We start from the raw sequence: 57,671 nt of genomic DNA, 5'->3' as shown, positions 1-57,671 counted from the left end.
AAGCATCGAAAAGGCCAGTCGCGTTCCATCCGGCGACCAACACAAGTCAGCCGGCTCGCGTTCCAGATGGGTCAGTTGCACGATGTCGCCAGTGTCAGGCGTCAGGACGTGAATTTGCGCTGTCCCGTCGCGCTCGGCGATGAAGGCGATGCGTTTCCCGTCGGGTGACCAGACGGGCTGGCGCGCGCTGTAGGTCTGTCCGGTCAACTCGCGGACGCGGCTGCCGTCGCTTTCCACCATCCAGAGCGTTGAGCGGTAGCGGTCAGTCATTTTGTCGGTAAAGGTGCGGGTGAACACAATCCGCCGACCGTCAGGCGAGATTGCCGGATTCGTCACCGATTCCATTTCCATGAAAGTCGTCTTATCGAGCCGGCGGGGCGCCGGCGGCGTCTGGGCAAGCGTTGAAACCGATGTGCTGATGATCAGCACGCCGATGAACAATTTTGCAAGGTGGGACATGGTGTGTCGGCTGTCGTGTAGTTGGGGATGCTTAGCCTACGCAGGCGTAAGCAGACGGGCGATATTCACCGTCTGCCCCTCCGCCCGAAGGTTTGTCTGGGCATCATGCGTCGGAACGTTGGTTTCCAGCAAACCCAGCCATCCGTGTGTGGTTCGACCTGATTTTTCCAAGGTCTGGTCGAGGGATTGTCAACGAAGGATTTGAGTGCGGCGGTGTTCCGCCGCACTCAAAAACCCGTTCGCGTTCACCTCGGGGCGGCGCTCCACTGACGCGGAAACTGCTCTAGAAGAACAGCTTGAGCGCAAACTGGATTTGGCGCGGATCGCGCGCCCGCGTCACCCGCCCGAAGTTTTCGCCCTCGGTGATGTTCCCGCGCGGGTTCAGGAATTGGGTTTGGTTGAAGAGGTTGAAAAACTCGCTGCGAAACTCAATCCGCATCCGCTCAGTAAGCGGAATGTTCTTCCGCACCACAAAGTCGTAGTTGTGAATGCCCGGCCCGCAGCAAATCGTACGCGGCGCGTTGCCGATCGTCCCCAACGCCTGCGGCGCAAAAGCCGCCGGGTCAAAGAAGTACAGGTTGTTGCGTCGCGGGTCGAACGTCCGAAACCGTCCCACAAGGTCGGGCTGACCGGGAAGCTCGAAGTCAAAGCTGTTCATCAACTCCAAGTCGTCCGACGACGTGATGCGAATCGGAAACCCGGTCTGATAGACGGCGATGCCGCTCACGGCCCAGTTGTTGAGCATGCCGCCCAGCCACCGGCGGTTGGTGACGTTCGGCAGCCGGTAGTCAAAGGTCACGACCAGCCGATGCCGCGCGTCAAACAACGACAGCGACCGGCTCAAACGCGGGTTGATGGGGTTGACGATGTTTTCAAAGCTCGAAGCGTTGTCAATAGATTTGCTCCACGTATAAGCGGCCTGTACTTGGATGCCCTTTTCCTCAAACCGCTTTTCAACCAGCACCTGAAGCGAATGGTAGTTGGAGTTGCCGGCTGTTTGCCGTTCAAAAAGGCTCGCAAAAACCGGCACGCCGTCCGGCGGACAGCCCTCGCCCGTCAGTGGGTTGCAGAAGGGCGACGAAAACGGACGCAGGCCGACCAGCGTAATGGCCGGGTTGTTCGGGCCGGTCACAGTGCGCTGCGGGCCGTACGGCAGGTGCAGCGTCACACCGGCCGGAATCGCGCCGGCCGGGACGAAGTAGGCGTTGTCGGCCCCGAACGGCCCGCACGTACCGGGTCCCAGAATCCGGTTCAAATCAAGGCAGGTCTGCGGATTACCAAAGTTGATGTCGCGGGTGAGCAGCAGCCGATGCCCCTGCGTCCCTACATAGCCGATCTGGAACAACAAATCCTTCTGGAGCTTCCGCTGAAGCGTCAGGCTGTACTGCACCGAATACTGTGGGCGCAGCACCGGCGGCAGTTGCCCATACAGAAGAATGGGACGAAACACGGAATAATCCACCGGGTCGCCGCGTCGCGGATTCAGAATCCCATTCGACGGATTCGGCACAATCGTACCGTCCTGCCGCAAAAACGGCGTGCTGAGAAAAGTATTCGTGATGTTAGAGCTAACGCCGAAGGGGGGTTGCGGCACGAGTTGGGCCAGAATCAGCCCTTCAATCGGGCCGTTGTAGAACATGCCCCATCCGGCGCGCAGGCTGCTGTTGCCAGGGCCGCCGGTCAGCTTCGCCAACCAGCCGTTTTGCCATGACGGACTCCACGCCAAGCCCAAGCGCGGCGCAAACGCCCGGTAGTAGGTTCTAAACAAGCCGTCCGGCACGCCTTCATCCCCTGGGATTCCCAGTCCTAGCGGAAAGACGGCGCGAGCCGGCCCTGTCGGGCTGCAATCCTGTGAGCCGAACACGCCGACCAGCGGGTTGCTTGGGTCAAGTCGGCAGGGGAACTGTGTACTCGCCAGTCCGGCGCGAAATGACTGCACGCGGCGGAAACGGTCGGCCGGCGGTGTGTTGAGTTCCCACCGCAGACCGTAGTTGAGCGTGACGCTCGGCGTGATTTTCCAACTGTCCTGAGCGAACAGATACACGGCGTTGCTGTAGAAGTGCGACGTTTGCGCGCCGGTCTGATAGTAGGAGTCCACCAGTCCCAAGAGGTAGTTCGGTATCAGATTCGTAAAGCCAACGCTGTTCGGCCCGCCGCCGAAAATGCTGAACTGCCCGTTGAGCGCGCCGAAGTTGGTCATCAAGTAACGCTGTTGGCGCAGGTCTGCGCCGAACTTGAGCGTGTGGTTGCCCAGAATGCGCGTGAAGTTGTTCGTGATCTGGTAGGTGTTGACAACCTGCGGAATTTCGCCCTGGTAGTTGTTGCCGATTGAAAAGCCCCCTTCCAGACCAATCCATGGCACGCCCTCATGCGGCGTTCCAACGCCGACGACGATACCAAGTCGCGGGTTGTTCGGATCGGAAAAACAAAGCTCCGGCGGCACGTCCCGACAGGATCGGTTGACGAGGTTGGAGCGTTCCGGGCTGTTGAAGCGAAAGAGATTCTGACGGAAATATACGGCGCGCAACTCATTGACAGCCGTTGCGCCTGTCCACGTATGCGAGAGGTTGATTTGTGCGATACGCGCGTTGTTGACGTTGCCGAAACCGGGCAGGTTGGCCCCGGAGTCCGCTACCCGCGCAAATGGCTCTAAGCTAAAGCTGTCCGAGTAAAAAACAAAGGCGCTAAGTTGTTGCCGGTCTGTCAGACGGTGATCAAGGCGCAAGGTTCCTTGGTCGCCCCGGCGACGCGCCACCGGGTTGGCTTGAAAGAAACTTTCGCCCAGATTCGGGAGTGGAACGAATTGACGCAGCAGATCGTGCGCCGTCCGGTCAAAACAGGGTATCGGAATTCGGTTGCCCGGAAAGATGTCGGCGTAGGCTGTGCCGGCTGTAATCGGCGCGCCTCCGGCGGCCGCCACCGCCGCCGCGCAGCCTGGACGCGCGTTCAGTACCGCCGCCACGGCTGCATCCGCAATAAAGCCGGTGAACATCGGCCCGGCGCTAAAATCGCCCAGCCGTTCAGCAGGTGTCGGAACCGGAACCACATCCGACGGGATGCCCTGCCGGATGCGCCGTCCCTCATACGAGGTGAAAAAGTACGTCCGCCCGCGCCATATAGGGCCGCCGAACGTACCGCCGAAAATATGCTGGTTGTAGGCGGGCTTTTCAAGGTTGAAAAAGTTCCGTGCATTGAGTACCCGATTTCGGAAAAACTCAAAGAGATTGCCACGGAATTGGTCGCTGCCGGACTTGGTGACAACGTTGATCACTGAGCCGGAATTACGCCCGTATTCGGCGTCAAAGCCGTTTGTGATGACGCGAAATTCTTCGATGGCGTCGGGAGAAGGCTGAATAGCGGGCAAATTGACATAAAGATCATTGGCTTCACCGCCGTTGACATTGAAATTGTTTGACCTGCCGCGTCCGCCGTTGACGGAGACGACGCCCGGTTGATCGCTGCCCGTAAACAGGTCTGAGCCAAGTTGTGACTGGACGCCCGGCTGAAGCTGCAGAAACTGGTATGTATCGCGCGTGTTTAGCGGCAAGTTAACCACGGCGCGGCTGTTGACTGAAGCGCCGATTTGCGTGTTTTCTGTTTCAACCGATGGCGTACCGCTCGCTTCAACTTTGACGACTTCACCGGCCTCGCCGATTTCCAGTTTGACGTCTACATTGCTGACGCGCCCTAAGCTCACCTCGATGTTGGTTTGTTCATACCGTTTGAAGCCATCGGCCGTGACCGTTAATCGGTAGGACCCGACCGGCAGCGATGGAAACTCAAAGACGCCGTTTTCATCGGAAACACCGGTTCGGGTGATCTGGGTTCCCTGAAGCGTAAGCGTAATGCTGGCTCCAGCGACCACGGCATTGCTTGGATCTCTGACAATGCCGCTAATGACGCCGGTCGTCTGCGCCACAGCGCAGAGCGAGAACCAACCGATAACGCCGACAGCCAAGCCGAAGCGAACGAACAGGCTCTTCATGGCTTCTTCCTCCCAAATCGAAATGAGGAAAGCTCCGTCAGTCCGGCCCTATTACGCCTGCGCTTTGGGAGCGAGGATTCACTTCAAATGAGAATGACTCCGGTATGACCGTTTGCTCCGCAAGCGCCGGTTTGCGCGTCTTGTGCATGACGCTTTTTCAAAGCTTTGCAGGCTGTTCTCCATCGCCTCCGTAGAGCGAGACGACTTCGGTGAACAACCTGCAAAAACAAAGGTGTGATTATGAAAAAGGAGGGTGGGAGGGGGCTATTATACGTTGGTATAGGTTTGTTTTCGCACCATTGCGCCGTTACTGTGACGGTGCGTTGGGAAGCCCTAATCGTTCGGCCGCCCGAACCAGCTCCGGCAGGGATGAAACCTGCATTTTGCGCATAACCTGTCCGCGATGCACCTTGACAGTGATTTCGCTGGTTCCAAGCTTGGCGGCGATTTGCTTGTTGAGCAGTCCGGCGACAACCAACGCCATGACCTCGCGTTCGCGGTTTGTCAACAAGGCGTAGCGTTGGCGCAGCGCCGCGAGTTCAGCGGCTTGGGCGCGGTGTGCAGCACTTCGTGCAATGGCGTGTTCAACGGCGGCTAACAAATCGTCGTCTCGGAACGGTTTGGTTAGGAATTCCACGGCGCCGGCTTTCATCGCACGGACGGACATTGGAATATCCCCATGTCCGGTGATGAAAATGATTGGCAGGTCACACCCAGTGGCGTTCATTCGGGCCTGCAAATCAAGGCCGTTCAGGCCCGGCAACCGTACGTCGAGCACCAAGCAACCGGGCGCGTCGGCGCGCGCCGCCGCCAGAAACGCCTCCGCTGAAGCAAAGAGTGTCGCTTGGAGTCCGGCAGCGCGCAGCAAGTTCCCTAACGACTGACGTACGGAGGCGTCGTCCTCGACGACATAGACCATCGCTGTCGGTTGTGACTCAACGGATTGCTGCGCCATCACGGACGGCCGGGTTGCGTCGGCAACGTAAACTGAAATCGTGCGCCGGGACCAGCGTTGGCGGCGGCCCACAGCCGCCCGCCATGGTTTTCAACAATGGAGCGACTAATGGCAAGGCCCATCCCCATCCCGCCGGGTTTGGTCGTGTAGAAGGCGTCGAAAAGCGCCCTGACATTGACGCCTTCCAGGCCAACGCCGTTATCCTGCACTGTCACCAACACTTGATCGGTGTCGTATGGTTGTATGTGAAGTTGAATTTCGCGCGGTCGCTCTGTCACTGGACGCACGGCGTCCAGCGCATTTGTCAACAGGTTGAGCAAGACTTGCTGACATTGGATGCGATCGCCAAAAACGGGCGGAAGATTGGGCGCAAAGTGCGTTTGAAGCGCAACGCCCTGTTCGGTAAGTTCGTCCTTCACGAGCCGAATCACCTCAATCACTGCCTGCTGAATATCAAACTGCATTTGCATCGGCTCTGTGCACTGAAACATGGCGCGGATGCGAGTGATGATGTTCGCCGCCCGGTGGCTGTCTTGAATGATAGATTCAACGGTTGCGCGCACTTCGTCGAGGTTGGGCGGCTGGGCCGTCAGCCAGCGTCGGCAGGCGGCGGCGTTGGTCACGATAGCGGAGAGCGGCTGATTGATTTCGTGTGCAATGGAGGCAGCTAGTTCGCCTAGCAGGGTCCGGCGGGCGACTTGGGTCAGCTCGTCTTGCAGCCGCGACAGGGCTTCTTCCGCCTGCCGCCAGTCTTCAACATCCGTACCCAAGCCGTACCACTTGACGACCGTGCCTGACGGCTCGCAGGCGGGCACGAGATGCAGCCGCAACCGACGGTACACGCCGTCCGCCCGCCGGACGCGAACCTCGGTTTCAAGCGGGCGGGCCGTTTGGCGGGCTTGCCGCCACTGTTCCGTCAATGCGGCGGCTTCCGCCGGGTGAACGGGGAGGCGCTGTTGTAAATCCATCGCCGCCGTCGGCGTCGCTCCAAGAAAATCACGCCACCGTTGATTGAGGAACTCCACCGAGCCGTCCGGCGCTTCGCTCCACACCAATCCCGGAATGGTGTCCATCACCAACCGCAGTTGATCCTTGAGGGTTTGAATTTCGCGAAAAGACCGGCGATTGTTGGTCGCCAGCCGGTTGACGACGAACGCCGTCGTGAGAAACGCCACGGGAGCGGCGACATCCAGGGGTTGATTCATCGCTGGACGAAACAGAGGCGCAGTGAAGAACGAGTCAAGGCACAGGTAAGCAAGCACTGCTACGAAAGCCGACGGCGCACGGCCGGCCTTCAGCGCCGTTGGGACAATCACCGTCAGGTAGAGCAGCGCAGCGGTTGTTGAATGCACCTGCCAGTAAAAGCAAAGACCGGTCAGCGCCACCACGCCAATGGTTCCCCAAGCGTATGGCGCAACAAGTCGCCAGATGTTCAAGAGCCCTCGGCGGATTTCCGACATCGTGACTCTCATCCTTGACCTTAGGGACTGAAGTTCCTGACGAAAAATCCCATTCTTGCTGGGACAAAAACCAGCTTAGCGTCATCTAAACCCGCCTGTAACTTCGGTTGCGTATGAGACGTGGGCTGTTTCTCCTTCGTCAGGTGCCGCGTCCAAGAGGCTGGGTGTATTGCCCACTTCGCCTACGCTTGGCTGGAAAGTGTCCGTCATCGTCGTTAGACTGGCAAAAACTGAACCATGACCAACACGGTATTGACATGTGGTTTGGCGCAAGCCGGCAGTGGAAGACCTTCCGCCTGACGCTTTTTTGGGTGCAGGTGCTTTTACTGTTGACCGGAAGGAACACAACCGCCGCCCCGGTAGTGGTGAGCGACGCCTTAGCGTCGCAACCACTGACGCCGCTGCTGGAGCAGTTTGAAGACCGCTCCCGTCAGGTCACCATTGAGGACGTGACGCGCGGGACGCTCAACTTTGTCCCAACCAACGCCGACACGCTCAACTTAGGCTACACGTCTTCAGCCTACTGGTTTCGGCTGCGTTTGCGGAACGACACGGCGCAGACCATGGAACGTCTGCTTGAAGTCGAACAGCCCTACTTGAGCCGCGTAGAAGCCTACCTGCCCGGCAGCAACGCGCCGGCGGGAGCTTTCATACGCTTTGAAGCCGGCGACGCCCTGCCCTTCAACGTGCGCGTCATCCCGCACCGACTGCCGGTGTTTCCGGTCGCCGTCCCGCCGCACACGGAGCAACTTGTCTATCTGCGAGTGGAAACCAGAGGCTCACTGACCTTCTCGGCGACGCTGTGGAAGCCGCTTGACCATGCCCGCAAGGATCGTATCCATAGCTTCTTTCTCGGTGTTTACTACGGGCTGCTCCTCATTTTGGTCATCTACAACGCCGTTTTTTTCCTAGGCATTCAGGATCGGGCGAACATTTATTTCTCCGCTTACCTGCTGAGCTTAGGGCTGTTTCAAGCCTGTGTGGACGGTTTTGCGACGCAGCTTCAGAATTGGCTGCTTGGCGGCTTCGTGGTGGAAGGCTTTGTACCGCGTTTGGCATTGGCCAACCTCGTGTCGGCCACGGCGGCGCTGCTGACGCGAAAGTACCTGCTGCTGGAGGTTCACAGCCCCCTGGTCAACCGCGCTCTTGGGGCGTTGGCTGCTGTCTTTTTTACTTTGGCGGTTCTATCCGTCGTAACGCCAACCCGGTTTGTCGCTCAAATTGCCAACTCGTCCATGCTGCTGGGCGGTATTTTCGGGCTGCTGTCGGCCTTCGTACCCTTGCGGCAAGGTTATCGGCCGGCGCTGTATTTCCTCGTGGCGTGGTCGGTGGTTGTTTTGGCGGTTGTCCTCAACACGCTGCGTACCGCCGGCCTGATACCGCAGGCCATCGCATGGCACTCCGTGCTGCACTTCGGGACGGCGGCGCAGGGGTTGCTCATATCGGTCGGCTTGCTGGCGCGGCTGATGATGCTGCAGCAGGAAAAAGAGGCCGCCCGCGCCGAAGCCGACCTCCGGGCGGCCGAAGTGGCCATCTCCGTCAATTTCAACGAACAGCTCAAAAAAGCTAATCAGGAACTGAGCGAGGCCCTAGCGGCGCGCGAAGAGGCGCGGCGGGAAGCCGAACAGCGGCGCGCAGAGGCGGAGGCCGCCAATGGGCGGCTGATGGAGCTGGATCGGCTCAAGTCGGAATTTACGGCGATGCTCGTTCACGATCTGCGGTCGCCGTTGGCGGCCGTCAATGGCACGCTGGAACTGATAGAAGAAACACTATCCGATCCTGACCTTTTGGAACTTGTGCGCGCCTCTCAGTCAAACGTTCGTCGGACGCTTGACCTCATCACCGACCTGTTGGAGTTGTCTCGGAGTGAATCCCAGTCGTTGACGCTCGACCTCAAGCTGCTCGATCTTGTCCCAATACTGCGGCAGTGTGTGGAAAATACACGGCTGGGCGCAGCAAACGCGCTCGACTTCGTGGCCGACCTGCCGCCAACGTTGCCGGCGGTCGCCGGCGACGCGCGCAAGCTGGAACGAGTGTTTATGAACTTGCTGACCAACGCGGCCAAGTTTACACCGTCGGGTGGGACCATCACCGTCTCAGCCCGTGAGGTCGCCGGCGAGGGTGTTGAGGCTGGGTTGTCATTTGTTGAGATCAGCGTCACGGATACGGGCGTCGGCATTCCGGCGGCGGAGCTGCCGTTTCTGTTCGACCCATATCGCCAAGGCGGTCAGGGCAAGAAGAAAGTCGGGTTTGGATTAGGGTTGGCCATCGCCAAGCGCATTGTCGCCGCTCACGACGGCAACATCACGGTCAAGAGTCAAGTCGGTGTGGGCAGTACGTTCACCATCACGCTACCTTGCTGGGCCAGCCGAGTCGGTCAAACTTCATTGGATACACCGTCGCCGAGTACAACCGGTGACAGCGGGGAGACCGCTCTGACCTCCAGCGACGGCGCGCGCGCCGCAAAAAGATAAGCGCACTTATCGCCGTCTGCCGACATTTACTCGGAAGCGGTGGTTTGCGTCGCCAGCCAAGCGCGGGCGGACTCCAGATTGTCAAACCCGATGGTTTCTACCGCCAGCGCCTCCGCCTGCTCCCGTGACAACTGCTCCACTTGTGCTGCAACATCGGACGGCAGCAGTCCAAACCGCCGCTCAAGCAGCGCCCGCGCTAGCCGCACCGCTTCCAAACGACTGCCCTGCTCAACGCCCTGCGCTATACCGCGCTCAAGCCCCTGCGCCATACCGCGCTCCAATATCTCCTGATAAATCACCGACTCCCGCATCGTCTCCTCCCGAAATAACCCACTCTCCTCCCGAAATAACCCACGAATCAATCCACGCTCAAACCGCAGCCCAGCCAACACCTGCACACACGCCGATAGATTAGCCCGCTTCGCCGCATCCGTCACCCCAGCCACCCGCGCCGCCGTCGCCCGCAACAACCCCTCCCCACTCTCCCACTTCCCCAACACCGCCAACGGCAACAACGCCTCGTCCGCCAACAACTCCCCAGCCTCCACCTCCCACAACCGCACCACCGTAAACCGATGCCGTGTCCCACCCACCTCAAACACCTCCTCCAACCCCTGCCCCGCCGCATTCTCCCGCAACAACACCACCACCTGCGTCACCGGCAACCGATGCAACCGGTACAACCGTACCCAGTAGTCCAACATCCGCAACGGCAACGGCGGCTCAGACGTTGGGTCAACGTGAAACTCCACGTGCAACAGCCGGTCGGTCGCCCGCAACAGCGTCACAAAATCCGCCCGAATCGGCTCCACCGGCAGTTCGGTTTTGAGGACTTGCACGGCGTCGGGCGTCGCCGCCGCTCCGGTCAGTTCGGGACAGCGCCTCGCCAACCAGCGCACCATCGCCGCCGGGTAGGTCTCCGCCAAGTACTTGCACAGGTTGTCGTACGCCATTTACCTCTACGGCTTGGCACTCACCCTTGGGGAACACGCCCTTCAGAGCAAAATGTGACGAACAAGAGGGGAGGAGAGGAACACCTCAAGCAGCTACATCTTTGTGGTCGGCGTCCCAACCTCCACCAACTCAAGCTGAATCTCAGCAGCGCCCAGACCAGCAGCCTTGACGACGACCTTAACCGGCAGGCGACTTTCCTTGGCAATCCAAACCGTAGTCTGCACGCCGGCCTCGTCGGTGAGTTTGACGCGGTGGCAAACGAACCTTCCTAAAGGAACGCCGACCTCTTCTTCACCTGTCGCTTCGAGCTGCACCAGCGCCGGACGACCATTCCGTACGTCGAAGCTGCGCAGGGTCACCGCGTACCCGACAGCCAGCGGAAGGCGTCCGACGACAAGATAGCGCCCGGCTCCGTCGGCCAGCAACTCACCGCCCAAATCAGCGGCTATGGAGCGCGGCGTCCCGTTGAATGTCAGCGTCCCGTCGGCTTTGCCGTCCCGAAAGGTGATATCCACCACCGTCGGCCCTTGCGTCGCTTGCCGCCTCCGCACAAACAGCGAAGACTTTTCCAGTTGTGTTGTTTCAATCACTTTGCCCGTCGGCAGGCTGGTTTCCTCACGCACTTCCCACAGACCATCGGCTTCCGTCACAATGGTTTCAACGGTTGTCGGCAGATGCTGCCCCGGTACGTCAATGAAGCCGCGATACCGAAATCGTCCGGCTTGCAGGTCGCCTTCCGGCTTGACGACGCCGACCGAAGCCGGACGCGCGCGCTCCGGGCGCATGACCGTCTTCACATCCACGGTGATTTCCTTCAGCCGCGCGGCGACATCCTCCGGCATATCGGCTTGAAAGCGTCCCTTGAGATGCGCCGCCAGGAAGCGCTCCGCCGCCGCGTAAAACGCCATGCTGTTGACCGGACGGGCAAAGCCGTGACCTTCGTCCGGCGCGCAGAGATACTCAACCGGGAATCCCCGGTCGCGCAGCGCCACCACAATCTGGTCGGCTTCAGATTTCTTTACGCGCGGGTCGTTTGCCCCCTGCACAATCATCAGCGGCGTCTCGATCCGGTCGGCGGCGTTGAGTGGGGACTGGCGCTCCATGCGGGCGCGGTCTTCAGGTTTACTTGGATCACCGATGCGCGTATGAAACACGCGGCGGACGGCTTCCCAGTAAGGCGGGATTGTTTCAAGCAACGTAATCAAGTTCGACGGCGCGACCAGCGCCACGGCGGCCGCGTAGAGCTTCGGCGTAAAGGCCACCCCAGCCAGCGCTGCATAGCCGCCGTAACTGCCGCCCATGATGCCGACGCGCTGCGGATCAGCGACACCCTCGGCGACAAGATGTTTGACGCCCCACGTTAGGTCATCCTGCATCAAATCGCCCCATTGCCCGTTGCCGGCGTTGAGAAACTTCTTGCCGTAGCCGGTTGAAGCGCGGAAGTTGGGTTGCAGTACGGCGTATCCCCGGTTGGCCAAAAACTGCGCCTCCCGGTTGTAGCCCCACACATCCCGCGCCCATGGGCCGCCGTGCGGCAGCACCACCAACGGCAGGTTTCTCGCCGATACGCCCTTGGGCAACGTCAGATACGCCGGAATTTCCAGCCCGTCCGACGACGAATAGCGAATCGCCTTCATCGGCGCGAGATGTCGCCGGTCAAGCTTTTCGTACAGCCGGTACTGAAGCGTCAGCCGCTTCGTCCGACGATCAAACAGATAGGTTTCGCCCGGCTCAGTGTCGCTCGTTGCGGTCACCAACCACAGTCGCTCGTCGCGCGTCCCGGAGCTAAAAACGACATTCTTACCCGGCAGGCGCTTCTGAAGCCAGCGGTAGTCGTGCTCATAGGTCTTGTCGCGCCAGTAAACGCGCGGCCGCTCGTCCACATAGACTGTAGCGACCAAATCGTTCGTGGCATCCGAAAACATGGCGCGGCCAAAATCCACACGGCCTAGCGGGTCGCTCTCGACAAGTTCCTCCTTGCCGCTTACGGGATCAAACAGCGTCAGGCGCGTCAAATCAACGTCTTTGCCGCGATTCGTCGTCATATAGACGCGCCGGCCGTCCGGGTGCATCCGCAGCAGGGTTACCAACTCAAACACGCTGCACGAATAAACCTTCACCATGCGGTCGGCGTCCACACGCAGCACCTCGGTGTCGCCGTTGGGCGCAATACGCAACGCCAGACGCAGCGTCCCGGCTTCGTCAAAGAACCAGCTTGAGATTTGCTCCTTGTTTTGCCGAATGAGCGTCCGCTCGCCGGTCGTCAGGTTGAGCTGATAAACATCGTGCCAAGCCGGATCGCGGTCGTTGAGACCAATGCACACGACTTCCGGCTTGTCTTTCGGCACGGCGTAAATTTGCACCCGCGCGCCCTTGACGCCGGTGAGATCGCGCGCCGCCGGAACATCCCGCCCATTGTCCGGCGCAGCCGTCGGATTCACGGCGTAGAGGTTGAAGTTCTCGTCGCCGCCCCGGTCCTGCACGTACAGAATAAACCGCCCATCGCGCGTCCAGAAGAAGTTGCGAATGGGGCGCGTCGTAGAGTCGGTCAACGGACGGGCGCGCGCAAACGGCTCTTCCGTACGTTTGACCCAGATGTTGAGCGTTTCCTTGTAAGGCTTCAGGAACGCGACAAACTTGCCGTCCGGCGACAATTGCGCGGCGGCGATTTCGGGGTTGCCGAAAATGAGCCGGCGGTCTATGAGTGGCGGCGGCTGCGCCTGAGCCGCCAAACCAACAACCCACCAGACAATAACGCCTGCCATCAGACGGATCAGGGTGAAGTTTGGTAAACGCATCTTTGCAGCCTCCTGCGTTGGACGCGCGGCCGGGTGAAGTGTTCGCTCCCAAGGTGTAGCATCGCCCTACGCCGTGAAGGAAGCACGTCGCACTACGTCCGGTTGGCGGCGGCGTCTCAAACCAAGAGCCGCTGAAACCTCACACAACCGACAGGCGCATTGGTAAAACAGTGTACGCCGCGCCTGCGTTAGAGTCAGCGAAATGTTTCGACACGCCTGCACAAGGATGACGAGTCATGAATCGCCGCCAAGCTGCGCTTGATTACCACGCACAAGGACGCCGTGGAAAAATCGAGGTCGTACCAACCAAGCCCTGTTTGACGCAGCGCGATTTGTCGCTGGCTTACTCGCCGGGCGTCGCCGAACCCTGTCTGGAAATCGCCCGCGACCCGGCGGCGGCCTACACCTACACGGCGAAGGGCAATCTGGTGGCCGTGGTCTCCAACGGTACGGCGGTGCTCGGTCTAGGGAACATCGGCGCACTGGCCGGGAAACCCGTCATGGAAGGCAAGGGCGTCCTCTTCAAACGCTTCGCCGACATTGACGTGTTCGATTTGGAGTTGGCGACCGAAGACCCCGACGAACTCATCCGTACGCTCAAAATCCTTGAGCCGACCTTCGGCGGCATCAACCTTGAAGACATCAAAGCGCCGGAGTGTTTTTACATCGAACGCCGCTTGCGCGAGGAACTCGACATTCCGGTGTTCCACGACGACCAGCACGGTACGGCCATCATCTCCAGCGCCGCCCTCATCAACGCGCTGGAGCTTGTGGGAAAGTCGCTTGACGGCGTCAAAATTGTGTTTTCCGGGGCGGGAGCGAGCGCAATGGGCTGCGCCCGCATGTACAAGAAGTTCGGCGTCCGGCCGGAAAACATCCTCATGTGCGACACCAAGGGCGTCATTTATCGCGGTCGAACGGAAGGCATGAACGAACACAAGGCTGAGTTCGCCGTCGAAACCGACGCCCGGACGCTGGCCGACGCTCTGCGTGGAGCCGACGTTTTTATTGGGCTGTCGGCCAAGGGCATGGTGACGGCCGAGATGCTCAAAACCATGGCCGACCGCCCGATTGTGCTGGCGATGGCGAATCCCGACCCGGAAATCAGCTACGAGGAAGCTCTTGCCGCGCGTCCCGACTGCATCATGGGCACCGGACGGAGCGACTATCCCAACCAAGTCAACAACGTCCTTGGGTTTCCGTTTATTTTCCGTGGGGCGTTGGACGTACGGGCGCGGACGATTACGGACGGCATGATGATGGCGGCGGCGCGCGCGCTGGCGGCGCTCGCCAAGCAGGATGTCCCCGAGGCGGTGGCTAAAGCGTACGGCGTTTCGCATCTGGTGTTTGGCCCCGACTACATCATTCCCAAGCCCTTTGATTATCGCGTGCTCATCTGGGTCGCTTCGGCGGTGGCGGAAGCGGCGATGCGTGACGGCGTGGCGCGGATTCAGCTTGATGTGGAGGCGTACCGTGAGGAACTCGCCAACCGGCTGGGCAAGTCACGCGAAACGCTGCGGATTATGTTCACCAAGGCGCGGCGCGCACCGAAGCGCGTTGTCTTGCCGGAGGGCGACGACGACCGCGTAATTCGCGCGGCGGCGGCGCTGGCCGAAGACCAGATTGCGCAGCCGATTCTGTTGGGTGATCCGACGTTTATTCGGTCGCGCGCGGAAACCCTGCGGCTGGCTTTCGATCGGATTGACATCATTTCTCCCAAGACTTCCGAACGATTCGAGGACTACGCCAAGGCGCTGCACCGGCTGCGTCAGCGCAAGGGTTTGACGCTTATTGGCGCGCGTCAAATGCTCAAGCGCGTCAACTACTTCGGAGCAATGATGGTCAGAATGGGCGACGCCGACGCCGTGGTGACGGGCGTGACGAGCGCCTACGCCGAGGCGCTCAAGCCGATGCTGCGCGTCTTTGGAACGGCGGCGGGCGTCCGGCGCGTCATGGGGCTGCATTTGATGGTGGTCAAAAATCGCGCCTACTTCTTCGCCGATACAACCGTCAACATTGAGCCGACGGCCGAGGATTTGGCCGACATCGCCATTCACGCGGCGCGGACGGCCGAGCAGTTCGGCATCGAACCGCGCATCGCCATGCTGTCGTTTTCGACCTTCGGCAGCGTCCGCCACCCATTGGCGGAGAAAGTTCGGCTGGCGGTTGAACTGGCGCGGCAAAAGCAGCCGGCGCTCACCATTGATGGTGAAGTGATGGCGGATGTGGCGCTGTCACCGGAACAGTTGGCGCGTGATTATCCGTTTGCGGCGCTGGGCGATAAACGGACGACGGTACTGGTCTTTCCCGACCTTCAGTCGGCGAACATCGCCTACAAGCTGCTGGCGACGCTGGGCGGGGCTGAAGCCGTCGGACCAATTTTGATGGGGTTGTCACATCCAGCGCACGTCCTGCCCAACAACGCCGAGGTCAAGGATATTGTCAACTTGGCGGCTATTGCCGTCGTGGACGCCCAAGAACGCCAACGCCAAGCTTCGGCTTACACTGTTGGACGCATGTGGTAATGCGGTCATGACGCAGTGAGACGCCCAATAAGCACGTTGTCCGGCTTTTGGCCGCAGGGCCTAGGCATCGCTTGCCTTTTCGATACGCCAAAGTCGGCGCGGCGCATGCCGACGCTAATCTGGTGGCGCACTAGTGGCGCATGTTCATACCTTCACAGGAAGCGCGTCAGGTGTTGTCACCCTTAACTGATCTTAGTCAGCGGCGCGGCTTCCGCGACAAAACGCTTGATGCCTTTGCCCGGGAAAGCAATGTCAAGTTTGCCGTCGGCGACACGCACAACCTGCCCGGTTCCATAGGCGGCATGTTCCACTCGGTCGCCGACCTTGAAGCCTGTAGCGTCCCTAGCCGCCGCCCGCTTCGTCCTTTCCACGGCAAACAGCTTCGGTCTCCCCCAACCCCGACCGCTGACCTCGGTCATGGTTGTTCTCTGACGCGCCTCGGGCCTCGCTTGCCGCGCATCCACCAGCAAAGCTTCTGGTATTTCGCTCAGGAAACGCGACGGATCAGTGAGCGTCTCCTCACCGTATACCCGACGACGCTCAGCATGCGTCAGATAGAGTTGTCGCTTGGCGCGCGTCACGGCGACGTAAAACAGGCGACGCTCTTCTTCTAGATCATCATCGTTGTACGCCGCGCGTGCATGCGGGAACAAGCCCTCTTCCAACCCTGCGACCATCACCAGTGGAAACTCCAAACCCTTGGCGCTGTGAACCGTCATCAACGTCACCTGTGCGTCGTCCACAAGGTTGTCGGTATCGGCGACCAGCGCCGCCCGATCCAAAAACTCACGCAGCTGTTCGCCGCGCTCGTCGGCTTCGGCCGCCGCCGAAATGAGTTCATCAAGGTTCTGCCGGCGACTTTCGGCCTCCAGTGTGCCCTCCTGCTTCAGCATGTCAGCATAGCCGGAGCGCGTGACAACCGCCTGAACCACATCGGCCAACCTGGCCGCCCCCAGCATCGCCTGCAGCGACTGGATGAGCGCCATGAAACCGCTGAGCGCTGTCAGCGCACGCGCCCCTAGCCCGCCTTCCTCTAGCAGGTGTGTCATTGCCGTCCAGCGTGAGACGCCGTCGCTAGCCGCGCGCGCCGCCAACAACTCCAACGTCGCCTTGCCGACGCCCCGTGGAGGAACATTCACCACCCGGTCAAACGCGGCGTCGTCGTGCGGATTGAGCAGCAGACGCAGATAAGCCAGCGCGTCTTTGATTTCCGCCCGCTCGTAGAACGAAAAGCCGCCGACCAACACATACGGCACACCCCACCGCCGACAGGCCTCTTCAAACAACCGCGACTGAGCGTTGGTGCGGTACAGGACAGCGGCGCGCGTCTCTTCCGGCGGCAGATGCTCATAACGGCGTCGCCAAGCGATGATTTCCCGCACCACGAAATCGGCTTCCTCTTCGGCGTTCGCGGCCACAAAAAATCGGATCGGCTCTCCAACCGCGTTTTGCGTCACAAGGTCTTTTTTGCGTCGCGCCCGGTTGTTTTGAATCACGGCGTTGGCGGCGTCGAGAATCGTTTTGGTCGAACGGTAGTTCTGCGCCAGCACAATCGTCTTCGCCTGCGGGTAGTGCCGCTCAAAATCCAAGATGTTGCGAATGTCCGCCGCTCGAAACCCATAGATGGACTGATCAGGGTCTCCAACCACGCACAGGTTTTGGTGTCGCTGCGTCAGCAATCGAACGAGATTGAACTGCGGCGGGTTGGTGTCTTGGTACTCGTCAATCAAGATGTAGCGAAAACGGTCGTTGTAGTCGTCGGCGACATCTTGGAAACGACGCAGCAGACGGACGGTCAACAACAGCAGATCGTCAAAATCCAGCGCGTTCGCCGCCGCCATGCGCGCCTCATACAGCCGAAACGTCTTGATCAGAGCGTCGCGCTTGGGGTCACCGTTCGGCGCAAGCGTCTCCGGCGTCTCACCCCGATTCTTAGCGGCGCTGATACCGTACTGCATGGCGCGCGGCGGATACTGCTTGTCGTCCAGCCCAAGCTCCTTGAGACAAGCCTTGATGAGCCGCCCCTGATCGTCGGTGTCGTAAATCGTGAAATCGCGGGTGTAAGCGCCGCCGAAGCGGTCAAGGTGACGGCGCAGTACGCGAACGCAAAAGCTGTGGAAGGTCGAAATCAGCAGTTCGCCGCGTCGCCGCGAAGCCGGTACGAGCTGATGCACCCGCTCCTTCATTTCGAGCGCGGCTTTGTTGGTGAACGTCACAGCCAAAATTTGCTCCGGCCGCGCCAACCCTTGGTCAAGCAAGTAGGCGATGCGGTGAACAATGACGCGCGTTTTGCCTGAACCTGCGCCGGCAATGACCAGCAACGGGCCCTCGGTCGTCGTCACGGCCGCGCGTTGTTCAGGATTGAGACCGTCCAGTAGATGGCTCATACACGAAAGCCTGGCAGGCGGTGGCGCACGTCGGCGTCCTCAGACGGCGCTGACCAGAGGATACGCCTGCGGCGGCGCAACCTGAAGCCGTACACCCTGTACGCCCACCACCACCACCGACGCGCCCGGTGCAAGACAGCCCCTGACCGCCTGCGCCGCCCAGAGTTCACCGGCGACGGTGACAAAGCCGGTTGGGGCTAGCTCCACAGCGACGACGCCCTGCGCGCCAATCCGGGCCGCCGTCGCTCCAGTACGCTTGTTCCGCCGCAGCGCCCACCAACGCGCGACCAGTCGCCTACAGGCGCAGAAAAATGTCTTCATCGAGCTTGGCCAGACGAAATCGCACATCGCGGAACTCAATCCGCTGCTTGAATTTACCGTTCTCATATAGCTCCTTGCGCATCGGGACGAGCAGGTTTTGAACGGCGCGGAAGTCATAAAACGACTCTCGGAACTTGAGTGGTTTGTCTTCCGGCGTCGGCTGCACTTCGTACTCAAGATGTAGGATGTGGTATGTCCGGCTACTGATGAAGTACTTTGTTTTTGCGCCGTCGCGGTGGGTGAGTTCAAGGCCGATGGTGTCAATGCCCATGATGCGCTCGCCGGGAACGCGCGTTACGGTCGCACCGTCCTCCTTATAGCGCAACAGCGCCATGTAATCGTGCTTGAGCGAGGCTAGAAACGTCGCTTGCGCCTGCGGCGTCAAGGTGATGGACTGGCGGTTTTGCACCGCCCAACTGGTGTAGCCATTGAAGCCGAAAACCAGTTGTTGTGGTTCGCCCTCCTGCGGGCCGGGCAACTCAACCTCGATGCGAACGCAGTTGCGGTCGGAGGTCTCACGACGCAGGATGTATTCGAGAATTTTGCCCTCAATCGGAGGGCGGTCGTCGCCAGCGGCGATTTTGATGACGCCTTCCAACCGCGCGTTTGTAAACACGTAGTCTATGACCGGTCGGCTGCCATAGGCGTAAATCACGATTTCGGCGACGGTTTCCCCGTCCCATGTTTCTGGCTTGCCGAGCTTGACAACCTTCGGCTTTTCGGCTTTGGGTGTTTTGTCTTTGGCGGCGTCTGCTGCGTCCTTAGCGCGTTTTTTGTCGCCCGGCTTCTCATCCTGACGACCGCCGCTGTTTCTCTCAGGGGGCTTGGCGGCGTTTTGCGCCCCCTGCCCAGCGAACTCGGCCGTCCAAGCCGCCTGCAGCGGCGCACTCACACTCAAGAATGCGGCAAGCGTTAGCCCATAACCGCGCCACATCCAACGACGGCGCTCAGCCGCGCCGCCGACAACACTGGCAAGACTACTCATGCGGAAACCCTTCTCCCTCAAAAACATTGAGCTTCCAAAGGTCGCCGTTCGCCACTGGACTGACTGATGCAATGCGCAATGCCGCGCAACGTTCAGGCGGAATGTCCGTCTCCTGTAAGATGTTTGTTGCCAAATCTGCCATGAATGTTATCCAGCTGCCTTCCCTGCACCGGCGGCGCAATGCAGGTGCGCGTGGCTAGCTTAGTCACGTTTGCTCGCCAAGCGCATGCAAACGCTGCTCTTCCATAGGGAAGCGCCGTGGGCTGCTCCGATTCGTTAAACCTTGACTTTGTTAGCCTCGACGCATTGATAGGCTTCGTTACCAGCTCACCTTCAAACGAGTTTTCAGCTTACGACGTGGCTTCCTCAAGCATGTCAATCAACTGGTCGAGCGGTACGATAAACACACCACCTTCTCCTCCGTCGAAGGCTTCACGCCACGTTGCATAGCCGTCGCCAGCCGGCGGCGGCGGTTGTGTTTCGACCAGCGCTGTGACGGATGCATCCAGCGCCACCTCCGTTAGCGGCAAGTGGCCGATGTGGCGCAGGTAGCCGTCTGGCGCGTGCGGCGATTTGATCGCCACTCCACTCACGGCGATGTGAACAATCCAGCCGTGTTGTGGGTCGGCGTCCACACGCAAGATAGTCAACCGGGAAGCTTCTTCGCCGGGACGATGACGGTATGCCCAAACTTGCCCTGCCGCATAGCGCATAGCGTTGCTCCTAGTTGCACCCAAAAATCCAAACCGCTCTTACTTCCGCGCGTCGTCAACCAGCGACAACACAATGCGCCATTCGTCTTCGGTGACAGGTTGCACGGAAAGCCGCATGCCGCGCCGTATGACCAGCATTTTCTCCAACCCCGGCGTCCGTTTGAGTTCATCGAGCGAAACCATTCGAGGGAATACCCGAACCAACCGGACATCCACCATAAACCAAACCGGCCGCGCCGGATCGCTTCCGGGATCGTAGTAGCGACTATCTGGATCAAACGCCGTATGATCGGGATAGCCGGCGCGCACGACCTCGACCACACCGACAATACCCGGCGGCGCAGCGTTGCTGTGGTAGAAAAACGCCAAGTCGCCGACCTGCATTTCGTCGCGGAGAAAGTTCCGCGCTTGATAGTTCCGTACGCCCTCCCAACTTGTCGTCTGTTTGGGTGACCGGCGCAGGTCGTCAATTGAAAACACGCTGGGTTCAGACTTGAGCAACCAGTAACGCGGCATACCTTCACCTAATGTCGGGCAACCACCGTATCGTTGGGCAACCACCGTCGCCGCGCCGCTTCATCACTCCACGCAAAACCTTCATTCCGCCGGTTGGTTTGCCGCCTGATCAAGAGCAAGCAGCAACAGCGCCGCGCGGGTGAGCGCCTGCGGTCGCCCGACTGGTTCATACCACTCCTCCAGCGTGTGACAGCCCCCATACGCGCCGCCCGCGCCAATGGCAATCGCCGGAATGCCGCGCGCCATCGGTACGTTGGCGTCCGTTGAGCCGCTATCCAGCACGGGCCGCCGACCGCACAGCCGAGTGGCGGCGACGGCGCAGCGCACCAACATTGTCGTCCGCGGCGTTTCGCCGGCCGGCCGGTCGCCCAACCGCTGTACCGTCGCTGTCAGCCGACTGCATTGCGTCGCCGCTTCCATCTCCGCTTGCTGCGCCTGAACAGCCGCCAAGCGCACTTCGGTTTCTAGCTGCTCAAGATCGGCGTCCGTGTACGCTCGACAGTCCAGATCGGCATGGGCTTCAGTTGGAATGGCGTTGATGACGCCGCCGCCGTCAACAGACGCCACAGTGCACGTCATTCCACGCCGCAGTGAAAACCGGCGCACCAGATGGACGAACTCCCCCAGCGCATGGATTGGATTTACCGTGCCAAAGTTCGCCCACGAGTGCCCGCCGGGGCCGCCGAACGTCACCCGGAAGCGGCGCGCGCCAATTGCGCGACAGGTGATGCGTTCGATGCCAGGGCCGTCAAGCGCAATGAAGCAGCACATGTGCGGCGACTCATTCACCAGCGCGCGCACGCCACGCAGATTTCCCGGCCCTTCTTCGCCGACCGTGCCGACAAACCACACTGACCCAGCCAGCTGGACATCGTGACGGACAAAGGCCCGCGCCAACGCCAGCAACCCGGCTAACCCACAAGCGTTGTCGGCGATCCCCGGCGCGCAAAGACGTTTACCCTGAAAGCGTACCGTCACATCTGTTTCTGGCGGAAAAACCGTGTCGAGGTGCGCCGCCAAAACCATTGGTGGTTGTGCAGGGTCTGTGCCAGGCAGACACCCTATGACGTTTCCCTCAGCATCCCTGCGCACCGTTGGTAAACCACTCTCACGTAGGCGCTCCGCCAGAAACTCGGCGCGCTTGGCCTCGTGAAACGGCGGCGCTGGAATCTCTGTGAGGGCAATGTGCTCGCGCGTGACAGCATCGGCGGTTGCGGCAAAATAGGTTCTCAGCCGCTCAACCAGCGGCGTCTCCCACAATGTCTGAACAACAGCCTCCGGCGCAGGTTGCACAACGACCACGGGCACGCTCACCTCCGGCGTCAGGCGGTCGCCAAAGCCAATCCGACGACGCCGGCAAGTCGGGAAAATTCCGTCGGGGACGCAAAACCAAGCTGACGCGGCTCAATCAGGCGCGGCGTTGCGCCGAAGGTTTCCGCCACGCACTGTTCGATTTCCACTGCCTCCAACGGCGTATTGACTGCTAGAACCTCAAAGCTGAGCGGCCCGGCCTCGACAGGCAGACCTGACTCCGCCGCGTGTTCACGAAAGAACAGCAATAACCGTAGCAACTGCTCTGCCGGCGCTTCGCCGGCCAGCGGTAGCATACGGATCGCCACCGGAGCGCCTTCTCGGAGCAGCATCACCGCTAGGGTATCTTCTTCAACCCTGATCAACATCTGGTCGGAGCAGCCGGTGGCGCGTCGCAGCCACAGGGCTTCACAAATCAAGTTCGGGAGCAGCAACCCCGGTCGCCAGTTGAGCCGTCGTAGCTGTGCCTGTAGGTCAAGCGCCACCCGTCGGCTCATCACAGCCATTAGGAAGCGTCTTTCACCAGTGACCGTTCGGCTCAGCTCCACTGTTGTCATCCACACCTCGGACGAGTCCAGCCCGGTTAGCCGCTCGGCTTTCCACAGCAGCACCTCCGGCGTATCCTGCCACGGGATGGCGGCGTCCAGCGTCACAACATGCATCCGCGCTGTCGCACCCGGCGCGAGCACCGACCATCGTCGCTCGCCGGCAAGGCCAACCGCTTGCACCGCCTCGCGCAACACCTCCGCAAAAATCTCTGGGCGACGAACGTTCTCGGTGTCCAACCCCGGCTGAAAGGCGGCTTCTGTCCAAGGACGAAACACTGACCGCCGACTGCGTCGGTCAAACACGACGACGCCCTCGGCCGTCAGCGCGCAGAAGGCACGCGAAAGGGACGGCTCCAGCAAATATCGGCGGATGCGTTCAAAAATACTCATTGTTTGTTTGGGAGTTAGTCGCTGAAAGGCCGTGGCTTACCACTCGCTGTAGGGAACGCCGTCGCTGCCGACGCCTTCCGCGCCGCTGAAGACATCCACAATCCCACGCGGCGCGGAAGGAACGACCGGCTCATCCTCCAGCCGCACCACCCAGGTATCACGGCTCTGCGTGATGGGATCAATCGGAATTTCGCGCAGGTACTTGGCTCGTTCGAGGTCTTTGAGCGTTTCCGGCGCACGGTTCTTGTCGTAGCTGTAGCGATTGATGGCGTCGCGCATCTTGAAAAGGTTGTCGCGGAGAACGGTTTCGCGCGCCCGCAGCAACAAGGTACGGTAGATGGGAATGCTGACCGTGAGAAGAATCATCATGATGGTCATCACCATGACGAGTTCCAGCAGGGTAAAACCACGGTTTTTTCGTGCCGCACGCAACATTTTCACCTCGTTACCATTCGTTGTAGCGAGTTCCATCTAAAGCCGTCGCCGTCGAGCGCGACCGGACATCAAACACATCATCGCCGGAGGACAACGCCGAATCAGGGTCACCTGTCGAACTACGTGTTTGCCAGTCAGCCTTGCCGGTCATCGGATCAATCGGCAGGCGGCGGAGGAAAAAGATTTTCTTGCCGTCCACATTCCCTGCCGGGACAAAGCCCTCATACAACACTTCCAACTTCTTTGGATAGCCGCTGGTCGTCCGGAGTTCGACAGGAATGCGCTGCCCACCGGTTTGGTCATGGAACTCTTTGTAACGGTCAATGGCAAAGCGGATTTCACGCAGCGCCCGTCGCAGTTCGGCTTCTTGACGGCTGCGGGCGGCCGTCCGCGCCAGCGGCAAGGCGGCGCTAGTCAACACAGCTAGGATGGCGAGCGTAATGATCATCTCCAGCAGCGAAGAACCGACTTCGCTTAGACCGGCGCACCGCTGCTGGTCAAAGCGTTCGCATGGTCGCTCACTCCGCCGCCGTTGATTGCCCATACGGGCAATCAGCCATCGTTTGCGCATCGCTAACCTACCGTTGCTCTCCGCCGTCATTGTTTGCCGTTCGGGGCAACGCCCGCCAAAACGGGCGGCGCTGGGCTGGGAATGACCGGGATGAGTTCATTCGTCAAGCCGCGCAGGTCAAGTACGTCCAGCCGGACATCCGCGTTGCCGGGCGCAATGACTTGAAAATCAAAAATGGCGACCGGGCCATTGGCTGGGCGACCACCCGTCATCCCCGATGACACCAGCGCCGTCGCAAACGCCTGCCCGCCGTTGTCGCCGGTTTGGAAGCTACCGGGCGAGAGCACGCCGCCGTCCCGAATGCCGACCAGTTTGAGCACCGTCTGGTTGTAGTGCAGAAAGATGGAAGCCGCCGAGATGTTGGTCGCCTCACTGTTGAGGATCACAGACACTGAAATCATCTGCCCAACGACTGGGCGGAGGCTCGGTGACACCATCAGCAGCGACCGTACAGGGCCGCCTGATGATGGACGCGGTGGCACGGGTGAGTTCGGGTCGTTTGGGTTGAACTGGGACGGTACCGGCGTTGTATTCGTCGCGCTAACGACGCCCGTCTGGCCGGCACCGGCTTGGACGGTACCCGACTCCGGTATTGGCTCCATTTGAATCGTCCCACCGAAGCTCCCCCCTTCAGTGCGCGACAGCACGCTTGGCGCAGCCGCTGGAGCTGAGGGCGGCGTTCCAACGGCGGCTGGCGCGCTAATCGTGAAGCGCCCGCTGTCGCCGCTCACTGGCGCGGCGGCCGGCGCGCCGAGCGGTTTGTCCGTCGGCTGCACGGTAACGGGCGACTCTCGAAGTTGATTGGCCTCGCGCATTTCCTCTCGGTCGGCCTCAGCGACGATTTCATCAATCGTGAGGAATCGTCCATAGCTCAGACCGCCAACGCCCACCGACACATCCAGCGGGCCGAACGCCGTCTTGAGTTCTTCTTCTGTAATAGCGCCGCCGCGCACGATATGGGGCGTGATGGTGATGACAATGTGCGTCGCCTGCTTGTTGCGCGATGGCGTTGAGAAGAGCCGTCCGATGACGGGGATATAGCTAATGATTGGCAGTCCCGTCCGGCTGTCGGTGTCATCCACCCGCATAACGCTCGCTGCCAGCGCCGTGTAGCCGTCCCGTACGCGCGCCACACCAGTCACCTTCCGCTGGGAAATGGTCGGCGTTAGGTTGTTGCCGCCAGCGTCCGGTGGGACGGTTGAGGTCTCAATGGCGATGTCCATTTGCACGATGTCATCCGTGATGTGCGGCTTGACCGAAATGTTCAAGCCGACATCGCGGTACTGCACCTGATTGAAGCCGGGAAAGAAGATTTGCCCCGGCGGATTCGGTTGTCCCGGCACAGTCGGGAACGGGTTGCCGATCTGGATTGGGACGGACTGGCCGATGTTGACCTTGCCTTCCTTGTCCTCAAAGGCGCGCACTTGCACCTGTGAAATCAACCGTCCGAGCCCCTTGCTCTGGAGCGCCGTAATGGTTGACGGCGGTAAACCAAGCCCAAACCCCAGTGTGTTACTGAACACGCCGGCTGGTGAGACCGGACGCAACAGCGGCCCCTGCCCGATGCCGCCCAAGTTAGTCGCGCTCGGCGGGGTCAGGCGCGCACTTGTTCCGCTGTCTGAACTGGAGACGGTCGGCGGCTGTGTGAGGAACTGATTGCCGAGCTGGAGTGCCTCCTGTTGCGTGACCTCATAGATGTTGACATCCATGACGACTTCCGCTTGCGGCCGATCCACCGTGTTGATCATGCGCTCGATGATCTTGAGATTCTCACTCGACGAACGCACCAGCAGCATGTTCGACTGCGGGACGGACACAACCTGCTGCGCCATGGCTGGCCCAAGCAGGGTCAGCATTTGTTTGACATCCTCAAGCTTGGCGTTTTTGATGTAAAACGGCTTGATGAGAGAATCCTCGTATTTCTGCGCCAGCGAGCCGCCGTTGGGAAACTGCCCTAGACCACGCTTGACAATGAGAATCGTCCGGGTATCCACGCGGAAGTATTGAAAGCCGTTGGCGTCCAGCACCAACTCCAGCGCCTTGCCGGCCGTCATGTCCTGCCTGATGTCAAGCGTAAAGCGCATGTTAGCCATCTGCTGTAACGTCGTACTCTCAAAGATGACGTTCAGCCGCATTTTGTCGCACAGCGTCCGAATGATGGTCTCAATGGGCTGGTTGATGAAGCCCTGCCAGCGGCCCATGTACCGCTGACGGGCGGCGGACAGTTCGGCGGCTTTGCGGGTTTCAGCTTCAGCGATCTCCGCTGCTGTTCGCTGGTAAGGCGACGGTTCGCCCGTTGGTGTCGCCTCAATGCCCTGCTTCTTGAGCATTTCCTTCATCTTGGCGAAGGCGACTTCGTTGGTCTGATCATAGCGGTAGGCTTCGCGGTAAGCGTGGTACGCGCCTTCGTAGTCGCCCTGTTCCTCCATTTGCCGCGCGCGTGCGGCGCACAGCACGGAAGCGTTGAAGAGCGCTCGCTGGAGGTGAAGCTGGTACTCGACGTTGGCCGGCTCTTCCTGAAGCGCTTGCGCAAACAGTTCGGCCGCTTTATCCCACTGTTTGACGACCTCATACTTGAGGCCCTCCTTGAAGTACTTCTTCCCGTTGCCGGCCCAGACCGCCGGCGATAAAGAAAGCACAAGCAGCGTCACGGATAGCCCTAAAGACGCCGTCCGGCGCAGGCGGGATGCAACATTGAGCGTTGATGGCGACATAAGCTCACCTCAAGCGGCGCTATTTTCTTGAAAATCAGGAACTTGCTTACAAAGCACTACTCAACAAACGTCACGCGGTTGATTTCGCGCAGGGTAGAAATCCCTGCAAAAACTTTTTTCAAGGCCGATTCACGCAACGAACCCAATCCCTCCTCACGCGCCGCCCGGCGAATTTCCGAACCGGGGCGGCGGTCGAGAATGAGTTCCCGGATGCGATCCGTCACGCCCAACATCTCGTGAATGGCGGTACGCCCCCGGTAGCCTGTCCCATTGCATTCCGGGCAACCCACTGCTTCGTAAAACACTTGGTCACGAAACTTGCTCGGATTGAGACCGGCGTCTTCCAGTTCCCGATCCGTCGGCTGATACCGACGCTTGCAGCGCGGGCAGAGCTGCCGAATCAGACGCTGTGCCAGCACGCAGTTGAGCGAACTGACGAAGTTGTACACTTCGACGCCCATGTTGACGAATCGGCCGATAACGTCAATGACGTTGTTAGCGTGGACAGTCGTAAACACCAAATGCCCGGTCAGCGCGGCGTTAATGGCGATTTGGGCGGTTTCCGTATCGCGGATTTCGCCGACCATGATCTTATCCGGGTCATGCCGCAGAATGGCGCGCAAACCACGGGCGAACGTCAGTCCCTTCTTCTCGTTGACGGGAATCTGCATAATGCCGCGCAGTTGGTATTCCACCGGGTCTTCAATTGTGATGATTTTATCTTCCGGGTTGGCGATTTCGTTCAGCGCGGCGTAGAGCGTCGTCGTTTTGCCGGAGCCGGTCGGCCCCGTCACCAGCACCATCCCGTACGGTTCGGAAATGAAACGGCGGAAGCGCGCTAGGTCGTTGGGGTCGAAACCGACAACGTTGAGCGTCAGTTCCCGAAACGCTTCGTTGATTTGCTCTTTGTCGAGAATGCGGATGACGCAGTTTTCGCCGAACGCGGCCGGGATGATTGACACGCGAAAGTCAATTGTCCGGCCCTTAACTCGGACGCGGAAACGCCCATCCTGCGGCGTGCGCCGTTCGGCGATGTCGAGTTCCGACATGACCTTGATGCGCGAAATGAGCATCTGATGATAGCTCGCGTCAATCGGCGGCATCGCCGGATAGAGCGCGCCGTCAATGCGGTACTTGACGTGAACTTCCGACTCGTAGGCCTCGATGTGAATGTCGGACACGCGCCGTTCAAGCGCCGTCAGAATAATGGTATCTACCAGCTTGATGACCGGGGCGGTCTCGTCGGTGAGGCGATCGAGGTCAAGGTCTTGTTCGCCCTGCTCAGTTTCTTTGACCAGTTTGATGCGGAAGGACTCGGTGGTGTCTTGCAGAACGCGCTGGGCGGAGTCGCCACGCCGCAGCGCGTTTTCAATAGCGGAGCGAGTGGCGACGGCGGGCTTGATGCGCACTTTCAACTGCGCTGACAGTTCATCCAGCGCGTCGAGATTGGTCGGATCGGCCATGGCGACGAAGAGCCGTCCGTTTTCCCGCCGCAGAGGGATGAACTTGAAGCGGGTCATCAAATCCACCGGGTGGCTATGAATGAGTTCATAGTCGAGCGCAGCGGTGGTGAGGTCTACAAACTCCAGTCGGTAGCGTCGCGCTAACTCACGCGCGGCGGCTAGTTCGTGGTCGGTTTCCTCCGCCGACGGCAACATCGAAGGCAAATCGGCTTTCATTTCGAAAGACATGGTGGTTCAAAGACAAACTGCCAAGTTCAGTGTCGTGCGGCGCTTTCCGTCACAAAGCTCAGAATTGGCAAGTAAAGCGCCATAACCACAATCAGCACGATCGTCCCCATAAAGCCCAGCACGATCGGCTCAATCAGTGCCGTGAGTGAGGCGATTTTCACATCTAATTCGGCTTCATAAAACTGCGCCACTTCGTCCATCATCGTCGCCAATGACCCAGATTTCTCGCCGACGCCGATCATGTCAGTCGCCAGGGCTGGCATCCAACCAGCGCGTTCGAGCGTTTCCACAAGGGTTTGGCCTTCCTGAATGCCGCGCACCACGTCCGGCATCGTTCGGGCGATGCGCCGGTTGCCGATGACTTCGGCGGCGATGTCAAGCGATTCCAGCAAGGGCAGCCCACCGTTGAGCAAGGTCGCCGCGCTGCGGCAAAACCGCGCCGTCGTGGATTGCCGGATGATGTCGCCGACGACCGGCAACTTGAGCAGCAAGCCGTCCAGAATCTCACGTCCGCGCGGCGTACGTCGCCAGACAAAGAAGCCGACCATTGCAGCCGCCAATGTCGGCCCCAGCCACGCAATGTTGTTTTCGACCGTCTTCGACGCCGCGACGACGTACACCGTCACCAACGGTAGTTCACTGTTGGACGATTCGTACAGGGTGGCGAATCTGGGGATGACATAGGTGGTGAGCAGGAGGACAAGGGCGATGGACGCGATGATGAGGATGACCGGATATGTCAGTGTTTTGATGAGTTTGCGCCGAATTTCGGCGGTCGCCTTAGCGTGATTGACGTAGCGCGCCAAGACAGTGTCCAACTCGCCGGAGCGTTCACCGGCCAGCACCGACGCCGTCAGCAGCCGGGGAAACACGTCGGGGTGTTCGGCGTACGCCTCTGAGAGCGAGCCGCCGCGCGTGATGCGCCGTTCCACATCTTCCAAAACGGTTCGGAATGCGCCCGGCGGCTGACGGCGGATGAGGATGTTCAGCACTTGCAGCAGCGGTAGTCCAGCGCGCAGGAGGGTCGCCAACTGCTGATTGTAAAGAAGAAACGCCTGCGGGTTGACCTTGACGCCGCCGAACACGGATTGCCGTAGAGCGTGGCGCATCGAGCGTTCGATGGCGAAGACGCGAAAGCCCTCGCTTTGCAGGCGTCGGCGCAACTCGTCAACGCCCTCCGCTTCGACAATGCGTGTCACAACATCGCCGCTGGGCGTCCCTAATCGGCAGGTAAACTCAGGCATGGATCAAACAACACATACCAACCGAGTCGTCGGCTCACGACTATAGCACGCTATGCGCAAGGAAAGTTCCGAAGTTTTCTCCAGCAGGGTGGTCGAAGAACAACGCTCGAAAAGTCGCCGCCTTCCTCCACCCCTCCGTCTCACCACACTTGTCTTTCAGTTAGCGTACACGCAAAGATAGCAGTGGGTGGGCGGCGCAAAAACGCCCTGCGCAGCCGCCTTGAGGCCGATGCCGCCGACCGAAAACCAAACCCCACAACCTAGCTGGAAACGCTGGCTGCGCCGTGTCGGCATAGCGGCTATCGGCGTCGCCGCCGGCTACATTCTCGCCTCCGCCGCCATCGCCATCCCGCTTTCGACGCTTTTGGTTTCACCGCGGCCCAAACGCCGCCGTCATCTAGAGAGCATGCGTTTGCGGGACTACCTCTGGGCGAAGCGGATTTCGTACCGTGAGACGCAGTTTACTTCCTACGACGGGACAAAACTCACCGGCTGGTTTCTGGATCGCGGCTGGTGGCGACCGACCGTCGTCGGCCTGCACGGTGTTACCGGTAACCGGACAAGCCTGATTCGGTTCGGTGTCATCCTCTACACGGCTGGCTTTAATGTGTTTCTGTATGATGGACGGGCCCACGGGCACAGCGGCGGACGGTTTGTGACCTACGGCTACCACGAGGTACGGGATGTCAGCGCAGCGCTTGACCATATCTCGAAGAAGTTTCGCCTGCGCGATCAACGGTTCGGACTGGTGGGCATTTCAATGGGCGCGGCGATTGCCCTGCTAACGGCCGCCCGCGACCCGCGCGTTGCAGCGGTCTGGGCGGAAAGTCCGTTTTCTTCGTTGCAAAAGATCTCACGCGAGTACATCGCCGATTTGTTGCCCGTTCCCGCAACGGCGCTAGCGCCGACGACTTGGTTGGCGGAACTCATCGCCAACTATCGCGGCAATTTTTCAGTCGCTGATGTCAACCCGCTGGCCGTCGCCGCTAAAATCACCTGTCCGGTACAGCTTGTCCATGGCTTGGCCGACGACTTTGTACGCCCACACCACTCCCAGGCGATCTTTGAGGCGCTAGTCAATGCCAAGGAAAAGGACCTTTGGCTGATCGAGCGTGCGACGCACGCGCGATGCTACCGCGCCGCAATTCGGGAGCACCACATCCGCCTACCGGAATTTTTCCGCCGTCACCTTGGACGATAAGGCTGCACCGGCTCCGGCGCTTGACAACCCAGGTCCTGACAGGGACAAGGCCCAGCGAGGACGGCGCAGAGGGCAACGTCGCCAGTCGCCGGCCTGAGTTCACCGGCGGTTTACTATGTTCCTCAATCGCCGTCTTCCGAGTGCAAGCCTCACCAATTGCGTGCTTTCAAGCCGCCGGCTGTGGGGCGGCGATGTCCGTACGGTACTGCTTCCCTTGAAAAGTAATCTCCGCCGCCGCCGCGTAGGCGCGCTGCCGCGCCTGCGCCAGCGTGTCCCCCAATGCTGTAACGCCAAGAACGCGCCCGCCGTTTGTTACCAGTTGTCCGGCCTCGTCGCGCTTTGTTCCGGCGTGAAAGAGCAAAACGCCAGGGTGCAGTTCGGCCTTTTCGACGCCGGAGATGACGTGCCCAGTTGCACTGGTTTCGGGATAGCCTTCTGAAGCCAATACGACGCAAACCGCCGCCTCATCCGACCACTTGAGTTCCAACGTGTCGAGTGTCCCATCGGCGATCGCCGACAGGACATCCACAAAGGATGTTTTCAGACGCGGGAGAATGACCTGCGCCTCGGGATCACCCAGCCGAGCGTTGTATTCCAAGACCTTCGGCCCCTGTTCGGTCAGCATCAACCCAACGTAAAGTACCCCTTTGAAGGTCATTCCCTCCGACTGTAGCCCCGTCAGCGTCGGCTGGACGATCTGGCGCAAAATTTTTCGTTGCAGGCCGGGGTCCAGTAAATCTGGGCTGGAATACGCGCCCATCCCACCGGTGTTTGGCCCTACGTCGCCGTCGCCTAAACGCTTGTAATCGCGCGCTGGCGCTAGCGGCGTCATGGTCTTGCCATCCGTGAGCACCAGAAACGAGGTTTCCACACCCGTCAGGCATTCTTCTAAGACAATGCGCCGTCCGGCTTCACCTAGTTTGCGTTCCACTAGCAGGTCGTGAATGACCGCCAGCGCCTGTTCCCGGTCTCCGGCAATAAACACGCCCTTGCCGCCTGCCAAGCCGTCGGCTTTGACCACCACTGGAAAACCGTCGAGCAGGTTGGAGTCAAAAATGTCCTCCGCCTCTTCCACCGTTTCGCACACGGCGAAGGTCGCCGTCGGAATGTGATGACGTGACATGAACTCCTTAGCAAAGACCTTGCTGCCTTCCAGCGCCGCAGCTGCCCGCGACGGCCCGACAAAACGCAACCCCAACCGCGTGAAGGCGTCGGCTACACCCATGACCAACGGCTGTTCGGGGCCGCACACCGTCAGGTTCACGCCAAGCTCTTTGGCGACCGCCGCCAGCTTGTCGGGTTTTTTCAAATCCAGATCAAGGCAGGTCGCCATCCGCGCGATGCCGGCGTTCCCCGGAACGCAATAGACCTGCTCCACGCGCGCTGATTGAAGGATTTTCCAGACCATAGCGGATTCGCGTCCGCCACCGCCTAAGACAAGAACTTTCATACACGCACCATCCGGCGGCGTATCGCCTCGTGGGGTAACCGGTCGCCGGAGTCGGCGATCCGAGTCGGAAGGAGTTGATGGCTCATACGTGCGTTGTCCGCTTAGGCATTCAGGTCAATGTTCATGCCGGAATCTAGGGCAAGTTTCATCAGACGGCGAGGCCGCGTTTGGCGGCGGCGTCAGTTGCGCCAGTAGCCGATGAATCGCGGCGAAGAGCGCCTCCGGTTCAGTCTCAGCCAACGGCAGCCGCAATGTCTGCGCGCCTGTTAGCCGCGCGCCGGGCGTTTCCGCTACCAACTGGGTCAGCACCGCCACATCTATGCGCGGCTTGTCGGTGAACTTAAGGCTGAGCGTACTCCCGTCCCAGTCAATCGACAAGACGCCCAACGCCGCCGCTGCGCGCCGTAGGCGCGTGTAGCCGAAGAGCGCCAAGACCTGCGGTGGACGCGGGCCGTAACGGTCATCGAGTTCCTGTCCCAACGCCTCTAACGCCGCTTCGTCGGCGGCGGATGCAATCCGCTTGTAGGTTCGCAGCCGCTGCCCAACATCACTGATGTAATCCTCCGGCAGCCGGATATCCATCCGTAGGTTGACGCTGGTCTGGATGTCGTCTTCGATGGGCAAGCCACGCAGCTCGCGGACGGTTTCCTCCAGCAAACGGCAGTAGAGATCAAAGCCGATGCTGTCCAAGTGTCCCGACTGTTGCCCGCCCAGCAGGTTGCCTGCGCCGCGCAGTTCTAAATCGAGCGCCGCAATGCGAAAACCCGACCCTAGATCGGAAAACTCCCGAATCGCAGCCAATCGCTGCCGGGCGACGCTCGACAGCTCGGCCTCCGGCGGAATAAGCAGGTAGGCGAACGCGCGCCGGTTCGACCGCCCAACGCGCCCGCGCAACTGGTAAAGCTGCGCTAGTCCGTAGTGGTCGGCGTGGTTGATAATGATGGTGTTGGCTAGTGGAATATCAATGCCGTTTTCGATAATCGTCGTTGAGACAAGTACGTCCAGTTCGTGGTTGACGAAGCGCATCATGACCGCTTCGAGGTCTTTTTCGCTCATCTGTCCGTGGCCGACGCCGATGCGCGCCTGCGGAACAAGCCGCTGCACCAGTTCGGCGATGGTGTAAATGCTTTCGACCCGGTTGTGAACGAAAAACACCTGCCCGCCCCGCGCCAGTTCGGTTTCTAGTGCGCTGCGGATGACATTTTCGGAAAACTGCGCCACGACCGTATGGATAGGCAATCGGTCGCGCGGCGGCGTTTCAATCACCGACATGTCGCGCAGTCCAGCAAGGGCCAGATTGAGCGTCCGGGGGATGGGCGTCGCTGACAGCGTCAGGACATCCACCTTCCGTCGGAGTTGCTTGAGTTTTTCTTTGTGCGCAACGCCGAACCGCTGTTCCTCGTCAATGATGACAAGGCCCAAGTTTTTGAACGTTACGTCCTTCGACAGTAGTCGGTGTGTTCCGATGAGGATGTCCACCTCGCCGCGCGCCGTTCGCTCCAACACGTCTTTGATTTCCTTTGCCGTCCGAAAACGGGACGCCATCTCAATCGTTACTGGAAACGAGGCGAAACGTTCACGAAACGTCTTAGCATGCTGGAAGGCCAGCACCGTCGTCGGCGCAAGGACGGCGACCTGCCGATTTTCCATCACGACCTTGAACGCCGCCCGCATCGCCACTTCGGTCTTACCGAAACCAACGTCGCCGCACAACAGGCGATCCATCGGCGTCGGGGATTCCAGATCGCGCTTGATGTCGGCCAGCGCCGTCGCCTGGTCGGGGGTGAGTTCATAAGGGAAAGCGTCCTCAAACTCCTGCTGCCACGGTGTATCAGGGCCGCAGGGGATACCCTGCACCAGTTGCCGCTCGGCGTATAGCCGGAGCAACTCCTCAGTCATGTCGCGCATGGCGCGCTTGGCGCGAGCCTTGGTTTTCGCCCACGCTGCGCCACCCAGTTTATCAAGGCGCGGCGGACTGGCTTCCGCGCTCGCAAACTTTTGCACGAGATCAAGCCGCTCAACCGGGACAGACAGCGTTTGCCGGTCGGCGTACTCGATGACCATCACCTCGCAAGGTGGCGTCCGGTGATCCACCTGCACCTGCTGAAGTCCTAGAAACCGTCCAATGCCGTGATTGACGTGAACGACAAAGTCGCCGACTTTTAGGTCACGGAAGTCTGACAGAAAGCTGCTGATGGAGACCTTGCGTTTCCCGCCGCCGACGGGCGTAAGGCGCACTTCCTCCACCGACGGTGCTTCGTCGAACAACTCGCGCTCGACAATGAACGCCAGCTGCGCGGCCGGGAAGCGGAATCCGTTGAGCAAACCACCTACCGTCACAAAGCAACTGGCGCGGGTTGTTTCAGAAACCGCTTGGCGCAACGTGGGCAGGTCGGGGTAAAAGCCCGCTGCAATGTCGTACTCGCGCAGAATATCGCGGACGCGCTCGGCGACACCCAGCGAGGGCATCACAAACAGCGTCGTCACCCCGCGTCGCCGCAGTTCACGCAGCTCTGCGACCAACTGCGACAGGCGGCCGTGAAACCGCCGCATGGACGGCGTAGACAGCTCAACTTCAACGTGGCTCTTGGACGGTGGAAACAGGAAAAGCGGCGCAGAAGACGCCGGGACGCCGTTGGCGGCTGCGCCACACACATCTAGTTCGCCGATGAATCCGGCGTCCGTCTGGTCGGCCGTCACACCCAGCGACCGCAGTTCAAGGCGCGGGCGGGTCGCCAACGCCGTTCGGAGGGCGGCGGCGTCCAGCACGAAGTGTTCCGGCGGCAGCACCAGTTCGCCACCCTCGTCGGCGGCTGAAAACTGCTCGTGCAGCCGCCGGAGGTAACTTTCCAGCGTCCGCTCCACCGCCGTCGGTTCATCCACCACGAACCGCGCCGCGCCGAGGTAGTCAAAGAGGCTACCAGTCAGCGGATGCGCCAGCGGCAGCAGCGTTTCCCAGCCCTCAAACAGTTCCCCGCGCTCGGCCAGTGCAAGACGCGGGCGCAATTCGTCAGCGAAGCGGGCGTCCGTCCAGTGTTCACGGGCGCGCGCCGCCCAGGCACGGAGTCCCTCCGGCAGCGTGGTGAACTCGCGCAACGGGAGGACGCGGCAGCTTGCGCGCCGGCCGACCGAACGCTGGGTTTCGATGTCGAATTCCCGGATAGATTCGAGCGTGTCGCCAAAGAACTCCAACCGCACCGGGTTGTCATGCGCCGGCGAGTAGATGTCCAGAATGCCGCCCCGCAAGCTGTACTCGCCCAGCGCCGTCACCGGCTCGCGCCGGACGTAGCCGGTTCCGGCCAGCAGCTTGAGCAGCTCGTCAAGCGGGTACTCTTCACCCACGTCCAACGTGACGCTGCCGACGGTCAAGGTACGCGGCGGCGGCAGTTTTTCCACCAGCGCCCGCGCCGGAATCAGCGTCACGCGGCCGTCGCCTTCGAGCAGGCGCGTCAGGCACAGGGCGCGGGCTTCAAGTACGTCGGGATGGGGCGGCGTTGCGCAGTACGGGCCGCCTTCCACGACCGGGAAGACCTGAACGCCGTCGTTCGCCTGCGCCTCCAAACCCAGCGTTAGACGGACAAAGTAGCGGACATCCGCCTCAAGGCGCTCGACATCCTGGGGCGTCGGGACGACAAACGCCACTGGCTGCCCCGTCACGGCGTGCAGCAACGCCGGTATGAGCGCGCGGGCGCTGCCCGTCACACCGGAGATGACGCCGACGGCTTCCACCGACCGGAGTTGTTGAAACAGGCGTGCGCCTTCAGGAGAACGGGCTAAATCACCGAACGGCGGCGGAAAAACGAGTTGCGACGTTACGGTTGACACGGCAGATTTGGCGTTGCGGCCGGCATGGCGGCGGCGCGGGTGAGAATGCGCCGAATGATATCGGTGGTCGAAACGCCCGGCACGAACGGCAGCGAATATACCGCACCGCCGTGAGCTTCCACCACCTCGCGCCCGACGATGCGCTCCACCGGCCAATCGCCGCCCTTGACAAGCACATCCGGCAGCAGGCTTTCGATGACGGCCAGCGGCGTCGGGGCGTCGAAAACCGTCACGGCGTCCACCATGGCGAGCGCAGCTAGGACTTGGCAGCGTTCGTCCTGTGTCAGGATAGGCCGGGTCGGGCCTTTGAGTTCACGGATGGAACGGTCGCTGTTGAGCGCCACGATGAGGACATCGCCCAACCGCCGCGCTTGGCGCAGATAGGCGATGTGGCCCGGATGCAGTAAGTCGAAGCAACCGTTGGTGAAGACGACACGCCGCCGGGCCTCACGCCAGGCGGCGCGCTGCGCAACCAAGCGCGGCAAATCGTAGAGCTTGTCCGCCTCCGGCGGCCGGTCGGCGTCAGTCGCCGGCGCGGCCGCCGTCCGGCAACCGTGGTCACTGACCATAATCGCGCAGCATCTTCTTGAGTTCGATGCAGTGCAGTTCTTCCTGCCCAATCATGGTGCGGGCGAATTCTTCGATGTACACACTGCGGTCGGCGACGGCGGCCAAGAGCTTCTTGTAAAGATCAAGCGCCCGGCGCTCATGCGCCAAGCTTTCTTCCAGAATGTCGCGGACGCTGTGCCGGTGCGTTTCTTCAATGGCGGCGATGCGCAGGCTGGGGTGACCGTCCAGACCGGTCAGGATTTCGCCCACCTGCTGGGCATGCGCCAGCGACTCGGCGGCCTGCTTTTTGAAGAATTCCACGATGGGGATGCGGTTCGGCCCCGTCACCATCAGGGCAAAGTGCGTGTAGCACACCACGCCGGCCAGCTCGCACTCCATAATTTCGGCAAGCAGCGCCGTGGTTTGCTCAACGTCAATGTCCTCAAGAATCTGCTTCATAAGCTTTGTCCTCTACAAGCGTCCGTTCAAAGCGGCGGCCGACGGCGAGGGTTGGTCGGCGGGTTGTGAAGCCGGCGGCGATGTTCCGGCTGCGCCAAGATAAATCACCAGAAACGCCGCGCAAAGCACGGCTACCGACGCCTTATAGACGCCTGGCGTTTCCGCCGGCGACAGGAAAGCCTCAATCACGCCGGCGACCACCAGCAATGGAAAACATAGCGAGAGTAGTTTGACAGCGGCGATCCCGCGTTCCAGCAATGCCTCGCCGCGCGTCCGGTCGCCGGGCGCAATGAGCGCGCCACCCATTAAAAAGCCCGCCCCGCCGGCGATAAAGATCGCTGTCAACTCGAAGACGCCGTGCGCGCATACAAACACGAGCAGCGGCGTAAAGCTGTATTTCACCGCCAGCGCCAGAATCCCGCCGATGTGCATGCCATTGACCGCCAGAATGTAAAACGTGCCGAGGCCGGCGAAGATCCCCAGCGCGAACGCGCCCATCGCCACGCGCAGGTTGTTCGTCATGATGAGCGAAGCGACGAGTTGATTTTCGCCGTTGATGTCGGCCGTCCAGTTCCGCCCGCGCTTGATTTCTTCGAGCGCGCCGGAGAGTCCAATGACCGACGCAAATGCCTCGTCGTAGCAGACGAACAAGCCGCCGAAGAGCGCAAACCCGGCGAACACCAGAAACGACGCGAACACATAGCCCCGGTACGTCCGAAAGAGCGCCGGCGCGTCGTAGCGGTAAAAGCGCCACAGTTTGCGCCAACCGCCGCTCTCCGTGCGGTAGATCGCTCCATGCGCGCGCACCGCCAGATGGTTGAGATAGTTGATCAACTGGGCGTCGCGCACTTCGTGGCGGGCGACCGCCAGATCGGCGGCGGCGCGCTGATAGAGCCGGCCGAACTCGCGGACTTCCTCGCGGCGCAGGCGGCGCAACCCGCCCCGGCCGACGGCGGCGAGCAGCGCCTCCAGCCGTTGCCAGTCGGCCTTGCGTCGTTCAATGAAGTCGTGTTCCCGGGCCATGATGGTTGCGCGCCGAGGTCAGCCGAGTTCTTCGTACACGATGACGTCGTTAGTATAGATGCAAATCCGCGCGGCGATTTTCATCGCCTCTTCGGCGACTTGGCGGGCGGAGAACGTGGTGTGCGCCAACAGGGCGCGCGCGGCAGCTTCGGCGTAGGGGCCGCCTGACCCAATCGCCATGCATTCGGTGTCCGGCTCAATGACATCGCCCGTACCCGACAACAGCAACGTCACCTTTTCATCCGCCACGAGCAGCAGAGCTTCGAGGTGGCGCAGCATGCGGTCGGTGCGCCAGTCTTTGGCGAGTTCAACGGCCGCCCGCTGAAGCTGTCCGTGGTACTGGTCAAGTTTGGCCTCAAAGCGGGTGAAGAGCGAGAAAGCGTCCGCCGTGGCGCCGGCGAACCCGGCAAGGATTTTGTCGTTGTACAGGCGGCGAATCTTGCGGGCGTTGCCCTTGACGACGTTCGCGCCCATGGTCACTTGGCCGTCGGCCGCCATCACGACCTTGCCTTCGCGGCGTACCGCAAGGACGGTCGTACTCCGAATCTGCGGGTGAGTGTCAATCCGGCGCGGACGAATCACGGACGGCGTGCGTGAAGAAGACGGGAATCAAAGTTACCAAGTCGTCTGTAGCACAGGGTGGCGTTTGGCGCAAACACCGGCGGGGCGCGGCGCTGCTTGTGGCCGCCGCCTACACCCGATTGGCTTTGAGTTCCGCCAGTGGGTAATGCGTCCCGCGCCACGTAATCCCCCGCCTCACCAGCGTCCGCAGCACGGCGTTCCAGACAATGAAGATCAGTAACACCACTGTGACGGGGAACAGCGGAACGTGCCGCCACTTGACGCCGTGCCGCAGCGAGTTGTCGGCGTACAGCACCAACCCCAGCGCCGCGTTCAGGAGGTTGAGCCACCAGAGCCAACCAGTGGTCAACGCTAAGGCGAGGTAGGGCCACACAAACAAAACAAACAACGTGAGCGGGCCGACCGCCGCCAGAGCCAAGTTGTAGTCCATCCCGGCGAAGGCGTTTTTTTCTAGCCCGCGAATTAGTTCACCCACCGAGCGATACCACACCACCGACAGCAGGTGTTTTCCCGCAACCAACTCCTGCCGTCCGCCGGCGCGCTTGATGATTTTGCCGAGCTTGATGTCGTCGTCCGGGCGCATACGGATGGCGGCGTGCGTCCCGGCGCGTTCATAAGCGGCGCGGCGTACAAGATTGAAAGCGCCAACGCCGACAAAAGCTGGACTGCGTGGATCGCGCGCCCGCCACGGACGAATGAACATCGCAAAACACATGGTGAACGTGCCAAGGAACGCCGTCAGCAATGCGCCCGGCATATGCACTTCGGGTCCCATCGCCAGATGGTCGAGCCGCTCCGCCACGGCGAACGCCGTCGCGCGCCGCACGGCGCTGGGATGCATTACGATGTCGGCGTCGGTAAACAGCAAAAACTCACCCTGCGCCGCCTGCGCCCCGATCCAGTGCGCATGATTTTTCCCCAGCCAACCCGGTGGCAGTTCGGGGACGGTAATGACCTTGAGGGACGGATATTCCTGCTGAAGCCGCGCCAGAACATCACTAGTGGCGTCCGTTGAGCGGTCGTTGACGACGATGATTTCAAGCGCCGGATGGTCTTGCGCCGCCAATGACCGCAACGCTGGTTCGATGGTGTCGGCTTCGTTGCGGGCAGCGACAATGACGCTCACAAAAACGTCCGTGGACGCATCCGAGCCGACCGCATCAACTAGGAAGCGAATCGCCCGATTGCCCCGTCCCAAGGCGACTACGGAAACCGCCAACGCAACAGCGGTCAGCGCCGCCACAGACTGGAACAAGGTTTCGAGCATCGGCGAACCACCATGCGGATGAGCGCCGCGTCTTCAGGCGCTGCGCCGAAGGCAAAGGTCAAGCACGCGATCAAGGGCTGCGCAGGCGGCGGCTTCACCGGCGGCAACCACCGCCTCTAGACCGCGCTCCGTCGGCAGCATCCCGGCGAGTGGAATCGCCGGGGCGATGAGCACGTCGGCGGCGTCCAGCGCGCAGCGGTAATGGTCGGGGAAAAACCGACGCACCGCCGGGTTCGTCGGCTCCACGCCGACGGCACGCAGGACGGAAGAAACACCCAGCACATCGGAAGCCACGACCAAGGTCGCCCCCATCTCACGGACCGGCGCGGAGGGCAACGGACAAGCGATGCCGCCGTCCAGTAAGGTCAGCCCGTTGCGGACGACAGGACGCCGCACACCCGGCAGGGCGCAGCTGGCGCTGATCGCGCTGGGTAGGTCGCCCTCGTCGAGCAACACTAACCGGCGCGACGGCCACTCGCTGGCGATCGCGGCAAAGGGACGCTCCAGCTCGTCAAAAGCGGCGGGCAGGTATCGCATGCAGAAGCGTTCCAAACTCTCACCGTCAAACAACTCCGGCCAGAAGGTGGACGCCGCAATGTCGTACATCTCGCGCCACGACATCCCCGCTGCCAGCATAGCGCCGATGATGCTGCCGGCGCTGGTTCCGGCGATGAACGTCGGAACCAGCCCGTACACTTCCAGCGCCTTGACGACGCCGATGTGCGCCAGCCCGCGCGGGCCGCCGCCGCTTAGGGCCAGACCAAGACCGGAGGTGGTTGGAAAAGCGCGCATTGTCGCCTACCAAATCGCTTGGCGTTTCGGAAGCGCCGGTTTGATTGCCGGGGGAAAAGGCAAGGGTAATCGGTCTTGCGGCGGCGAACCAACCGAAGTCGCCGGACGACGTCGGTCAATCTCGGCAAGCACGCACGCGCTTCTCTTGCCGCGCCCAGCCAAAAGCAAGTACCTTCGACTCCCCGGCACGCTTGACCTGCCTACCACGGCTACGCTCCGACCTTTCTGCTGGAGACGGGTTCTATGTCATTTCTTGACCAGATGACCAAGGAGTTACTCAAACGCTACGGACGTCTTGCGCTGGGCCGACCGTTTGCGCCCGCTTTTCTCAACATCTTGGTTACGTCCGTTTGCGACATGCGCTGTGTCCACTGCTTTTTCACCGACGAACTGGATGACAAAGAGCGCAAGAAGTTGCAAATGAAGACGGAACACATCGTGCGCATCAGTGAGACATTGGGCGGTAACCTTTCCGTCCTTGTCATCGCTGGCGGCGAGCCGTTCACCCGCCTTGACCTGCCGGACATTGCGCGGGCGTTTTACAAGAACAACCGGCTGGAATCCATCTACCTGATGTCAAACGGGCAGATTCAGAAACGCATTCTGCCCGATGTGGAGCGCATCCTGACAGAGTGTCCCAACCTACATGTCACGGTAGCGCTGGGTATTGATGGCTTGGAAGCCGAACACGACAAGATTCGCCAAAAGCCGGGCAGCTGGGCGCGCGCAATTGATACGGCGCGCCAACTTCAGAAGCTCAAAAAACACTTTGGGCGGCTGGACGTTCAAACCTGCACTTGTGTCATGAACTCCAACCAAGACCGGCTGTTCGAGTGGTACGAATTTCTCAAAAACGACCTCAAGCCGGACAAAATCAACGTCAACTACATCCGTCCGCCGGCCGCACGCCCGGAGGAACTCAACATTGACTTGGAGCGTTACCGGCGGCTGTCCGAGATGATTCTGGAGGATTCGCGGAGCGGTCGCGCCAAAAACGTTTACAGCGGCCCGAACGGCGCCTTCAAGGCGGCGGTGGACATCTACATGCACGAACTCATCGCCAAGACGCAGGAAGAGCAGAAGGCCCAACTACGGTGCTTCGCCGGGACGGCCGGCGGCGTCATTTACGATGAGGGAACGGTGTCGAGCTGTGAAAACCTACCGCCCATCGGCAACCTGCGCGACTACGACTGGAATTTTTCGGCGTTGTGGTATTCCGAAGCGATGAACCTGCGCCGGGCGCGCGTCAAGGATGGGTGTTTCTGTACACACGAAAGCAACTGCTATTACCCGTCGCTGGCGTTCAACCCCAAACATCTGGTCAAGATCAAACGGTTGGAGCGCGAGATTATCGCTGCGCGTAAGCGGGTTGAGGCGCTGGAAGCTGGAACGGCCGTCGCCGCCGCTTCATAGATGTTCGCGGGAGGGCGCATGCCCCGCCCTCCTGCGATGCCAGCTTTAATCGAATAGCGTCTGCACCGCCCTACGTAACTGCTTCACTGAAAATGGTTTTGTCAGCCGCTCAAGGCGGGTGGAAGGTGGCAGTGTCGGAACTGCGCCTGCCGTGGGTAGGCCGCTGATAAGCAAAAACCGCTCACACAAGCCGCGTTCGGCCAGCTCGGCGATGAGTTGTCCGCCGCTGACATGGGGCAGTGAGAAGTCGGAAGCCACTAAAGTCAGCGGCTTCCCAAGGTTCATCGCAAACGGCAATGCCTGTGCGCCGTCATGCAGTTGGTGAACGTGCGCAAAGCCCATCACCGACAGATGCTCCGCCAGTAAAGCGCACAGCGCCGGCTCGTCTTCAATAACTACGGCCGTTGCGTCCGCCGGCAAGGACAACGGTGACGCTCTGAACTCCCCGGAGAACTCTTCGGCGCGCGCCGCGCCGCCGGTTGCAACCGGGAAAAACAGTGTGATGGTTGTGCCGACGCCCGGCGCGGAGTCCACCGTGATGAAGCCTTGGCTTTCCGCTACGAAGCCGTACACCGTCGCCAGCCCCAAGCCCGTGCCATACCCAACTTCCTTCGTCGTGAAAAACGGCTCAAAGATGCGGCGCTGCGTCTCGGCGTCCATGCCGACGCCGGTATCTTCGACAGCGACCGTGATGTAGTCGCCCGGCGACGGCATGTGGGCGAACACGACGCGGGCAGACATTTGACTGATGACATCTTCGCTGATGAAGCGCTTTCCCAGCGTCACCGTAAGCTGTCCGCCATGGGGCATGGCGTCGCGGGCATTGATGATGAGGTTGAGCACTGCCTGCGAGAACTGGCCGGCGTCGAGATAGGCGCAGAGCGCCTTGGTTTCGGCTTCCGGCGACTGCACACACAGTCCGGTAAACTCAATCTCGGCCGGCAGGAGTTGGCGCACCATGTCCAGCGTTTCGTCAAGCACGCGGTGAACATTGAGCATTTCCGGCCGAGTTTCGCGTTGCCGCGCGAACGCCCCCAGTTCCTGCACCAGTGCCGTGCCGCGTTTCGCCGCCTGCAACAGTTTGTCCATGCGCCGCCGAGTTGCAGGCGAGTCCCCGACATCGCGGCGCACGATTTCGCCGTAGCCCTGAATGATCGCCAAGACGTTGTTGAAGTTGTGGGCGATGCCGGCCGCCAACTGCCCGACGGCCTCCATTTTTGAGCGTTGCCGCTGCCGGGCTTCGGCGCGGCGACGTTCGGTGATGTCGCGCTGCACCGCCACCCAGTGCGTCACCCAGCCGTCGGGGCGCGCCACCGGCGTAATCGCCAACTCCGCCCAAAACTCGCTACCGTCTTTCCGGTAGTTGAGGATGTCCAACGTAATCGGTCGCCAGTTCCGCAGCGCCTCACGGATGCGGGCGCGGGCTTCCGGGGAGGTGCCGGGTCCCTGAAGGATACGCGGCGTTTTTCCAATGACTTCTTCTCGCGTGTAGCCGGTCATCCGCTCAAAGGCTCGGTTGACGTACACGATGCGCGGCCCTGGTGGGTCAATCGGTTCCGGCTCCGTCACCAGCACTATGTCGTTGATGTGATCCAAAATAGCGCCGAGCAGGCGAATTTCCTCTTCCCTCTCCACTTCGGCGTTGATGTCCCGCGAGACCAGAAATACGTTGGTGACGCGCCCGTTGGCGTCCCGCCGGGCGACGGCGCGGCAATGTCGCCACTGCGGGCTGCAACCGGGCGGTGTGAAGCGATACCGCAGCTCGCGCGCCTGACCGTCGGCGGCCACCTTCATCAGCATTTCATGGACGTAGGCGCGGTCGTCCGGGTGGACGAACCGCTCGATGGCTTCCGGCGGCGTGACCGGCGTGTCACGTACGTCAACGCCCATGCGTGCAAGGGATTGCGCTGACAGGCAGAGGCGTTGGTCGGCGACATTGTACGTCCAAGTCGCCAGCCCGGTGGATTGGCAGAGGTCTTCAAAGTTGCGTTTGAGCGCGGCGTGACGCGCGTCGTAGGCTTGGAAAACCCGCGTGAGAAACTCGGCGCTGCGGGACTCCAGCGCGCCGGCGTCGGCCGCCGCAGCCGAACGTTCACGCACCAACCGGTGGTGGCAGCGAATGATGTCGGCCGCCGCCGGCCAAGCGTCGGCTTGCAGGTTGGCGAAGGGGACGAGCGTGTCTTCACCTCGCAGGTAGGCGTCCAGTGCGGCCGTGTAGGCCGCTTCCTGTTCAGGCGTCATCCGGCGGTTGTCATCTGGGGGGGGGGACATAGCCTTTCATTGTTATGCAGAAGGGCGCGGCGGACTTCTTAAGATTTTCAAAAAAAGTAGTTCGGCGTATTTTCTTAGCGCGGCGTCAGCAAGTCAATCGCATTTGTCTGGACATAATCGAGCAAAGCTTCCACGCCGCGCTGCGCCAGAACAAAGTTTTCATACTCGGTCAGCGGTATGACGTAGAGCAGTTTGACCGCGCCGGCCGCATCTTCGAGCGTGTCGGGATCGGCGTCGGTCAGCGCCGGGTGCAGCCATACGTCGTAACAGCAGGTGAAACCGGGAACGCCGCCCGGCGTGTGTACGCGACCGTGCCAGTCAAATCGTACTTCCGGGGCGCGGGCCGCCGCCGCCAGTTGCGCCAAGAACAGGGCGGCCGCCGTTTGCCCGGCAAGGTCGAGCGGGTGTTTGACCAACCAGTGCAGTTCGATGGGTGAGCCGTCGGCGGCGCAGGCGACTTCGGACAGCCCCAGCGTGTTGAAGGCCGTCGCTGCGCCGGCGGGGTCTTCCCAGACGGCGATGTGCAGGTCGTCGTGCGCCGCCATCCGGGTCGGCCGCCCCCAGTGTTCGGACATTTTGAAAAACAGCCGCCGCATACGCGGCGTCGGCGGGTTAGGCGTCGGTGGGCTGGCGGGAATGGGTGGGACGGACATACAAAACCGCTGCTTTCCAGCTTTTTCGCATCGGTGAAGGCGGTCCACCTTGTAGGCTGTTTTCCAACCTACGGTACGATACGGCGCTGAACGCCGCCAATTCCAAACCGCCTGTCACTGTGCTGAAGGTGGTTTTGCTCAGGCCTAGCGACACCCCGGCGTAAAGGCCGCGTCACTGGTGTAGTGGTCCACCACGAGGCGGATTTGGGCGGCTCAGAAACGCTGTTCCCCAAGAGGACGCGCGGCGCGTTCGCTGGGCTGTAAGGTTGCCGCTCGCCTTGCAGGCTATCTTGCCTGACGGCTGTAACCGCCACTTTCGCACACCCTCACCCACAACCCCGCCGACCGGCGGGGAAATCGCTACATTTTTCTTGAAGGCGCGCTAAAACCGCAGGGAGGCGAAGCGACCAATGTCCCTCTCGACGCTTCAAGCTGAACTCACAGCCGAACTGGAAGCCATTCGCGCGGCGGATCGGTGGCGCGAACTGCGCCCGGCGCAAGCGCCGCCGACGGTGACGTTTCAGTACAACGGCCGGCAGTGGGTGAACTTCTCCAGCAACGATTACCTTGGCTTGGCGATGCATCCGCGCCTGATCGCCGCCGCGCAGACGGCGACAGCCCGCTGGGGAACGGGCGCGACGGCAAGCCGTCTGATTTGCGGTACGCTGGCGCTGCATGCCGAGCTTGAGACCGCGTTGGTCAACTTCAAGGTCGGCGGACGCCCCGGCTACCGCGCGTTGCTTTTCAACAGCGGCTACCACGCCAACCTGTCGCTTCTGACGGCGCTGGCCGACGCGCGCGATGTCATCTTTTCCGACGCGCTCAATCACGCCAGTCTCATTGACGGCTGCCGCCTTAGCCGCGCCACGGTCGTCGTCTATCGTCACAACGACGTGGATGACCTGCGGGCTAAAATCGCCGCGCATCCGCAAGCGCGCAGGAAGCTCATCGTCACCGACGCCGTGTTTTCCATGGACGGCGACCTTGCGCCGCTCAACGAACTGCTTGACCTCGCCGAAGCCGCCGGCGCGTGGGTGGTGCTAGACGAAGCGCATGCGACGGGCGTGCTTGGCCCTGGGGGGCGCGGACTGGCGGCGACGCTTGCGCAGGACAACCGGCCGCTCATCACGATGGGTACGCTCGGCAAGGCGCTGGGGAGCTTTGGGGCGTTTGTCGTCGCGCCGAGCGTTGTGATCGAACTGCTCATCAACCGGGCGCGGCCATTCATTTTCACGACCGCTCCGCCGCCAGCCCCGGTCGCCGCCGCGTTGGAAGCTGTACGGTTGTTGATGGAAAGCGACGAACCGGTACGCGCTCTGCGCGCCAACATCGCTCGGATGGCGACGGCGCTGGGTTTTGCGCCGACGTGGCCGACGCCGATTTTCCCTGTCATCTTTGGCACGGAGTCGGCGACGCTGGCCGCGATGCGGGCGCTTGACGAATGCGGCTTCTACGTGGTGGGGATTCGTCCGCCGACCGTGCCGCCCGGCGCTTCGCGGCTGCGGCTGACGGTGACGGCCGCCCATACGGAAGCGCAGATTGCCGCCGTGGCCGAAGCGATTCAGGCCTTGCCGACGCCACGTTCGTGATTGGTCTATAGCTCGAACAACTCAGCAGGCGCAGCAGTGGATTTCATAGTAGTAAAAAACAAAATTGCCGCTCTCGCGGACGAAGTATGGATGCAGCGTCCAGTTGAGTCCCGTTTGTTGGTGAAGAAAGTCGCGCGTTGCCCCAGCCTCGCTATAGATTGTGGCGCAGATGCTCTGTAGGGATGTTGAAGCAGATGAAGTTGTTGTCAAAGCGCCTAACTCATTTGACACCTTGACGACAAATCCTCTCTGCCCTTCGGTGTTTTTTCTTCTAAAACGCCACGAGCTTCCTGATTTGGCGGGCATGGCTGAGAACTTGATGTCAAAAAGCGGGCGGTTGCGTATCGGCTAATTTGCTCGGCCGGCAAGACATAGACTGCCCGTGATTCGTAAAAGGCATTGGCGGGTAAAACTGTGAGCGACTGGTTGTTCGCCACTCTTGAAGTGAGCTGAACCATGCTTTTACTGAGGAGAGCCATCACTTCCGACTGACCTTGAGGAGGCAGAGATAATGCCAGTCCAATACCCCCGACATATGTCTGACCATCTGAAAAAACCAAACCGACTCGATCAATATTTCCAGGCCCAAGGTTTGTTAGCTTTGCCGTCAAGAGACACATTTGTCCGGAGACGACTTCAAGAGTGGCCGACTCAATGCGAAATGGAGATTCATTGGGGTGAGCTACATTTAGAGTCATCCGTTGAGTGGAAGGCGGATGACCTGCTGAGACTTGTTGGTACAAATGTTGAGCCGATGTATCTTCAGCCAACGTAAGAAAAAATAGGCCTGCCAAGGCGGCAACAGTCAACGAGCGAAGTGTGCCGGTTCTGTGCTTGTCATACATACGCTGTACCTCAGGCTCTTGCGTTGACCACTGACCAAGAAAATGTGGCCATGTAGCTGAGTACGCCGAAGTTTTGAGAACATTATTGCGCTTGGGATAACGCAAGTATTACAGTAGTCACTCCTAGCTTGTCAAGATTAGTAATCACGCAATGCACGGCGATATTTGCACGTCGGACGGCTTCCGGTTATTCGTAGCGCAGGGCTTCCGCCGGGTCGAGATAGGCGGCTTTGATGGCCGGGATGAGTCCGGCGACAAGACCGATGCCGACCGAAATGGCAAAGCCGGTCACCACCCAGAAGGCCGAAACACTGGACGGCAAATCGGGAATGGCGACATTGATGACGCCGCTGACGCCCAGCCCGACCAAAATGCCGATGCAGCCGCCTAATCCGGTCAGCGACATCGCTTCAATTAGAAACTGCATGATGATGTCAATCCGCCGCGCGCCCAGAGCACGGCGCGTGCCGATTTCCTTCGTCCGCTCCGTGACGGAAACCAGCATGATGTTCAGAACGCCGATGCCGCCGATCAGCAACGCCATGCCCGAAATCGGGACAACAATCGCGGCCAGCACGAGCGTGATTTTGCCAAAGCCTTCTTTTTCGGCGTTGGGCGTTGAGATGTGAAAGTCGTCCGGTTTGTAAAACGGTACGTTGCGCCGCTTGCGCAGCAGCCGCGTGATGTCGTCCACCATGCGGTCGAGTTGGCCGTCCTTGGCTCTGGCCACGATCATGTAGTCCTTCACGCGCGGATAAAGCCGGCGAAACGTCGCGTGGGGAATGATGGCGCAGTTGTCTTCCCAGTTTGAGCCGGGAAACATCCCGCGTGCAGCGCTTTTCTCAAGGACGCCGACGACGCGAAAAATCTGCCCGTTGATGGTGAACTCGTTGCCGACGGCCTCGGTCGTACCGAAAAGCGTCTCAGCCGTGTCGTAGCCAATGACGGCCACCGACATCCCGTGCCGGCTTTCAACCTCGGTGTAGTAGCGTCCAGCCAAGATTTGCATGTTGCGCGCTTCGAGAAACGCCGGGTCGCCGCCGCGCAGGACGGGACGGCTCGCCTGCCGGTCGCGGTACTTCATAATCGCGGCGTCCTGCTCGCCGGGCCACTTGCCGAGGCAGGCGGTCGCCACGGCGACGCTCGGCAGTTCAGCCACGGCCAAGCCGTCCTCGTAGGTCAAATCCTTACGCTGCCGCTCTTCAAACGTCGGTTCGCGCGGGCCGTTGAATTCGAACTTGGAGACAAAGATGGTGTTGGTTCCAAATCGTTCGACCATGGCGGCGAAGCGTTCTTCAAGTCCGGTGACGACGGATGAGACCAAAATCACGGAGGTCGTCCCGATGATGACGCCCAACACGGTAAGTAACGACCGAAACTTGTGCGCGCTAATGGTGGCGAATGCTTGGGTGAGACTTTCGCGGAAGCTGTCGAGCGACATACGTTGTTCCGGCCTGTGGAGTGAGTTACGGACTTACTCGGCGCGCAACGCCACAACTGGGTCGAGGTTTGCGGCGCGATACGCCGGGTAAATACCGAAAAGCAGCCCGACGCTGATTGAGACGACCAGCGCCAAGACTACCGCCCAGATCGGCATTGCAAAGGGCAGTCCAAACTGGGAGGCGACAACCAATCCGGCCCAAGCCGCGACTAGCCCAATGACGCCGCCTACGCCCGAAAGCAGCGCGGACTCAACCAAAAACTGCGACAGAATATCCCGCCGTCGCGCGCCAAGGCTCTTGCGGATGCCGATTTCGCGCGTTCGTTCCGTCACGGCGACCAGCATGATGTTCATAATGACGATGCCGCCGACAACTAGTGAGATGGAAACGACGCCCAACGCGACGACGGCGATCATCCCGGTAAGGTTGCGCCAGAGGTCTTTGAGGGCGTCGGCGCCGATGAAGGCAAAGTCGTCTTTTTGTTCCGGGCGTAGGTGATGTCGGGCGCGCATAATACTGCGCACTTGGTCTTCGAGGGCTTCGAGCGCCACACCGGGCTTCGGTTGCAGTACAATCGAAAGCGACTGGCGTGGGCCGAAAAGGCGCAGGTGTACCGAAGGCGGGATCACGACAAAGGTATCGCGGTCAGTGCCGAGAAACGCGCCTAGTTTTTTGGAAACGCCGATGATGCGAAACAGCTCGCCTTGGATGCGGATGTCGCGTCCGACCGGATCGGCGCCGCCGAAGAGCTTGTCGCGGATGTTATACCCGACATAGGCGACGTTGGCGCAGTTTTCATCGTCGCTTTCGACAATAAAGCGTCCTTCCTCAACCGAAATGTTGCCGGCCCCCATCGCAGGAACGCTGGGCGAGTAGCCGATGACCGAAACATTCGTCAACTCCGACCCGCCATAGCGCAGATAAGGAATGGATTGTTCGAGCCGAATACCCATTTCCTGCGCCAAACTCGCTCGTGCGCGCAGGTCGCGGTAGTCATCCATAGTAATAAGTTTGTTTTTTTGGACACGCAGCCATTCATCAAGGCTGGTCACAATGCCGTAGCGGTCAAGGATGACCGTATTAGCGCCGAATTCCTCTTCCATTGTTTTGCCGACATAGACGTTCATGCCTTCAATAACGGCCGCAACGGCGACCACGGTCATGACCCCGAAGATGACGCCCAGCAGAGTCAGAAAACTCCGCAGCTTGTGGGCGCGCAGCGCGTCAACAGCCAGCCGAACCGCCTCACGAAACGGCATACCGCCAGTAGACATGCAAACCTCGGTGCGTTAGAGATGACGACGACGATGTTACCAGTGCGGAACGATGGGCGTCGGCTGTGAGTTCCGCCAAGCTTCCCACGCCGGCGACGCAGGCGACGGATCGAGCGATCGAGTGCGCGACCGGCCGCCATTGGGTCTGGAGCGGTAAAGAGTATGAAGAACGGTGTTCGTTGCCGGCGGCTGGCGTGGTTGGTTGGTCTGGCTCTGCTTAGCGCCTGCCGAAGCGCCCCGCCGCCTCCGCCGCCGCCCGAACTGTTTACGCTGATTGAACGCTTCCTACCGCAGTTTGACGGCGCGCGGGCGCACGCCAGGCAACCGCCGCTTACGCGGGAAGAGGCGGAACGGCTGCTGACGGACGGACGGATTGAGCAACGGTGGCGGCTGGAAAATGAGCGCGAAGTGTTGACGGCGGTGGCGACCGTACGCTTTGGCAAAGGGGAGGGTCAGTGCCGCATCATGGTGGCGGCGTTACCTGGGCAGGCGACCGTTCACAGCGTTACGTTTCAGTTGTCCAACCTGACCGATCCGGCGCTGGCCGACGACGAGAACCACGTCATTGACGCCTTTGTACGTCGGTACGGCGATCCGTCGGATGTTGACGTGCCGGACATTGACTTGGTCTGGCGTCTAGCGGAAGGGGCGTTGGTTTTGCTCTCCGCCGAAGCCGATGATCCGACGATGACCTTTGCGTTGCGTCCACTGTCTGAGTCGCCGGTGGACGACGCGCTGGGTGACGGCGGCGAACTGCGCGACCACGATTGAAGAAGTCTCCACATATGTGCAGCGACAACACGGCGTGAACCGCGTCAGCTTGCCGCTCTAAGGAACGCCGCTGCCCGCCAAACGACGGACTGCTTTGCCACGCCGTTTTTGGGAAAAGACTCCAGCCCGTATCCTTTCGCTCATCAACCCATCGTACCGACTGCTGATGTTTCCGAAAAACTGACCGGGAGAGCGATGTGAGCAAGACAACCACCGCCGGAGCAGTTCTGATAAGCGATGCTTGGTTGAATCGCGTCAACGGTTTGGCGTGCGGCGGCGTTCCGCTGCTTTCCACGTGGTGGCTCAACGCCATGCGCCACGCTGGAAGGCGTGGCAGTTCCTTACCCCAAAAGAGCAGCTTGGAAGCTATCCGGCGCGGAACGCCGCTGGCTAACTCGCTACATTTTCTCAAACATCGCACCAGCTTGGTGTAGAGCGGAGCGTCGCAGGGCGGACGCTAGGTCATGCGCCCCATACCTTGTTCGCATCAAACAAGTTGCCGAAAGAGGGCTACGTTAGCCGACCCTGTGCGGCGGCGATGAACGTCCGCGCGTTCTCCACCGGCGTCGGCGGCAAGACCCCGTGTCCCAAGTTCAGAATGTGTCCCGCCGCCCCCTTCGCCTTCGCCAAAACCTCCTCCACCCCACGTACAATCCCCTCCCGCGTCCCTAACAGCCGACACGGGTCCAAGTTCCCCTGCAACGCCGCCTTCCCCTGCACGCGCCGGACCGCCTCCGCCATGTCCGTCCGCCAGTCTATGCTCAACACCTCCGCCCCAGACGCCAGCATCCCCTCCAACAAGTGCGCGCTCCCGTTGACGTACAGAATACGCGGCACCGCGCCCCCAACCTGCTCAAACACCCGCTGAAGGTACGGCAGCGCAAAGGCCGCAAAATCCTCCGCCGACAACTCCCCAGCCCACGAGTCAAACAACTGCACCGCGTCCACCCCGGCCTCAATCTGCGCCTTCAAATAGAGCGCTTGTGTGTCCGCCAGCTTCTCCATTAGCTGGTGAAACAGCGCCGGCTCCCGGTACATCATCGTCTTGATCAGGTGGTAGTTTTTCGAACTCCCGCCCTCAATCATATACGCCGCCAGCGTCCACGGCGCGCCTGCAAAACCCAGCAGCGGCACTTCATCCGCAATCTCCCGCTTGAGCGTCCGAATGATGTCCATCACAAACGGCATCGTCTCAACCGGGTCCGGCACGCGCAACGCCGCCACGTCCGCCGCCGTCCGTACCGGGTTGGGGATCTGCGGCCCGACCTGCTCCGTCAGCCGCACTTCTAGTCCCATCGCCTCGACCGGAATCAAAATGTCGGAAAACAAAATCACCGCGTCCACGCCCAGCAGGCGCAGCGGTTGCAGTGACACCTCGACCGCCAAGTCCACCGTCTTGCACAGCGTCAAAAAGGGCAAATCCTTGCGAACAGCGCGGTACTCCGGCAAATAGCGTCCCGCCTGCCGCATCATCCACACCGGCGTCCGTTCGACGGGCTGCCGCCGCGCGGCGCGCACCAACAGGTCATTTTTCAAAGGCATGGGTGCATCAACTCACATCCGAAGGGGAATTGTCGCCGCGAAAGCGCGAACTACCAGCCAATCTATACTCCCCGCTGAACGAAGTCATGGTTGAAACCACTCGCGTTAGCGGGTCAGCGCCGAGACTTCAGGACGGCCGCGTAAGAGCAGTTTCGGCGTAAGTGGAGCGATACGCCGATAAACTGCGTCAGTGTTCAGCGTGCGGTGGAACGCCGCCGCCCACCAAACGACGGGTAAACCGGCTACATCATCTTCGGAAAGCGCAACAAAAACCCACAGCCGCGATGAAACCAAGCCCAAGTCCTGCTCGGCCTCTTGGCTGACGCCGGCGGAAGCTGGCGAAAGGCTGCATACGAGAACCCTTCCAAGGCAAACACTTCGGCCAAACGCACGGGCGGATGAAGCCGCTTCAGCGGATAAAATCGTACGTCACCTTGATCTGAAACTGCCGATTTGGACGCCCGACGCCGACGCCGGTTGTCTGGTTGAAGATGAAAAAAATGTCCGAATTCGGACGATAAATGTAACGCACCCGCGCATTGATGCTGGTCAGGCGCGCCGCCGAGTTGATCTGCACCAAACACGTGGAAAGCCACTTGCGTGAGAAGTTATACGTTACGCGCCCATTGAACAAGTTGGTTGAAAATTCACCCTGCGGCAACCGGACGGCGTTGAAGCTGTGGCCGGCTTCGAGCGACAGGTGTGAGTCCGGCCGCCACGTAAAGCCGGCGTTGAGTTCCCGGCGCGTCCCGCCGTAAAAACCGCCCCAACTGCCGCCGGCGTCAAAGAGAAAACGCCGACTGCGATCGGTGGAAAAGTTTGCGCTGTGGCGATGGAACGTGTACCGCCCCGGCGGAATGACGACGCCCGGACGAATCCGAAACGGCCGGGTCGGCGCGTCGGTTTCCGTACGCCACGGGCGAATGGTCAACCCGGCGGAGTTGGCGAAATCCACCGTCACGGCCGTGGCGAACGTCCGGGTCTGCAAATCGCCGGTCGTTCGATCTTGGTAGTACTCGCCAAAACCCTCGAAGCGAATCTCACGCACGGTCTTCGCTATGGCGGCCGGTCGCCACTTGTAGGCGGCGTCGCCGAAGTACTGCCGCACGTCGCGGCGCAACGCGAACCCCAGCTCCGGGTTGTAGTTGCGCCCGATTTCCTCGTAAATCCCGAAGAGCCGCATTCGATTCGTGTCGTAGCCGCTCTGCACGCGAAAGCTCGTCGAATCGCCGGACAGCCCCGGCGAGAAGGTCTTGGCGATGAAAGCGTAGCTTGTCCAGTAGTCGTTGAAGTTGATTTGCGCGTCGAGGCCGACGCCCCGGTTGTACGCCCGCCGTTCCCCGCCCTGCCGATTGAGCGCGATGGCCCCGATGTTGGAGCGTGTCCCAACATCGCGTTTGACCCGCGCGACGGTGAATCGCTCGCGCGGCACGGCGCGTTCCGTACGGCCTGCTTCACGCAACGGGCGCGTTTCGACATGCAGAAAGCCGATGTTCCACGGGCCGGCCTTCCCGGTGACTTTCGCTCCGAAATCAATCGGCAGCGGCGCGCCGTCGTCGGTCAGCCCAATCCGGCGGGTGAAGAAAAGCTGATTGACGCCGGGGCGGCCGAACAGAAAAATCCCCGCATTTTCGAGGAAGAAGTCGCGCCGTTCGGGAAAGAACACGGAAAAGCGCGTCAGGTTGACCACTTGTTGATCCACTTCCGCCTGCCCGAAGTCGGGATTGACGGTGAACTCCGCCGTCACCGACGGCGTGACGCCGACGCGGGCGACCTCGACGCCGACCGCTCCCGAAAAACCGCTTTCAAAACGACCGCCAAGCGGCGTCGGGACGTTTTGGCGCACCCGCCCGGTGATGTAAGGCTTGATTTCAAAGAGTCGTGGGCGGCTTATTTCTTCCACGCCGGTGAGTTCCCCGGCCTGCGAAACGCGCAGCAGCCCAAAGGCGCGCTGCCAGCTCGACCACAGGACGACTTCGTTTTTCCGGCGAATGATGCGCGAGACGTTGAAGCCCCACGAAGTCGCGCCCTTCCGAAAGCGCAGGCTCACGAGCGGGATGGCGATTTCCGCCGCCCAGCCTTCGTCGTCGCGCGTCGCGCCCGACAACCACTGCGTATCCCACGACAGGTTGAAGTCGCGGCCTTCATCGGTGATGAGCGCGTCGGACTGCGTGCCGAGCGGATTGACCGAAAAACGATAGGCGTTGCGGCCGTCCCGGTAGGTGTCGAGCAGGACGGCGATTTTGTCGTCGTTGCCGAAACCGGAGTCGCGGTTCAGATCGCGGGCGTTGATTTTGTCCGGCTCACTGTCAAAGCAGCGAATCCCGATGTAAATGTACCGCCGGTCGTACAACAGGCGGCACTCCGTCTTTTCGGTCGGCGGCGAGCCTTCAAACGGCTCCTGCTGACGAAAATCGCGGATGACTTCCGCTTTCACCCACGCCGGTTCATCCAGCCGACCGTCCACTTGGATTGGCTCTTCCGTGTGCGTAATGCGTACGGACGGGCGCAGGGCGGTTGAAACGTCCTGCCCAAACACGGACACGCTCAACCAGCCGACGGCGACGAGGAAGGCAGCGAACGCCGTCAAAAGGGAGGACGGTTTGGAAGGAGCGCGTCTTGACACACAGGAAGCCGGGCGGATCGGTCACGCGCGAGCGGCTGTCAAACATTGCCTTGTGACGCCGTGAACGGCAAGCAATTTCCGGGCGCAGACCGCACAACTAACACAACTTTACACGTCGCCCGGAGAAACCAACCGCAGCGCCGGTGCGCGTTCGCCGGCCGCGCCATGTTGTTTGCCTTCGGGGAAAAACACCAAGCCGTTCGCGCCCAGCATTGAGGTCAGCATCCCGGAGCCTTGTCCCGGCAGAACTTCCGCGCGCCACTCGCCGTCGGCGTAGGCAAGGCGCGCGCGCAAGTAGGTCGGACGGTCACCCTTGGTTTTGACATCGCGCGTCAGCGTCGCAGTGACTTCCGGCAGCCGCCATTGCGCTTCCGGCAGCCCCAGCATCTTGCCGAGCGCCGGACGGACAAACAGGTGGAAACAGACCATACTTGACACCGGGTTGCCGGGGAGTCCAAAGCACGGCCGTCCCAGCACACGCCCAAACAGCAGCGGTTTCCCCGGCTTCATCCAGACGCGCCAAAAGCGGGCTTCCAAACCGAGCCGCGCCAGTGTCGGCTTAACCAGATCGCGGTCGCCGACCGACACCCCGCCGGACGACACGATCAAGTCGGCCGCCTGCGCGGCTGCGACAAAGGCGGCCTCCAGTTGCGCTTCGTCGTCGCGGACAAGCGGCGACACCAGCGGCGACGCGCCGCATTCCCGGACGAGCGCGGCCAGCGCGTAGGCGTTGCTGTTGACGACCTTGCCCGGCGTCGGCGGTTCATCCACCTCGATCAGTTCGTCGCCGGTGGCGACAATGGCGACGACCGGCCGCCGGCGTACCGTCACGAACGCCCGATGAAATGCGGCCAGCACGCCGACATGGGCGGCGGTCAGCCGGTCGCCGGCCGTCATCACGGCTTGACCGGCCGGTACGTCTTCGCCCCGGCGGCGAATGTTGTCGCCGTTGCGCACCGGCCGCGTCACCACCAGCGTTTCGCCTTCCCGCCGGACGTGTTCCTGCATCACGACGGCCGAAGCGCCTTCGGGCAGCGGCGCGCCGGTCATGATCCGAACCGCCTGACCGGAAGACACCGGATGCTGGGGGACATCCCCCGCCGCCACCCGTTCGATGATGTTCAAACGCACCGGCGCGGCTTCGCTTGCTCCGGCGGTGTCCGCCGCAACCACGGCGTAGCCGTCCATCGCCGAGTTATCAAACGCAGGCAAATCGTGGGGCGCGACGACGGTTTCCGCCAGCACGCGCCCGGACGCTTCAAACAGTGAGACTCGCTCGACGCCGACCGGTACAATCCATTCCAGTGAAGCGGCTTGCGCCTCGGCGACGGACAGCGGTTTTTCGTTCGGCTCCATGGCGATTCCACACCGTTTCTACCGAGCAGTTCCGTTGGCTCCAAGAAGATGGAGCGGCGTTAGGATGGTCTGGCGGTCGGCGCGCATGCAAGGGCGAGGACGCGAATGAGGCCGGCGGCGACGCCTCCGCAGAGCCACCAGTTGCGGGGGTACAGCGCCTTTTCTCACCTACGCTGACAGGCGTCGCAGAGGCCGGCGCTCACCATCCTGACCGACTGCGCAAAATGCCGTCTGCAACGGAATGCGACTACCGCTCCACCACCACTTCGCCGTCGCGGTAGCGGAAGGGCGTATTGGCTTCCAGCAGCTTTTGGATTTCCGCCGGGGGGGCGTGTCTCCAGTCCGAGGTTTTCCCAGATGACGGCGGTCTTGTCAAAACTCCCCGTCACGACCCGCGTCCCGTCCGGCGCGAACGCCACCGAACTCACCCAACCTTTATGCCCTTCCAGCTTGACCAGCGCCCGCCCGCTCGCCGCGTCCCAGATGACGGCGGTCTTGTCCCAAATCCCCGTCACGACCCGCGTCCCGTCCGGCGCGAACGCCACGGCGTTTACATAGCCTTCGTGCCCTTCCAGCTTGACCAGCACCCGCCCGCTCGCCGCGTCCCAGATGACGGCGGTCTTGTCCTCGCTCCCCGTCACGACCCGCGTCCCGTCCGGTGAAAACGCCACCGACAACACCGCACCTTTGTGACCTTCCAGCTTGACGAGCGCCCGCCCGCTCGCCGCATCCCAGATGATTACCGTCTTGTCGTCGCTCCCTGTCGCCACCCGCGTCCCATCCGGCGAAAAGACCACTGACCTCACCCAGTCTGTGTGGCCTTCCAGCGTCGCCAGCGCCCGCCCGCGTACGGCATCCCATACCGCCACCGTGTTATCCCCACGCCCAAACGCCGCCCGCATACCATCCGGCGTCGCCGCCATCGCACTCACCACTCCCTGTGTCCCCAACCTCACCAGTACCCGCCCGCTCGCTGCGTCCCAGATGATCGTCGTGCCATCCCAACTCCCTGTCGCTACCTGCGTCCCATCTGAGGAAAACGCCACTGACGCGACATTCGCTTTGTGACCTTCCAGATTGGCGAGTGCCTGCCCGCTTGCTGCGTCCCAAATGATGGCCGTACCGTCAAAACAGCCTGTCACCACTGCCGCCCGTCCGGCGCGAACGCCACCGACCACACCCCGTTTTTGTGTCCTTCCAACTTCGTGAGCGCCTGCCCGCTCGCTGTGTCCCAGATGACGGCGGTCTTGTCGTCGCTCCCCGTCACGACCCGCGTCCCGTCCGGCGCGAACGCCACTGAGGTCA

Annotated in this window: 43 protein-coding genes (1 of these 43 running past the window's edge); 7 read left to right on the top strand and 36 right to left on the bottom strand. The window is 61.1% G+C overall.

What is annotated here, in order from left to right; translation table 11 throughout:
- The 4 genes from NZ585_11825 to NZ585_11810 form a co-directional block, all read right to left on the bottom strand.
- On the bottom strand, positions 1-459 hold the start of the coding sequence (locus NZ585_11825; protein MCS7080717.1) for a S9 family peptidase. The gene continues 1,563 nt to the left of window position 1, outside the view; the window shows 459 of its 2,022 coding nt (coding positions 1-459); its start codon is at positions 457-459; the stop codon falls past the left edge of the window.
- 283 nt (positions 460-742) lie between these two features.
- The gene (locus NZ585_11820) at positions 743-4,444 is read right to left on the bottom strand and encodes a carboxypeptidase regulatory-like domain-containing protein (GenBank protein ID MCS7080716.1); all 3,702 of its coding nucleotides are present in this window, start codon (positions 4,442-4,444) and stop codon (positions 743-745) included.
- 307 nt (positions 4,445-4,751) lie between these two features.
- A complete protein-coding gene (locus NZ585_11815; protein ID MCS7080715.1) occupies positions 4,752-5,399 on the bottom strand; it encodes a response regulator in 648 nt (215 codons plus the stop codon).
- Entirely contained in the window at positions 5,399-6,871 is a 1,473-nt protein-coding gene (locus tag NZ585_11810) for an ATP-binding protein (GenBank protein MCS7080714.1), read from the bottom strand. The genes NZ585_11815 and NZ585_11810 overlap by 1 nt, the downstream gene beginning before the upstream one ends.
- Before the next feature lie 245 nt (positions 6,872-7,116).
- Here NZ585_11810 and NZ585_11805 point away from each other — a divergent pair, with 245 nt between their 5' ends.
- Positions 7,117-9,333, top strand: coding sequence for a sensor histidine kinase (locus NZ585_11805; protein MCS7080713.1), 2,217 nt, complete (start codon positions 7,117-7,119; stop codon positions 9,331-9,333).
- A 26-nt stretch (positions 9,334-9,359) separates the two neighbouring features.
- Here NZ585_11805 and NZ585_11800 read toward each other — a convergent pair whose 3' ends face one another.
- On the bottom strand, positions 9,360-10,286 hold the full coding sequence (locus NZ585_11800) for an Rpn family recombination-promoting nuclease/putative transposase (protein ID MCS7080712.1): 927 nt from the start codon (positions 10,284-10,286) through the stop codon (positions 9,360-9,362).
- 93 nt (positions 10,287-10,379) lie between these two features.
- Positions 10,380-13,085 (bottom strand): prolyl oligopeptidase family serine peptidase, encoded by a 2,706-nt coding sequence (locus NZ585_11795; GenBank protein ID MCS7080711.1) that lies wholly within the window; start codon positions 13,083-13,085, stop codon positions 10,380-10,382.
- Positions 13,086-13,321: 236 nt separating this feature from the next.
- Between NZ585_11795 and NZ585_11790 the strand changes: the two genes are divergently transcribed.
- Entirely contained in the window at positions 13,322-15,610 is a 2,289-nt protein-coding gene (locus NZ585_11790) for an NADP-dependent malic enzyme (protein ID MCS7080710.1), read from the top strand.
- Positions 15,611-15,792: 182 nt separating this feature from the next.
- Here the strand turns inward: NZ585_11790 and NZ585_11785 are convergent, their stop codons facing one another.
- The 12 genes from NZ585_11785 to NZ585_11730 form a co-directional block, all read right to left on the bottom strand.
- Positions 15,793-17,997 carry a UvrD-helicase domain-containing protein gene (locus NZ585_11785; protein ID MCS7080709.1) on the bottom strand — a complete coding sequence of 735 codons (2,205 nt, stop codon included), beginning with the start codon at positions 17,995-17,997 and terminating at the stop codon, positions 15,793-15,795.
- A gap of 39 nt (positions 17,998-18,036) precedes the next feature.
- Positions 18,037-18,318 carry a hypothetical protein gene (locus tag NZ585_11780; protein ID MCS7080708.1) on the bottom strand — a complete coding sequence of 94 codons (282 nt, stop codon included), beginning with the start codon at positions 18,316-18,318 and terminating at the stop codon, positions 18,037-18,039.
- On the bottom strand, positions 18,293-19,303 hold the full coding sequence (locus NZ585_11775) for a hypothetical protein (GenBank protein MCS7080707.1): 1,011 nt from the start codon (positions 19,301-19,303) through the stop codon (positions 18,293-18,295). The genes NZ585_11780 and NZ585_11775 overlap by 26 nt, the downstream gene beginning before the upstream one ends.
- A 350-nt stretch (positions 19,304-19,653) precedes the next feature.
- Positions 19,654-20,016: a hypothetical protein gene (locus NZ585_11770; protein ID MCS7080706.1), complete on the bottom strand. Its 363-nt coding sequence runs from the start codon at positions 20,014-20,016 to the stop codon at positions 19,654-19,656.
- Positions 20,017-20,055: 39 nt separating this feature from the next.
- Positions 20,056-20,532, bottom strand: coding sequence for an EVE domain-containing protein (locus NZ585_11765; protein MCS7080705.1), 477 nt, complete (start codon positions 20,530-20,532; stop codon positions 20,056-20,058).
- Between the two features lie 81 nt (positions 20,533-20,613).
- A complete protein-coding gene (locus tag NZ585_11760; protein MCS7080704.1) occupies positions 20,614-21,834 on the bottom strand; it encodes a M20/M25/M40 family metallo-hydrolase in 1,221 nt (406 codons plus the stop codon).
- A gap of 20 nt (positions 21,835-21,854) precedes the next feature.
- Positions 21,855-22,781 carry a hypothetical protein gene (locus tag NZ585_11755; GenBank protein MCS7080703.1) on the bottom strand — a complete coding sequence of 309 codons (927 nt, stop codon included), beginning with the start codon at positions 22,779-22,781 and terminating at the stop codon, positions 21,855-21,857.
- Between the two features lie 36 nt (positions 22,782-22,817).
- Complete coding sequence (locus NZ585_11750; protein ID MCS7080702.1) at positions 22,818-23,216, bottom strand: type II secretion system GspH family protein; 399 nt, start codon at positions 23,214-23,216, stop codon at positions 22,818-22,820.
- A 10-nt stretch (positions 23,217-23,226) separates the two neighbouring features.
- A complete protein-coding gene (locus NZ585_11745; protein MCS7080701.1) occupies positions 23,227-23,787 on the bottom strand; it encodes a type II secretion system GspH family protein in 561 nt (186 codons plus the stop codon).
- 26 nt (positions 23,788-23,813) lie between these two features.
- Positions 23,814-26,501 (bottom strand): hypothetical protein, encoded by a 2,688-nt coding sequence (locus tag NZ585_11740; protein ID MCS7080700.1) that lies wholly within the window; start codon positions 26,499-26,501, stop codon positions 23,814-23,816.
- Between the two features lie 56 nt (positions 26,502-26,557).
- A complete protein-coding gene (locus tag NZ585_11735; protein ID MCS7080699.1) occupies positions 26,558-28,159 on the bottom strand; it encodes a GspE/PulE family protein in 1,602 nt (533 codons plus the stop codon).
- 59 nt (positions 28,160-28,218) lie between these two features.
- Positions 28,219-29,436 carry a type II secretion system F family protein gene (locus NZ585_11730; protein MCS7080698.1) on the bottom strand — a complete coding sequence of 406 codons (1,218 nt, stop codon included), beginning with the start codon at positions 29,434-29,436 and terminating at the stop codon, positions 28,219-28,221.
- A 229-nt stretch (positions 29,437-29,665) separates the two neighbouring features.
- On the opposite strand from NZ585_11730, the gene NZ585_11725 reads away from it, so the two are divergent.
- Complete coding sequence (locus NZ585_11725; GenBank protein ID MCS7080697.1) at positions 29,666-30,637, top strand: alpha/beta fold hydrolase; 972 nt, start codon at positions 29,666-29,668, stop codon at positions 30,635-30,637.
- Positions 30,638-30,803: 166 nt separating this feature from the next.
- On the opposite strand, the gene purD is transcribed toward NZ585_11725, so the two are convergent.
- From purD to NZ585_11685, 8 genes are all read right to left on the bottom strand, one after another.
- Entirely contained in the window at positions 30,804-32,087 is a 1,284-nt protein-coding gene (purD, locus tag NZ585_11720; protein ID MCS7080696.1) for a phosphoribosylamine--glycine ligase, read from the bottom strand.
- A gap of 114 nt (positions 32,088-32,201) precedes the next feature.
- The gene (gene mfd, locus NZ585_11715; GenBank protein ID MCS7080695.1) at positions 32,202-35,912 is read right to left on the bottom strand and encodes a transcription-repair coupling factor; all 3,711 of its coding nucleotides are present in this window, start codon (positions 35,910-35,912) and stop codon (positions 32,202-32,204) included.
- Positions 35,900-36,481, bottom strand: coding sequence for a D-glycero-beta-D-manno-heptose 1-phosphate adenylyltransferase (gene rfaE2 / locus NZ585_11710; protein ID MCS7080694.1), 582 nt, complete (start codon positions 36,479-36,481; stop codon positions 35,900-35,902). The genes mfd and rfaE2 overlap by 13 nt, the downstream gene beginning before the upstream one ends.
- Positions 36,471-36,920: a ferritin-like domain-containing protein gene (locus NZ585_11705; protein ID MCS7080693.1), complete on the bottom strand. Its 450-nt coding sequence runs from the start codon at positions 36,918-36,920 to the stop codon at positions 36,471-36,473. Before NZ585_11705 ends, rfaE2 begins: the two co-directional genes overlap by 11 nt.
- A gap of 12 nt (positions 36,921-36,932) precedes the next feature.
- On the bottom strand, positions 36,933-37,943 hold the full coding sequence (locus NZ585_11700) for a stage II sporulation protein M (GenBank protein ID MCS7080692.1): 1,011 nt from the start codon (positions 37,941-37,943) through the stop codon (positions 36,933-36,935).
- Between the two features lie 18 nt (positions 37,944-37,961).
- Entirely contained in the window at positions 37,962-38,489 is a 528-nt protein-coding gene (gene hslV, locus NZ585_11695) for an ATP-dependent protease subunit HslV (protein ID MCS7080691.1), read from the bottom strand.
- 145 nt (positions 38,490-38,634) lie between these two features.
- Positions 38,635-39,792: a glycosyltransferase family 2 protein gene (locus NZ585_11690; protein ID MCS7080690.1), complete on the bottom strand. Its 1,158-nt coding sequence runs from the start codon at positions 39,790-39,792 to the stop codon at positions 38,635-38,637.
- Between the two features lie 33 nt (positions 39,793-39,825).
- Positions 39,826-40,584 (bottom strand): patatin-like phospholipase family protein, encoded by a 759-nt coding sequence (locus NZ585_11685; GenBank protein MCS7080689.1) that lies wholly within the window; start codon positions 40,582-40,584, stop codon positions 39,826-39,828.
- 243 nt (positions 40,585-40,827) lie between these two features.
- Here NZ585_11685 and NZ585_11680 point away from each other — a divergent pair, with 243 nt between their 5' ends.
- Positions 40,828-41,997 carry a radical SAM protein gene (locus tag NZ585_11680; GenBank protein ID MCS7080688.1) on the top strand — a complete coding sequence of 390 codons (1,170 nt, stop codon included), beginning with the start codon at positions 40,828-40,830 and terminating at the stop codon, positions 41,995-41,997.
- A 45-nt stretch (positions 41,998-42,042) separates the two neighbouring features.
- Here NZ585_11680 and NZ585_11675 read toward each other — a convergent pair whose 3' ends face one another.
- Both NZ585_11675 and NZ585_11670 read right to left on the bottom strand, forming a co-directional pair.
- Positions 42,043-44,268, bottom strand: coding sequence for a PAS domain S-box protein (locus NZ585_11675; GenBank protein ID MCS7080687.1), 2,226 nt, complete (start codon positions 44,266-44,268; stop codon positions 42,043-42,045).
- Positions 44,269-44,342: 74 nt separating this feature from the next.
- Positions 44,343-44,921 (bottom strand): suppressor of fused domain protein, encoded by a 579-nt coding sequence (locus tag NZ585_11670; GenBank protein MCS7080686.1) that lies wholly within the window; start codon positions 44,919-44,921, stop codon positions 44,343-44,345.
- Between the two features lie 410 nt (positions 44,922-45,331).
- Here NZ585_11670 and bioF point away from each other — a divergent pair, with 410 nt between their 5' ends.
- On the top strand, positions 45,332-46,510 hold the full coding sequence (gene bioF / locus NZ585_11665) for an 8-amino-7-oxononanoate synthase (GenBank protein MCS7080685.1): 1,179 nt from the start codon (positions 45,332-45,334) through the stop codon (positions 46,508-46,510).
- A gap of 215 nt (positions 46,511-46,725) precedes the next feature.
- On the opposite strand, the gene NZ585_11660 is transcribed toward bioF, so the two are convergent.
- The 3 genes from NZ585_11660 to NZ585_11650 all read right to left on the bottom strand — a co-directional run bounded on the left by NZ585_11660 (position 46,726) and on the right by NZ585_11650 (position 50,071).
- A complete protein-coding gene (locus tag NZ585_11660) occupies positions 46,726-47,355 on the bottom strand; it encodes a hypothetical protein (protein MCS7080684.1) in 630 nt (209 codons plus the stop codon).
- A 187-nt stretch (positions 47,356-47,542) separates the two neighbouring features.
- A complete protein-coding gene (locus NZ585_11655; GenBank protein MCS7080683.1) occupies positions 47,543-48,796 on the bottom strand; it encodes an ABC transporter permease in 1,254 nt (417 codons plus the stop codon).
- A 33-nt stretch (positions 48,797-48,829) separates the two neighbouring features.
- Positions 48,830-50,071, bottom strand: coding sequence for an ABC transporter permease (locus tag NZ585_11650; GenBank protein MCS7080682.1), 1,242 nt, complete (start codon positions 50,069-50,071; stop codon positions 48,830-48,832).
- 162 nt (positions 50,072-50,233) lie between these two features.
- On the opposite strand from NZ585_11650, the gene NZ585_11645 reads away from it, so the two are divergent.
- Together NZ585_11645 and NZ585_11640 are read left to right on the top strand one after the other, a co-directional pair.
- Entirely contained in the window at positions 50,234-50,842 is a 609-nt protein-coding gene (locus tag NZ585_11645; protein ID MCS7080681.1) for a hypothetical protein, read from the top strand.
- A gap of 197 nt (positions 50,843-51,039) precedes the next feature.
- Positions 51,040-51,276: a hypothetical protein gene (locus NZ585_11640; protein MCS7080680.1), complete on the top strand. Its 237-nt coding sequence runs from the start codon at positions 51,040-51,042 to the stop codon at positions 51,274-51,276.
- Between the two features lie 76 nt (positions 51,277-51,352).
- Here the strand turns inward: NZ585_11640 and hemE are convergent, their stop codons facing one another.
- The 5 genes from hemE to NZ585_11615 all read right to left on the bottom strand — a co-directional run bounded on the left by hemE (position 51,353) and on the right by NZ585_11615 (position 57,544).
- Positions 51,353-52,384, bottom strand: a complete 1,032-nt coding sequence (gene hemE / locus NZ585_11635) for a uroporphyrinogen decarboxylase (protein MCS7080679.1) — start codon at positions 52,382-52,384, stop codon at positions 51,353-51,355.
- Between the two features lie 105 nt (positions 52,385-52,489).
- Complete coding sequence (locus tag NZ585_11630; protein MCS7080678.1) at positions 52,490-52,678, bottom strand: hypothetical protein; 189 nt, start codon at positions 52,676-52,678, stop codon at positions 52,490-52,492.
- Between the two features lie 115 nt (positions 52,679-52,793).
- Positions 52,794-54,974 (bottom strand): carbohydrate binding family 9 domain-containing protein, encoded by a 2,181-nt coding sequence (locus tag NZ585_11625; protein MCS7080677.1) that lies wholly within the window; start codon positions 54,972-54,974, stop codon positions 52,794-52,796.
- 144 nt (positions 54,975-55,118) lie between these two features.
- Positions 55,119-56,366 carry a molybdopterin molybdotransferase MoeA gene (locus NZ585_11620; GenBank protein MCS7080676.1) on the bottom strand — a complete coding sequence of 416 codons (1,248 nt, stop codon included), beginning with the start codon at positions 56,364-56,366 and terminating at the stop codon, positions 55,119-55,121.
- Positions 56,367-56,530: 164 nt separating this feature from the next.
- The gene (locus NZ585_11615) at positions 56,531-57,544 is read right to left on the bottom strand and encodes a WD40 repeat domain-containing protein (protein MCS7080675.1); all 1,014 of its coding nucleotides are present in this window, start codon (positions 57,542-57,544) and stop codon (positions 56,531-56,533) included.
- Between the last annotated feature and the right edge of the window lie 127 nt (positions 57,545-57,671).

It is taken from the genome of Chloracidobacterium sp., assembly GCA_025057975.1.
Lineage (GTDB): Bacteria > Acidobacteriota > Blastocatellia > Chloracidobacteriales > Chloracidobacteriaceae > Chloracidobacterium.
The sequence above is the reverse complement of the archived record's forward strand: the minus strand, read 5'-3'. Positions and strand labels throughout refer to the sequence as shown.

Bases quoted from the DNA above. Each gene is read 5' to 3' on its own strand.
- NZ585_11820 (MCS7080716.1), bottom strand. From the start codon at position 4,444: ATGAAGAGCCTGTTCGTTCGCTTCGGCTTGGCTGTCGGCGTTATCGGT.
- NZ585_11815 (MCS7080715.1), bottom strand. From the start codon at position 5,399: ATGGCGCAGCAATCCGTTGAGTCACAACCGACAGCGATGGTCTATGTC.
- NZ585_11810 (MCS7080714.1), bottom strand. From the start codon at position 6,871: ATGAGAGTCACGATGTCGGAAATCCGCCGAGGGCTCTTGAACATCTGG.
- NZ585_11805 (MCS7080713.1), top strand. From the start codon at position 7,117: ATGTGGTTTGGCGCAAGCCGGCAGTGGAAGACCTTCCGCCTGACGCTT.
- NZ585_11800 (MCS7080712.1), bottom strand. From the start codon at position 10,286: ATGGCGTACGACAACCTGTGCAAGTACTTGGCGGAGACCTACCCGGCG.
- NZ585_11795 (MCS7080711.1), bottom strand. From the start codon at position 13,085: ATGCGTTTACCAAACTTCACCCTGATCCGTCTGATGGCAGGCGTTATT.
- NZ585_11790 (MCS7080710.1), top strand. From the start codon at position 13,322: ATGAATCGCCGCCAAGCTGCGCTTGATTACCACGCACAAGGACGCCGT.
- NZ585_11785 (MCS7080709.1), bottom strand. From the start codon at position 17,997: ATGAGCCATCTACTGGACGGTCTCAATCCTGAACAACGCGCGGCCGTG.
- NZ585_11780 (MCS7080708.1), bottom strand. From the start codon at position 18,318: ATGAAGACATTTTTCTGCGCCTGTAGGCGACTGGTCGCGCGTTGGTGG.
- NZ585_11775 (MCS7080707.1), bottom strand. From the start codon at position 19,303: ATGAGTAGTCTTGCCAGTGTTGTCGGCGGCGCGGCTGAGCGCCGTCGT.
- NZ585_11770 (MCS7080706.1), bottom strand. From the start codon at position 20,016: ATGCGCTATGCGGCAGGGCAAGTTTGGGCATACCGTCATCGTCCCGGC.
- NZ585_11765 (MCS7080705.1), bottom strand. From the start codon at position 20,532: ATGCCGCGTTACTGGTTGCTCAAGTCTGAACCCAGCGTGTTTTCAATT.
- NZ585_11755 (MCS7080703.1), bottom strand. From the start codon at position 22,781: ATGAGTATTTTTGAACGCATCCGCCGATATTTGCTGGAGCCGTCCCTT.
- NZ585_11750 (MCS7080702.1), bottom strand. From the start codon at position 23,216: ATGTTGCGTGCGGCACGAAAAAACCGTGGTTTTACCCTGCTGGAACTC.
- NZ585_11745 (MCS7080701.1), bottom strand. From the start codon at position 23,787: ATGCGCAAACGATGGCTGATTGCCCGTATGGGCAATCAACGGCGGCGG.
- NZ585_11740 (MCS7080700.1), bottom strand. From the start codon at position 26,501: ATGTCGCCATCAACGCTCAATGTTGCATCCCGCCTGCGCCGGACGGCG.
- NZ585_11735 (MCS7080699.1), bottom strand. From the start codon at position 28,159: ATGTTGCCGTCGGCGGAGGAAACCGACCACGAACTAGCCGCCGCGCGT.
- NZ585_11730 (MCS7080698.1), bottom strand. From the start codon at position 29,436: ATGCCTGAGTTTACCTGCCGATTAGGGACGCCCAGCGGCGATGTTGTG.
- NZ585_11725 (MCS7080697.1), top strand. From the start codon at position 29,666: ATGCCGCCGACCGAAAACCAAACCCCACAACCTAGCTGGAAACGCTGG.
- purD (MCS7080696.1), bottom strand. From the start codon at position 32,087: ATGAAAGTTCTTGTCTTAGGCGGTGGCGGACGCGAATCCGCTATGGTC.
- rfaE2 (MCS7080694.1), bottom strand. From the start codon at position 36,481: ATGGTCAGTGACCACGGTTGCCGGACGGCGGCCGCGCCGGCGACTGAC.
- NZ585_11705 (MCS7080693.1), bottom strand. From the start codon at position 36,920: ATGAAGCAGATTCTTGAGGACATTGACGTTGAGCAAACCACGGCGCTG.
- NZ585_11700 (MCS7080692.1), bottom strand. From the start codon at position 37,943: ATGGCCCGGGAACACGACTTCATTGAACGACGCAAGGCCGACTGGCAA.
- NZ585_11690 (MCS7080690.1), bottom strand. From the start codon at position 39,792: ATGCTCGAAACCTTGTTCCAGTCTGTGGCGGCGCTGACCGCTGTTGCG.
- NZ585_11685 (MCS7080689.1), bottom strand. From the start codon at position 40,584: ATGCGCGCTTTTCCAACCACCTCCGGTCTTGGTCTGGCCCTAAGCGGC.
- NZ585_11680 (MCS7080688.1), top strand. From the start codon at position 40,828: ATGTCATTTCTTGACCAGATGACCAAGGAGTTACTCAAACGCTACGGA.
- NZ585_11675 (MCS7080687.1), bottom strand. From the start codon at position 44,268: ATGTCCCCCCCCCCAGATGACAACCGCCGGATGACGCCTGAACAGGAA.
- NZ585_11670 (MCS7080686.1), bottom strand. From the start codon at position 44,921: ATGTCCGTCCCACCCATTCCCGCCAGCCCACCGACGCCTAACCCGCCG.
- bioF (MCS7080685.1), top strand. From the start codon at position 45,332: ATGTCCCTCTCGACGCTTCAAGCTGAACTCACAGCCGAACTGGAAGCC.
- NZ585_11660 (MCS7080684.1), bottom strand. From the start codon at position 47,355: ATGTATGACAAGCACAGAACCGGCACACTTCGCTCGTTGACTGTTGCC.
- NZ585_11655 (MCS7080683.1), bottom strand. From the start codon at position 48,796: ATGTCGCTCGACAGCTTCCGCGAAAGTCTCACCCAAGCATTCGCCACC.
- NZ585_11650 (MCS7080682.1), bottom strand. From the start codon at position 50,071: ATGTCTACTGGCGGTATGCCGTTTCGTGAGGCGGTTCGGCTGGCTGTT.
- NZ585_11645 (MCS7080681.1), top strand. From the start codon at position 50,234: ATGAAGAACGGTGTTCGTTGCCGGCGGCTGGCGTGGTTGGTTGGTCTG.
- hemE (MCS7080679.1), bottom strand. From the start codon at position 52,384: ATGCCTTTGAAAAATGACCTGTTGGTGCGCGCCGCGCGGCGGCAGCCC.
- NZ585_11620 (MCS7080676.1), bottom strand. From the start codon at position 56,366: ATGGAGCCGAACGAAAAACCGCTGTCCGTCGCCGAGGCGCAAGCCGCT.